The 57671-nt window shown below is 71.1% G+C and carries 39 protein-coding genes (2 of these 39 running past the window's edge); 20 read left to right on the top strand and 19 right to left on the bottom strand.

Features of this window, described 5'->3' with window-relative positions; genetic code table 11:
- On the top strand, nucleotides 1-436 hold the 3' portion of the coding sequence (locus M8H82_RS10175; protein ID WP_250072343.1) for a GNAT family N-acetyltransferase. It extends 80 nt beyond the left edge of the window; the window shows 436 of its 516 coding nt (coding positions 81-516); its start codon lies off the left edge, out of view; it ends in the stop codon at nucleotides 434-436.
- Nucleotides 437-549: 113 nt separating this feature from the next.
- Here M8H82_RS10175 and M8H82_RS10180 read toward each other — a convergent pair whose 3' ends face one another.
- Complete coding sequence (locus M8H82_RS10180; protein ID WP_250072344.1) at nucleotides 550-882, bottom strand: helix-turn-helix domain-containing protein; 333 nt, start codon at nucleotides 880-882, stop codon at nucleotides 550-552.
- 158 nt (nucleotides 883-1040) lie between these two features.
- On the opposite strand from M8H82_RS10180, the gene M8H82_RS10185 reads away from it, so the two are divergent.
- From M8H82_RS10185 to M8H82_RS10195, 3 genes are all read left to right on the top strand, one after another.
- Nucleotides 1041-1931 (top strand): NAD(P)-dependent oxidoreductase, encoded by an 891-nt coding sequence (locus M8H82_RS10185; protein ID WP_250072345.1) that lies wholly within the window; start codon nucleotides 1041-1043, stop codon nucleotides 1929-1931.
- 63 nt (nucleotides 1932-1994) lie between these two features.
- Nucleotides 1995-2882: an NAD(P)-dependent oxidoreductase gene (locus tag M8H82_RS10190; protein WP_374211646.1), complete on the top strand. Its 888-nt coding sequence runs from the start codon at nucleotides 1995-1997 to the stop codon at nucleotides 2880-2882.
- 110 nt (nucleotides 2883-2992) lie between these two features.
- Nucleotides 2993-3862: a cyclopropane-fatty-acyl-phospholipid synthase family protein gene (locus M8H82_RS10195; RefSeq protein ID WP_250072346.1), complete on the top strand. Its 870-nt coding sequence runs from the start codon at nucleotides 2993-2995 to the stop codon at nucleotides 3860-3862.
- Between the two features lie 130 nt (nucleotides 3863-3992).
- Here the strand turns inward: M8H82_RS10195 and M8H82_RS10200 are convergent, their stop codons facing one another.
- On the bottom strand, nucleotides 3993-4940 hold the full coding sequence (locus M8H82_RS10200) for a zinc-binding alcohol dehydrogenase family protein (RefSeq protein ID WP_250072347.1): 948 nt from the start codon (nucleotides 4938-4940) through the stop codon (nucleotides 3993-3995).
- Nucleotides 4941-5045: 105 nt separating this feature from the next.
- Between M8H82_RS10200 and M8H82_RS10205 the strand changes: the two genes are divergently transcribed.
- Nucleotides 5046-5504: a MarR family transcriptional regulator gene (locus M8H82_RS10205; RefSeq protein ID WP_250072348.1), complete on the top strand. Its 459-nt coding sequence runs from the start codon at nucleotides 5046-5048 to the stop codon at nucleotides 5502-5504.
- A gap of 57 nt (nucleotides 5505-5561) precedes the next feature.
- Here M8H82_RS10205 and M8H82_RS10210 read toward each other — a convergent pair whose 3' ends face one another.
- The gene (locus tag M8H82_RS10210; RefSeq protein ID WP_250072349.1) at nucleotides 5562-7409 is read right to left on the bottom strand and encodes a glycoside hydrolase family 15 protein; all 1848 of its coding nucleotides are present in this window, start codon (nucleotides 7407-7409) and stop codon (nucleotides 5562-5564) included.
- A 360-nt stretch (nucleotides 7410-7769) separates the two neighbouring features.
- Between M8H82_RS10210 and M8H82_RS10215 the strand changes: the two genes are divergently transcribed.
- The 3 genes from M8H82_RS10215 (at nucleotide 7770) to M8H82_RS10225 (ending at nucleotide 10337) form a co-directional block, all read left to right on the top strand.
- Nucleotides 7770-7961 (top strand): CsbD family protein, encoded by a 192-nt coding sequence (locus M8H82_RS10215; RefSeq protein ID WP_250072350.1) that lies wholly within the window; start codon nucleotides 7770-7772, stop codon nucleotides 7959-7961.
- A gap of 82 nt (nucleotides 7962-8043) precedes the next feature.
- The gene (locus M8H82_RS10220; RefSeq protein ID WP_250072357.1) at nucleotides 8044-8322 is read left to right on the top strand and encodes a hypothetical protein; all 279 of its coding nucleotides are present in this window, start codon (nucleotides 8044-8046) and stop codon (nucleotides 8320-8322) included.
- Nucleotides 8323-8969: 647 nt separating this feature from the next.
- Nucleotides 8970-10337: a lysine N(6)-hydroxylase/L-ornithine N(5)-oxygenase family protein gene (locus M8H82_RS10225; RefSeq protein ID WP_250072358.1), complete on the top strand. Its 1368-nt coding sequence runs from the start codon at nucleotides 8970-8972 to the stop codon at nucleotides 10335-10337.
- A 79-nt stretch (nucleotides 10338-10416) separates the two neighbouring features.
- Here M8H82_RS10225 and M8H82_RS10230 read toward each other — a convergent pair whose 3' ends face one another.
- Complete coding sequence (locus M8H82_RS10230) at nucleotides 10417-17403, bottom strand: non-ribosomal peptide synthetase (RefSeq protein WP_250072361.1); 6987 nt, start codon at nucleotides 17401-17403, stop codon at nucleotides 10417-10419.
- Nucleotides 17400-25226 carry a non-ribosomal peptide synthetase gene (locus M8H82_RS10235; protein ID WP_250072363.1) on the bottom strand — a complete coding sequence of 2609 codons (7827 nt, stop codon included), beginning with the start codon at nucleotides 25224-25226 and terminating at the stop codon, nucleotides 17400-17402. Before M8H82_RS10235 ends, M8H82_RS10230 begins: the two co-directional genes overlap by 4 nt.
- Before the next feature lie 212 nt (nucleotides 25227-25438).
- On the opposite strand from M8H82_RS10235, the gene entS reads away from it, so the two are divergent.
- The 5 genes from entS (at nucleotide 25439) to M8H82_RS10260 (ending at nucleotide 30971) form a co-directional block, all read left to right on the top strand.
- Entirely contained in the window at nucleotides 25439-26794 is a 1356-nt protein-coding gene (entS, locus tag M8H82_RS10240) for an enterobactin transporter EntS (protein WP_250072365.1), read from the top strand.
- A gap of 41 nt (nucleotides 26795-26835) precedes the next feature.
- Entirely contained in the window at nucleotides 26836-27897 is a 1062-nt protein-coding gene (locus M8H82_RS10245) for a FecCD family ABC transporter permease (RefSeq protein ID WP_374211644.1), read from the top strand.
- Between the two features lie 3 nt (nucleotides 27898-27900).
- Nucleotides 27901-28986 carry an iron chelate uptake ABC transporter family permease subunit gene (locus M8H82_RS10250; RefSeq protein WP_250072367.1) on the top strand — a complete coding sequence of 362 codons (1086 nt, stop codon included), beginning with the start codon at nucleotides 27901-27903 and terminating at the stop codon, nucleotides 28984-28986.
- Between the two features lie 2 nt (nucleotides 28987-28988).
- Nucleotides 28989-29825 (top strand): ABC transporter ATP-binding protein, encoded by an 837-nt coding sequence (locus M8H82_RS10255; RefSeq protein ID WP_250072369.1) that lies wholly within the window; start codon nucleotides 28989-28991, stop codon nucleotides 29823-29825.
- A 90-nt stretch (nucleotides 29826-29915) separates the two neighbouring features.
- Nucleotides 29916-30971 carry an ABC transporter substrate-binding protein gene (locus tag M8H82_RS10260; RefSeq protein ID WP_250072370.1) on the top strand — a complete coding sequence of 352 codons (1056 nt, stop codon included), beginning with the start codon at nucleotides 29916-29918 and terminating at the stop codon, nucleotides 30969-30971.
- A 65-nt stretch (nucleotides 30972-31036) separates the two neighbouring features.
- Here the strand turns inward: M8H82_RS10260 and M8H82_RS10265 are convergent, their stop codons facing one another.
- Together M8H82_RS10265 and M8H82_RS10270 are read right to left on the bottom strand one after the other, a co-directional pair.
- The gene (locus M8H82_RS10265) at nucleotides 31037-31240 is read right to left on the bottom strand and encodes an MbtH family protein (RefSeq protein WP_250072371.1); all 204 of its coding nucleotides are present in this window, start codon (nucleotides 31238-31240) and stop codon (nucleotides 31037-31039) included.
- Between the two features lie 63 nt (nucleotides 31241-31303).
- A complete protein-coding gene (locus M8H82_RS10270; RefSeq protein ID WP_308293242.1) occupies nucleotides 31304-32947 on the bottom strand; it encodes an AMP-binding protein in 1644 nt (547 codons plus the stop codon).
- Nucleotides 32948-33245: 298 nt separating this feature from the next.
- Between M8H82_RS10270 and M8H82_RS10275 the strand changes: the two genes are divergently transcribed.
- The 4 genes from M8H82_RS10275 to M8H82_RS10290 all read left to right on the top strand — a co-directional run bounded on the left by M8H82_RS10275 (nucleotide 33246) and on the right by M8H82_RS10290 (nucleotide 40474).
- Nucleotides 33246-36764, top strand: coding sequence for an amino acid adenylation domain-containing protein (locus M8H82_RS10275; RefSeq protein WP_250072372.1), 3519 nt, complete (start codon nucleotides 33246-33248; stop codon nucleotides 36762-36764).
- The gene (locus tag M8H82_RS10280) at nucleotides 36757-39054 is read left to right on the top strand and encodes a salicylate synthase (RefSeq protein WP_250072373.1); all 2298 of its coding nucleotides are present in this window, start codon (nucleotides 36757-36759) and stop codon (nucleotides 39052-39054) included. The genes M8H82_RS10275 and M8H82_RS10280 overlap by 8 nt, the downstream gene beginning before the upstream one ends.
- A gap of 107 nt (nucleotides 39055-39161) precedes the next feature.
- Nucleotides 39162-39935: a 4'-phosphopantetheinyl transferase superfamily protein gene (locus tag M8H82_RS10285; protein ID WP_250072374.1), complete on the top strand. Its 774-nt coding sequence runs from the start codon at nucleotides 39162-39164 to the stop codon at nucleotides 39933-39935.
- Between the two features lie 236 nt (nucleotides 39936-40171).
- Nucleotides 40172-40474, top strand: a complete 303-nt coding sequence (locus tag M8H82_RS10290; RefSeq protein ID WP_250072375.1) for a chorismate mutase — start codon at nucleotides 40172-40174, stop codon at nucleotides 40472-40474.
- A 125-nt stretch (nucleotides 40475-40599) separates the two neighbouring features.
- On the opposite strand, the gene M8H82_RS10295 is transcribed toward M8H82_RS10290, so the two are convergent.
- The 9 genes from M8H82_RS10295 to M8H82_RS10335 form a co-directional block, all read right to left on the bottom strand.
- Nucleotides 40600-40866, bottom strand: coding sequence for a DUF4235 domain-containing protein (locus M8H82_RS10295; protein WP_250072378.1), 267 nt, complete (start codon nucleotides 40864-40866; stop codon nucleotides 40600-40602).
- Between the two features lie 25 nt (nucleotides 40867-40891).
- A complete protein-coding gene (locus M8H82_RS10300) occupies nucleotides 40892-41320 on the bottom strand; it encodes a DUF3618 domain-containing protein (protein WP_250072381.1) in 429 nt (142 codons plus the stop codon).
- Entirely contained in the window at nucleotides 41317-41748 is a 432-nt protein-coding gene (locus M8H82_RS10305; RefSeq protein ID WP_250072382.1) for a phage holin family protein, read from the bottom strand. Before M8H82_RS10305 ends, M8H82_RS10300 begins: the two co-directional genes overlap by 4 nt.
- A gap of 87 nt (nucleotides 41749-41835) precedes the next feature.
- Nucleotides 41836-42210: an ATP-binding protein gene (locus tag M8H82_RS10310; RefSeq protein WP_250072384.1), complete on the bottom strand. Its 375-nt coding sequence runs from the start codon at nucleotides 42208-42210 to the stop codon at nucleotides 41836-41838.
- A 244-nt stretch (nucleotides 42211-42454) separates the two neighbouring features.
- Complete coding sequence (locus M8H82_RS10315) at nucleotides 42455-43957, bottom strand: glycoside hydrolase family 32 protein (protein WP_250072386.1); 1503 nt, start codon at nucleotides 43955-43957, stop codon at nucleotides 42455-42457.
- A 39-nt stretch (nucleotides 43958-43996) separates the two neighbouring features.
- Nucleotides 43997-44869 (bottom strand): carbohydrate ABC transporter permease, encoded by an 873-nt coding sequence (locus M8H82_RS10320; protein WP_250072388.1) that lies wholly within the window; start codon nucleotides 44867-44869, stop codon nucleotides 43997-43999.
- A gap of 1 nt (nucleotide 44870) precedes the next feature.
- Nucleotides 44871-45806: a carbohydrate ABC transporter permease gene (locus M8H82_RS10325; protein WP_250072393.1), complete on the bottom strand. Its 936-nt coding sequence runs from the start codon at nucleotides 45804-45806 to the stop codon at nucleotides 44871-44873.
- A 74-nt stretch (nucleotides 45807-45880) separates the two neighbouring features.
- Entirely contained in the window at nucleotides 45881-47140 is a 1260-nt protein-coding gene (locus M8H82_RS10330; protein ID WP_250072394.1) for a sugar ABC transporter substrate-binding protein, read from the bottom strand.
- Nucleotides 47141-47326: 186 nt separating this feature from the next.
- Complete coding sequence (locus M8H82_RS10335; protein ID WP_250072396.1) at nucleotides 47327-48361, bottom strand: LacI family DNA-binding transcriptional regulator; 1035 nt, start codon at nucleotides 48359-48361, stop codon at nucleotides 47327-47329.
- A 260-nt stretch (nucleotides 48362-48621) separates the two neighbouring features.
- On the opposite strand from M8H82_RS10335, the gene M8H82_RS10340 reads away from it, so the two are divergent.
- Nucleotides 48622-51558, top strand: coding sequence for a GH32 C-terminal domain-containing protein (locus M8H82_RS10340; protein ID WP_250072398.1), 2937 nt, complete (start codon nucleotides 48622-48624; stop codon nucleotides 51556-51558).
- A 423-nt stretch (nucleotides 51559-51981) separates the two neighbouring features.
- Entirely contained in the window at nucleotides 51982-55233 is a 3252-nt protein-coding gene (locus M8H82_RS10345) for a GH32 C-terminal domain-containing protein (RefSeq protein WP_250072399.1), read from the top strand.
- Between the two features lie 72 nt (nucleotides 55234-55305).
- Here M8H82_RS10345 and M8H82_RS10350 read toward each other — a convergent pair whose 3' ends face one another.
- Complete coding sequence (locus M8H82_RS10350; protein WP_250072400.1) at nucleotides 55306-55545, bottom strand: hypothetical protein; 240 nt, start codon at nucleotides 55543-55545, stop codon at nucleotides 55306-55308.
- A 336-nt stretch (nucleotides 55546-55881) separates the two neighbouring features.
- On the opposite strand from M8H82_RS10350, the gene M8H82_RS10355 reads away from it, so the two are divergent.
- A complete protein-coding gene (locus M8H82_RS10355) occupies nucleotides 55882-56343 on the top strand; it encodes an ATP-binding protein (RefSeq protein WP_250072401.1) in 462 nt (153 codons plus the stop codon).
- Between the two features lie 34 nt (nucleotides 56344-56377).
- On the opposite strand, the gene M8H82_RS10360 is transcribed toward M8H82_RS10355, so the two are convergent.
- Nucleotides 56378-56869 (bottom strand): nucleotidyltransferase domain-containing protein, encoded by a 492-nt coding sequence (locus tag M8H82_RS10360; protein ID WP_250072402.1) that lies wholly within the window; start codon nucleotides 56867-56869, stop codon nucleotides 56378-56380.
- 73 nt (nucleotides 56870-56942) lie between these two features.
- A protein-coding gene (locus M8H82_RS10365) for a PLP-dependent aminotransferase family protein (protein WP_250072403.1) crosses the window boundary here: on the bottom strand, nucleotides 56943-57671 show its 3' portion. Its footprint extends 714 nt past the window's final position; 729 of the gene's 1443 nt are visible here — the last part of the coding sequence; its start codon lies beyond the right edge, outside the window — the gene reads right to left on this strand; its stop codon occupies nucleotides 56943-56945.

The raw sequence follows: 57671 nt of genomic DNA on the forward strand, positions 1-57671 counted from the left end.
CCTGGCGGTCCTCGACGACACCCGGTCCCCGCACTGGGCGGACGACTTTCCCGCGGAAGGCGATCGGGTGGTCGCGGGCCTCTTCGAGCAGTACCCCGACTGGCTTGGCCCCTACGGCCACCGGCTCGTGTTCGAACGCGCAAGCGGCTTGGTGGTGGGCTCCATCGGCCTGTTCTGGCCGCCCACGGAGGGGGTCCTCGAGATCGGCTACGGCATCGTAATCTCCCGGCGTGGCCGAGGTTATGCCCCCGAGGCCGCCAAGGCCCTCGCCGACTTCGCCCTCACCTTGCCGGCTGTCCACACGGTGTCCGCCGACGTGGAACTGTCTAACCCGGCCTCAGTTCGAGTACTTGAGAAGGCCGGCTTCTCCCGTTGGACGGCCGGGGAGAACGTAGTCAAGTTCAGGATCTCGAGCCCGGGCCGCGATCTACGCTGATGGCGTGGGGTCCTGGAAGCAACGCCTTCCAGGACCCCACCGCTGTCGCTGGATTGCTGACGGCTTTCTCACCTTGTTCCGGCACATCACTTTGCGGACGAACGGGGGACTGGCTAGGGGATGGCCTGGATGCGCTCCATATGCTCCTCGCCCCACTCCCCGAGCGGCCCGAGTGCCGTGTTGAGGGAGCTGCCGAATTCGGTCAGCGAGTACTCCACCTTGGGCGGGACCTGGTGGTAGACCTCGCGGTGCACCAGGCCACTTGCCTCCATCTCCCGGAGTTGAAGAATCAGCATTCTTTCGCTGATACCGGGCACCGCCCGCCTCAACTCTCCGAAGCGCAAAGGCCCCTCCTCGCCGAGTGCAAACAGGATTAACCCCTTCCATTTACCGCCCATGACGGCGATGGCGGCGTCGAGTCCGCAGATGTAGGTCCGCTTGGTCATCGGCACTCCTACTGACAAAAGTGTGGGTACCCAACAGAATTGTAGGTACTTGAACAAATGTATGTGCGGCTTCCAGAATGGAATCGGGAGCCACGCCGGACGCGCTGATCGGCGATTGCGTGGCTGCTCAACCATTCGACCGCTGACTGGAGTTACGTATGACCAGGGATGCCCCCGTACCCGTGACCGTCGTCGGGCTGGGATCGATGGGCCGGGCCTTGGCCGGAGCGTTCACCGACGCGGGACACCCGACATCGGTGTGGAACCGCACGCCGGCCAAGGCCGCACCGTTGGTGGCCAAGGGTGCCGTTCATGCCCAGGTGGTGGAGGCCGCGGTCGAGGCGAGCCCGCTGATCATCACCTGCCTGAGCACCTTCGAAGACACTCGCTCCGTCCTGGAGCCCGCTGCGGCGTCGCTGTCCGGGCGTGCCCTTGTCACGTTGAACAGTGGTTCGCCCGCCGGCGCCCGCGCCATGGCTGCCTGGGCGACCGGTTGCGGAGCCCGGTATCTGGCCGGAGCGGTCAAGAACGTGCCGGAGGCTGTGGGAGCGCCGGACACGCTGTTGTACTACAGCGGAGACAAGACCGTGTTCGACGAGTACGAGACGACGCTGAAGGTGCTGGGCGGCGACACCGTCCATCTGGGAGATGAGACCGACCTTGCCGCCCTGTACGAGATGGCCGTGGGTGCCATGCTGCTGCCCGCGCTCGTCGGCTTCTTCCAGGGGGCCGCGGCCGTTCAGGCTCGCGGGTTGGAAGCGAGCAGCATGGTGCGGTTCGCCGGGAAGTGGCTGGACATGATCAAGTCTCTGCTGCCGGTCTACGCCACAGAAATCGACAGAGGCGATTACACCGATGCCGCCTCCTCCGTGAACCTCTTCCTCACGGGCGCGGCCTATGACATGGAACTGGCCAAGGAGACGAACGTCGACGTGGCCTGGCTCGCTCCACTGTACGACTTGGTGGAGCGAGCGGCTGCGGCGGGTCACGGAGACCACAGCATCTCGGCCCTGACCGAGGTACTCAGGAAGCCGGCACGGAAAGCGTAATGCCGCTCGCGGCAGGTTGTGGCGAACACCGGCTTCACGGTATTGGCGCAGGTCTTTGATGTGATGGTGAGGGGTGTCATGAGCAAAAACGATGTGACGGTCATTGGGCTCGGTCCCATGGGACGTGCGATGGCAAGCGCGTTCCTCAGCAAGGGCTACCGGGTCACCGTCTGGAACCGGACCGCAGGCAAGGAGAGCGATCTGGTGGGCGCGGGAGCCCATCGGGCCGCCACGGTCCACGACGCGCTCGCCGCGAGCGAACTGGTGATCCTCAGCCTGACGGACCACCACGCGATGCATGCCGTCCTCGATTCGGCCACCGACGCGCTGTCCGGCCGGGTCCTCGTCAATCTCAGCTCGGACACGCCCGAGAGTGCTCGCAATGCTGCGCGGTGGGCCTCAGGACACGGTGCCCGGTACCTCACGGGAGGTGTGCAGGCTTCACCCCCGGGCATCGGGCAGCCAGAGTCCTCCGCTTTCTACAGCGGGCCCAAGGAGGTATTCGACGCGCACCGGGAAGCCCTTGAGGTGCTCACCGGCACGGACTACCGCGGCGAGGACCCGGGGCTGGCGGCGTTGTACTACCAGGTCGGGATGGACCTGTTCTGGACGACGGTGCTCGGCTGGCTGCACGCCCTCGCCCTGGCGGATGCCCACGGCGTCTCGGCCGAGCAGATCCTGCCGTCCGCATCATCCGTATTATCTGGAATGCCGGACTTCCTGAGCTTCTATACGCAGCGGATCGACGCGGGTGAGTACCCGGGCGACATTGAAAGGCTGGCTATGGGTGTGGCGAGCGTGGACCATGTCCTGCAGGCTGCCAGGGACGCAGGGGTCGATACCGCGCTACCGACGGCGGTCCGGGACATTTTCCGGCGAGGCACAGCAGCCGGCCATGCCGAGGACAGCGCAACCAGCTTGATCGAGGTTCTGAAGAAACCCGCCGCATAGCCGCATCGCGCCGGCCGCCTGCCTCGCCCGTCGTCGCTGGAGGCGTTCGACGACCACGCCGACGTCCAGGTCTTGTGCGTCGCGGCAAGGGCAGCAAGGGCGACAGTGCCATGTTCCGAGTCGCCGAACTCTCGCGCCTGCGCATGGGCGGAGATGGAAGCAGCGAGGCGAAACCGGGTTGTGCATCGAGCGCTGATCGGCTTGGGTTCGTGCTCGTGACTGCCTTGAATGATCTCGTACGTCCGGACCGCTATCCGCGCTCCTCCCGATATGACCCTGACTGGTTGATCAACCTCGCTATGGGGCCGAACCCATTGTGGATGCTGGAGGACCTCGCCGAGGACCTTGACCTGCGCCCGGGGATGCGGATTCTCGACCTCGGTTCGGGCAAGGGCGCCACGTCGGTGTTCCTGGCCCGCGAGTATGGCGCCCGGGTCGTCGCGGCCGACTTGTGGATCGCCCCTGAGGATGCGGCAGCCGTCTTCGCCGACGCAGAGGTCGGCGATCAGGTGGAGGCTGTGCGAGCGGAGGCGCACGCCTTGCCGTTCGAGGAGGAGAGCTTCGACGCCATCGTGAGCGTAGACGCGTTCGAGTACTTCGGTACGGCAGACAATTACCTGCCCTACCTGGTCCGGTTTCTCCGCCCTGGTGGACAACTGGCCATGGCGACGCCCGCCATGACAAGGGAGGTCCGTGAACTCGGGGCCATCCCGCCCCACATCAAGGACGTGGTGGGTTGGGAAGCGATCGCCTGGCACACGGCGGAGTGGTGGCGCTTCCAGTGGGCGATCACTGAGCTGGTGGAGGTCACGTCCGCGCGGCTCCAACAAGGTGCCTGGCAGGACTGGCTGCTGTGGACCCAGGCGTGTGCCGAGCATCAGCCGGACGGCCGGAGCGTCAACCAGCCGGTCATCGACATGCTCACCGCAGACGGCGGAGAGTTTCTCTCCTTTGCCCTGGTAACCGCACGCAAGAACTAGATGGTCAACCCCGCGCGGAGCCATTGGAGTTGAGGCCACTGGTGTGGCTGCTTGGGGCACGGCAGGCCCCGCATCGGGCAGGGCGGCGGCCCAGCACTGCGAGAGCCGCTTCGCGGCCTTCTGCGCGTTGTCAGGCGATGCGGAGGATGCTCTTGCCGTGGGTTGTGCCCTCGGCGAGGTGCTGCACGGCCGCGGCCAGGTCCCCGAGGGCGTACTCGGTGGTGATGTCCATGCGGACTTTGCCGTCGGCGACGAGGTCGAGTGCGCGGCGGGCGCTGTCGGCAAGTCGTTCGGGGTGGGTCTGGCTGAGCAGGTTGCTGTTGTAGGTCAGGAGTGACTTGCCGTGCATGAGAAGGTCGTTGGCGCTGGCGAGGACGGTTTCGTAGGTGGCGAGATTGCCGTATGCCACCAGTCGGCCGTGTGCTGCGAGCTGCTCGAGGCCGGCGGTTCGGGTCGAGCCGCCGACCGGGTCGAGGATGACGTCGAGCTTCTCGTCACCGAGTTGGGCAGGGAACTCCTCGCGGAGCAGGAGCTGGTCGTACCCGAACTGGGCGGCGTAGTCGGCCCGGTCAGCAGTTCCGACCACGCCGACGATCCGGCCTGCTCCGGCCAGTCGGGCGAACTGGGCAGCGAGCGTGCCGACTGAACCGGCGGCGGCGTGGATCAGCACGCTTTCCCCGGGCCGCACGCGCGCGGCCGTGTTGATCAGGTCGTAGGCCGTCGGAGCGCCCCACCCAAGACCTGCGGCCGCCCTCAGTGGCATGCTGCCGATGTCGAACGTGAGTGTGGCTGGTGCCAGGGCCACTTCGGCGTAGGCGCCTGAGGTGGTCAGCGCGGTGACGGCCTCACCAACACGCCGTGCGTCGACATCCGCGCCGACCGCGACGATGCGCCCGGACGCCTCGAACCCAGGGACAAAGGGGCGCGGCACGGGGAAGTGGCCGTCCCGGACCATGGTGTCGCCCCACTGGATCCCGGCATAGGCCACGCGGATCGCCACTTGCCCGGGGCCGGGGGTGGGCTCGCTGAGTTCGGCGATTCGGAAGTGGTCGTCGGTGTCGAGAATGGCAGCCTTCATGGTTACAGCCCTCTGTGTTGACTCAGTATCCTTACAGTCGAGCACGGTAGATGTATAAGGTTCCTGAGTCAATGCATGAGCCTGTCAATGGAAGGGGAGTGCGCGGTGAAAGCCCCGATCGAGAACGACCTCTGCACCCGGATCAGGCGGTCGGAGCAGGCGTTGATGGCGCACCATGAGGCGGTACTGCGTACCTACGGACTGACCATGACGCAGTACACCGTGCTGCTGGTCCTCTCGCGTGAAGGGGGCATGTCCGGTGCCCAAGTGGCTCGGGCCTGCGGCGTCACCCAGCAGAGCATGAGCAGCGTGCTGGCCAACATGGAGACCAAGAAACTGATCCGCCGCGAGACGTCCCCCGTGCATGCCAAGGTGCAGATCGCCACCCTCACCGACGCGGGCCAGGCACTCCTGGACCGCGCCTACCAGGAGGTGGTCATCCTCGAGCGCGCGCTCACCGAAGCGTTCACGCCCGCCGAGCACGCTGCACTCTGCGAACTTCTGGAACGCGCCACCAGCATCCTGATCCAGCAGACGCGCCACGCGACAGCGCCGGAGCGGTGACCCGCTGGGCACGGTCCGCTGACGGACCTGAGCTCCCTCGGAGCATGCGACCTGCGGTCAGCCTGTCCGGCCCTCGGCGCGGTCGAGTTCCTCGTCCAGGGCCAGGGCGGCGTCGATCAGGGCCAGGTGGGTGAAGGCCTGCGGGAAGTTGCCGAGCTGCTCGCCGGAGGGTCCGATCTCTTCGGCGAACAGGCCGACGTGGTTGGCGTAGGTGAGCATCTTGGAGAAGGCGTAGCGGGCCTGCCTGAGGCGTCCGGCCCGGGCGAGTGCCTCTACGTACAGGAAGCTGCACAGGTTGAAGGTGCCCTCCGAGCCGCGCAGGCCGTCGGGGGAGGCGGCGGGGTCGTAGCGGTACACGAGGCTGTCGCTGACGAGCTCGGTGTCCATGGCGTCGAGTGTGGACAGCCAGTCGGGGTCGGTGGGGGCGAGGAAACCGACCTTCGGCATGAGGAGCAGGGACGCGTCGAGGACCTCGGTGTCGTAGTGCTGGACGAAGGCGCGGCGGTTCTCGCTCCAGCCTCGGTCCGTGATCTGGCGGAACACGCTGTCACGTGCGCCCTGCCAACGGGCCAGGTCGCCGGGGCGGGAGTGGGCGGTGGCCAGTTGGACGGCGCGGTCGAAGGCGACCCAGGTCATCAGGCGGCTGTAGGTGAAGTTCTGGCGGCCGCCGCGGGTCTCCCAGATGCCTTCGTCCGGGCGGTCCCAGTGCTCGGCCAGCCAGTCGATGACGTCGGTGAACGCGCGCCAGCCCCGGATGCCCCCGATGTTCTCGGCCTGGGCAAGGGCATAGGCGGCTTCGCCGTAGATGTCGAGCTGGATCTGGTCGGAGGCGGCGTTGCCGGCCCGCACAGGCGCGGACCGCCGGTAACCCTCCAGGTGGTGCAACACCTCCTCGTCGAGGTGCGGCTCGCCGTCGACGCGGTACATGATCTGCAGCGGCTCGCCCGAGGCGGTGCCGCCGGCGGCCAGGCGCTCCCGCAGCCACCGACGGAAAGCGTTGGCCTCGGTGGTGAAGCCGAGACCGGTCAGCGCCCGCACCGACAGCGAGGCGTCACGCACCCAGGTGTAGCGGTAGTCCCAGTTCCGCTCCCCGCCGATCTGCTCGGGCAGGCCCATGGTGGCAGCGGCGATCGGGGCCCCGGTGGGGGCGTACGTCAGCAGCTTCAGGGTGATCGCGGAGCGGGTGACCATCTCGTGCCAGCGGCCGCGGTAGCGGGAGGCGCGCAGCCAGTTCAGCCAGAACGCGCTGCACGCGCCGAAGTCGGCGGCGATGGCGTCAAGGGCGGGCGTGCCACCGCCAGGCCGGCCGCTGAGGACGCCTGGACCGCCGGTTTCGCTGGTGAGGACGACGGCGGCCCGTTCCCCGGCTTGGAGCGTGAAGCGGGCGGAGACGTCGGTGCCGTCCGGGTGCAGGGTGACCGGCGGGGTGACCTGCAGGTGCAGATCCGTGTCGGGCCCCCGGAACAGCATGGATCCGTCGTCGAGGCGCGTGAGGTCGTGCGGTGCGCGGCCGTAGTCGAAGCGGGGCCGGCAGACCAGCTCGAACGGCATGCTGCCGCGCACGACCCGAGCGACCCGAATCAGCCGGTGGCGGGCCGACGGTGTCGTCGACGGGTCGGGGGGCATGAAGTCGACGACCTCGCCGACGCCGTCGGGCGTCATGTAGCGGGTGATGAGGATGGCGGTGTCAGGCAGGTAGAGCTGGCGGACGGTGGCCTCGCCGCCGACGTCGGCGGCGAGGCGGCAGGAACCACCGCGGTCACTGTCCAGCAGGGAAGCGAACAAGCTGGGGGAGTCGAACCGGGGGGTGCACCACCAGTCGAGGGAGCCGTCCGCGGCGATCAGCGCCGCTGTCTGCAGATCACCGATGATGCCGTGGTCCGCGATCGGGGGGTAGCCGTCCACAACGCCTCCTCCGCCCTCTGCGCCAGCCGATGGCGTGCGGGGTCCTCGCGCAAGTGCGGCACCGGCCTGATCCTGTCGGCGGTCGCATCCCGCATGAGACCGACGGCGCCGCCGCCATGGCGGAGTCTCGGCCCTCCTGCCATCATCGCGACACCGGGCGCCCTTAGCCACTGCTGGGCGGAGCACCCGCGCCCGCGGGCACCACCGAGGGGCGCACGAGGTGCCGCGGCCGGTCCTGGTCGGCCGAACAGTGTGCACTCGTGTGCGATCACCGCTCCGCCCCGAAGGGCGTCGACAGGCACGGTGGCGCGCTCAAACCTAGCGTGGACCCTGATACCCCGATCCGGCGAAGGGACCATCATGAGAAGGTATGGCGCCCTGGAGAAGGCCAAGGCGAGGTGCAAAGTGATCGTCGGAAAAGCCACCGGGCACGAGCGCCTTGAGGCCGAGGGCAGAACGGACGAGGTGAAGGCCAGGATCCGCGAGAAGGCAACGAGCATCCGCCGCCGCGCCGAGGGCGTCAAGGACTCACTGAGACGCCACCGCTCCTGACTTCTGCCTTGCTATGACCACAGCAGGGAAGGACTCCGGCCTGCCGGAGGCTCAGGCGGCTGAAGGCTCCTAGGCTGCTCGTATGGGCCTGTGGATGGAGTGGGAAGTATCGGGTATCGCTGCGGCCGGCGAGGAAGTCCTGGACACCGAGGGAGCTGTCCGCGCCCTGGACGTCTCGATCGACCGCATCCGGGAGCGGGCCGGACTGAACGTCGCCCAAGACCGCATGTTGCTCCACGAGGCCGCGGAGGCTCGCAAGCGGCTTCTCTCCGAGGGACACACCGCGGTCCATGAAGGCCGCCTTTGGTCTGTCGTTGTGGGAGACGTACGTGTCTCACTCACACCTCGCGACCACGGGTGAACGCTCGCCCGCCCTCATCCCACCTGGCAGGCCCCGCCGCAGCGGTGCAACAGTTGCCTTCTTGACCGCGGACGCCTTCGCAGCTGTCCTCACGCGCCGGCCTGGTCGAAACTTGCCGCACAGGCCCGCGTCGCACTCCTTTGGTAAGAGAACTCGGCCAGTAGCCGCTGGACCAGGGCCCAGCCGGGCCGGTTGCCTTGACCCCGACGAAGATCGGTCCTGCAGGACGGCCGCGGCCAGGATTTCGCTCATCCCCGTGTTCATCGACGCCGGGGCCCTCACCTCGGCAGGCGGGCGAGGTCATTGGCCGGATTCCGTCGCGTGTCGAGGTGAGGCGGGGCTCGTCGCCGGGGAAGGGCCGGCTCGTCCGCCATCCTGCTCGGCACGGACACCTTGCGTCTGCAAGCTTCAACTCGCCTTGTCTCGCAGCCTCTACTGCCACCCGAACCACCGTCCGTCCGGGGACAGTTCCGCGTTCGGTCGAGGCCAGGTGGAAGACGTGCACCGGATTCGCTCGAGGTATGGGCGGACTTGACATCCCGTGCAGTCTGGTGGAATTTAGGCACGCCTAACCTTAGTAGCCAGTCTCTGATTTGTGGCCCTGCGGTGCGTGGCCGCTCAGTCGTACGATTCGATGGAGGACCAGCATGTCGGGACGTCGCGAGGACAGCGGCCGGGCCGAGGGCGGCGCCGCCCGGGATCTGGTCGGCATAGGTTTCGGCCCGTCGAATCTGGCTCTCGCCATCGCCGTCGCCGACCACAATCGCCGCGACCCCGAACGAGCGCTGCAGGCACGCTTCGTGGAGCAGCAGGAGCGTTTCGGCTGGCACCGGGGCATGCTTCTGGAGGGGGCGACCATGCAGGTCTCCTTCCTCAAGGACCTGGTCACCATGCGCGACCCCAGCAGCCGCTTCTCCTTCCTGATGTACCTTCAGGACCGCGGACGTCTCGCCGACTTCATCAACCAGAAGACGTTCTTCCCCACCCGGATCGAGTTCCACGACTACTTCGAATGGTGCGCCGCCGAGTTCGGCGACAGCGTCGAGTACGGGCGGCGGGTCGTCGAGATCCGCCCGGTGCGCAACGGAGACCGCGTCGAGGCGGTCGACGTCGTCTCGGAGAGCCTCATCGACCCGGCCGACCGCGAGGTGCTCAGGGCTCTCAACGTCGTCGTCGGTACCGGTCTCAAGCCCCGCCTCCCGGATGGGGTGACCTCGGGCGAGCATGTCTGGCACACCCGCGACCTGCTCTTCCGGGCACCGCAGTTGAAGGAGCTGCGGCACCGCCGGTTCGTCGTGGTGGGCGCGGGACAGTCCGCCGCCGAAGCCGTCGACTACCTGCACCGGACCTTCCCGGACGCGGAGGTCAACGCGGTCTTCAGCCGGTACGGCTACAGCCCCGCCGATGACAGCCCCTTCGCCAACCGCATCTTCGACCCCTCCGCGGTCGACGACTTCTTCACCGCGCCGGAGCACGTCAAGCAGGACCTCGACGGCTATCACCGCAACACCAACTACTCCGTGGTGGACGGGGACCTCATCACGCAGCTGTACCGCACGCACTACCAGGAGAAGGTCAGCGGCCGAGAACGGCTGCGGTTCCTCAACACGACCGAGCTCGGCGGCGTCGAGGCCCTGCCCGACGGCGCCCGCGTCCTGGTCCGCTCGCTGACCGCGGGCCAGCAGGAGACCCTGGACTGCGACGCCGTGATCATGGCCACCGGATACCGTCCGGTCGACCCGCGCGACCTCCTCGGTGACCTCGCCGCGGACTGCCTCACCGACGCCAAGGGCAGAGTGAGGGTGGACCGCGACCACCGCGTGCTGATGAGCGACCACGTGGACGTCGGCGTCTACCTCCAAGGCGGCACCGAGCACACCCACGGTGTCACGTCCTCGCTGTTGTCGACCCTGGCCATCCGCTCCGGCGAGATCGCCGACTCCCTCCTGCTGCGCCGTACCGCCCAGGCACTGCGCGCCGACCGCGGCCGGGAGATCGACGCGGTGCTCGGCTGAGCACGCGCGGCTGCACGGACAACGGCGCCGCCCTCCACACCGTTTCCGGTGTGGAGGGCGGCGCCGTCCGTGCGCCCGGCTAACGCCATCCCTCGGTGTGCTCGGACAGCACTGTCGCGATCCTCCGCAGCGCCGACGGGTCCAGCAGACCGTCGTGGTCGTCCGCGACGGTGTGCACGACGACCTGGCCGTCCGTGTACGCCGTCCAGTCCTCGGCGGGCCGCGGGGCGTCGGACGCGCGGAAGTGGAACAGCGTGCCCCGGTAACGGGCGGGGGAGTGGGCCGACAACAGGCCGGCTGCTGCTGCGTAGTTGGCCCGCATCGCCGTCACGGTCGTCTCCTCCAGGCCCAGCCCGTCGACCGCCGCTTCCATGTCGGCCGACTCCGCCTCCGCGTCCCCGCCCGCCCCCGGGTACGCGTCGAGCAGGCCCAGCAGGTCCACGCGCTGCCCGCGTTCCTGGAGACGGCATGCCAGGGCGTGGGCGATGACACCGCCCAGCGACCAGCCCAACAGCCGGTACGGTCCGTGCGGTTGAACTCGGGTCAGCTCCGCCAAGTGAGCGTCCACCAGCTGATCCAGGGACTCCACGGCCCGTCCGCCGGCCAGGTTCGGGGCCTGGAGCGCGTGGATGGGCACGTCCTCCGGAACGTGCGCCCGCAGAGCCGCGTACCGCCAGCCGAGTCCCGTCGCGGGCGCCGGGCACCACAGCGGAACCCGCGTGCCCGAGGACCGCAGCGTGAACAGCACGTCGAGCCCTTGGTCGGTGCCCCCGGCGGACCGCAGCTGGCCCGCGAGCGCGCTCGCCGTCGGATGGCGGAAGAGGTCCGCCACCGCCAGCTGCCGTCCGGTGGCCCGCTGCAGCCGGTCCCGCAGCCGTACCAGCAGCATGGAGTGGCCGCCGAGGTCGAAGAAGTCGTCGTCGATGCCGACCTCGGGCAGGTCCAGCACCTCGGCGAAGATCTCGCAGACCAGGGCCTCGGTGAGGTCGCGCGGCCCGCGGCCGGTCCGCGACTCCACCGCCTGTGGCGCGGGCAGCGCGCGCCGGTCGAGCTTGCCGTGGTCGGTCAGCGGCAGCGCGTCCAGCTCCACGAACACCGACGGCACCATGTAGTCCGGCAGCATCCGGGTCAACTGCGCACGCAGCGCTGACGGGTCGAACTCCGCGCCTGCCACCGGGACGACGTACGCGACGATGTGCTTGCCGCGCGGGCCGTCCTCCCGTACGTCGACCGCCGCCTGAAGCACGGACGGACCGGCCGCCAGAGCCGCCGTGATCTCGCCGAGTTCGATCCGGAAGCCGCGTATCTTCACCTGGTCGTCGGTGCGGCCGAGGTAGTCGATGGTGCCGTCCGGCATCCAGCGCACCAGGTCACCGGTGCGGTACATGCGCGTGCCGGGCGGGCCGAACGGGTCCGCCACGAAACGCTCGGCGGTCAGCGAGCGCCGGTCCAGGTAGCCGCGGGCCAGACCGGCCCCTGCCAGGTACAGCTCACCGATGACACCGGCCGGTGCGGGCTGGAGCCGGGCGTCCAGGACGTAGGCGGTGGTGTTCGCGGTGGGCCGTCCCACCAGCGGGCGTTCGCTGTGCGCGACGCTCGCTGCCAGCGCGTCGACCGTGCACTCGGTCGGCCCGTACAGGTTGAACCCGGCCGTGCCCTCCAGCTCGCGCATGTCCCGCCAGAGCGGGGACGGCACGGCCTCGCCGCCCACGCCGAGCGCGAGCAGCGGACAGCGGCCGTCCTTGATCAGCCCGGCGCCCGCGAGCTGCATCGCGTGCGAGGGCGTGACCTCGATGAAGTCGATCCGGCGCTCCTCGATGAACGACACCAGCTGGTCCGGGTCGCGCAGCGTGTCCTCGGTGACGATGTGCAGCGCGTGGCCGTCCAGCATCCACAGTTGCGGCTGCCACGCCGCGTCGAAGGCGAACGACCAGCCGTGCGCCACCCGCAGACTCCGCCCGCCCGCGGCCGCGACCGTCGGCCGGTACAGCAGCTCGCGGTGGCTGTGGAAGAGGTTGGCGATGCTGCGGTGCTCCACGACGACGCCCTTGGGCAGGCCCGTGGAACCGGAGGTGTAGATGACGTACGCCGGGTGCTGCGGCAGCGGGTGCGGCAGCACGCCCGCCTCCGCAGCGGTGCTCTCGTCGGAGATCATCGCTTGGGTTTCCGGCGCGTCCAGGATGAGGGTCTCCGGTCCGCCGTCTCTGGCCAGATCCGCGAGCGCCCCGGTGGTGATCAGCAGCCTGGGCGCGGAGTCCCGCAGGATGTGCTCGATGCGCCCGGCCGGGTAACCCGGGTCGATGGGGACGTAGGCGCCGCCCGCCCGCATGACCGCCATGAGCGCGACCACGGTGTCGGCCCGCCGGGGCAGCAGGAGGGCCACCATCCCTTCCGGCCCGACGCCCCGGTCTACCAGCTGGCGAGCCAGACGCCCCGTGCGCCGCTCCAACTCCGCGAACGTGTACGCGATGTCACCGCACACCAGCGCCGTGGCGTCCGGCGTGCGCTCCACCTGACGGGCGAACAGCTCCGTCAGCGTCGCCACCGGCGCCTCGACCAGGTCGCCCTTCCAGTCGACGAGCACCTGGCGGCGCTCGTCGGCGGAGAGCAGCTCCAGGCTGCCGAGCGGACGGTCGGGGTTGTCGGTGACGGCCTGGAGCACGCGCAGGAAGCGGGTCGCCATGTTCGCCACGGTCTCGTGGTCGAACAGGTCCGTGCTGTACTCCACGCCCAGCCGCATCCCGTCCCGGCCGTGTTCCTCCGTGATCTCGAAGGCCAGGTCGAACTTGGCCGTTCCCATGTCCACCGGTTCCTGCCGGACCTCGACCTCGCCGAGTGCCAGGTCCATCGGCGGCCTCGCCTGGTGGCTCAGCATCACCTGGAACAGCGGGTGCCGAGCCATGGACCGCGCCGGATTGAGGAGCTCCACCAACCGCTCGAAGGGGATGTCCTGGTGCGCGTACGCGGCCAGGTCCGTCTCGCGCACCCGGGCCACCAGCTCCCGGAAGCCGGGATCGCCGGAGGTGTCGGTGCGCAGCACCAGTGTGTTGGCGAAGAAGCCCACGACGTCGTCGACGGCGTCGTCGCTGCGGCCCGCGATGGGCGTTCCGATGGGGATGTCCGAACCGGCTCCCAGCCGGGTGAGGAGGGTACCGAGCGCCGCGTGCAGCACCATGAACACGCTGGCGTCGCAGCGACGGGCCAGCGCCCGTACGGCCTGGTGCAGGGTGGCGGGCACGGTGAGGTCGACGGTCGCGCCGCGCAGGCTGGGTGCGGCGGGCCGTGGCCGGTCCGTGGGCAAGGGGAGCTCTTCCGGCAGCCCGTCCAGCGTCTTGCGCCAGAACTCCGCCTGGCGGTGCAGCAGCCCGTCCGGGTCGGACTCGTCACCGAGCAGCGCGCGCTGCCACACCGCGTGGTCCGCGTAGCCCACCGGAAGCGGGGCGAAGGAGGGGCGCTGACTCCGGCTGCGCGTGGTGTACGCCTCCGCCAGGTCCCGCAGCAGCGGCAGTGCGGACCAGCCGTCGGCGGCGATGTGGTGCAGCACCAGGACCAGGACATGCTCGTCAGGGCCTAGGGCGAACAGCTCGGCCGCGAACGGCGCTTCCTCGTCGATGCGGAACGGGTGTGAGGCAGCGTCGGCGAGTTGGCCGGGCAGCTCCGCCTCGGTGACCGGCGTGACCGGAAGCTCCGGCCGTGCCGACTCGGCGTCGAGGATGACCTGCCGGGGCGTGCCCGCGTCGTCGGGCAGCACCGTGCGCAGCGCCTCGTGGCGGTCTGTCAGATCGCCGAGCGCGGCCTGCATCGCGTCGGCGTCGAGGGCACCGGTGAGCCGCGCCGCGAACGCCATGTTGTACGCCGGGTTCGGCCCCTCCAGCCGGTACAGGAACCACATGCGCTGCTGTGCGAACGACAGCGGCAGCGGATCCGGGCGCTGCCCGGCGCGCAACGGCGGCCGGGTGCTGCGCGCGCCCAGGCGCTGCGCGAGGGCGGCGACCGTGGGTGCGTCGAAGACCGTCCGCAGCGGCAGTTCCACTCCCATGGTGGAGCGGACGCGGCTGGCGAGCCGTGTCGCGAGCAGCGAGTGCCCGCCCAGGGCGAAGAAGTCGTCGTCGATGCCGACCTCGGGCACCGAGAGGATCTCCGCGAACAGGTCGCAGAGGATCTCCTCGGACGGGTTGCGGGGTCGTCGGCCCGCCGCGGCCGGACCGAGGTCGGGCGCGGGCAGGGACCGGCGGTCGAGCTTGCCGCTGGGTGTCAGGGGAAGCGCGTCGAGTGCGACGAACGCGGACGGAACCATATGTTCTGGCAGCGCCGCCGCGAGATGGCGGCGCAGCTCTACGGGATCGGCCGCGCCGGTCGTGTAGGCGACCAGCATCGGGTCGCCGTCGGTGGCGAGGTCGCGGCGGGCCACCACGGCGGCCTGCCGGACGTCGGAGTGTGCGGCGAGTACGCCCTCGATCTCACCGGGTTCGATGCGGAAGCCGCGTATCTTCACCTGGTCGTCGGTCCGGCCCAGGTACTCGATCACACCGTCCGCTCCGCGCCGGGCCAGGTCGCCCGTGCGGTACATCCGGGTGCCGGGAAGGCCGTACGGGTCGGCGACGAACCGTTCGGCGGTGAGCGCGGAGCGGCCCAGGTAGCCGTGCGCCAGCTGAGGGCCCGCCAGGTACAGCTCCCCTGGCACGCCGGCCGGGACCGGGCGCAGGGCCGCGTCGAGGACGTATGCCGAGGTGTTCCACACCGGGCGGCCGATCGGCACGCCGTCGCGGCCGCCGCCGTCGGCCGGGCACGGCCAGGCGGTGACGTCCACGGCGGCCTCGGTGGGCCCGTACAGATTGTGCAGCTCCACCGCGCCCCCGAAGAGGCTGTGGAAGCCGCGCACGAGGTCGGGGCTGAGCGCCTCACCACTGCACAGCACTCGGGTGAGGCCCGTGCACCGTGCCGCCTCCGGCTCGGCGAGGAAGGCGCGCAGCATCGACGGGACGAAGTGCGCCGTGGTGACGGACTGCTCCCGGATGAGCCGCGCCAGGTACTGCGGGTCCAGATGGCCCTGCGGGCGGGCCACCACCAGCGTCGCGCCGGTGATCAGCGGCCAGAAGAATTCCCACACGGACACGTCGAAGCTGGACGGCGTCTTCTGGAGCACCCGGTCGGCGGTGGTGAGGCCGTACTCGGCCTGCGTCCACAGGAGCCGGTTGACGATCGCCGAGTGCGGCACGACGACGCCCTTGGGGCGGCCCGTAGAGCCGGAGGTGTAGATGACGTAGGCCGGATCGGCCGGACGGACGGCGGTCGGCGGGGTGCCATCGGCGGGCGGAAGGGTCTCCGGGTCGTCCAAGGTGAGCACCGTGGCGGCGTCGGGCAGCAGGCTCCGCGTCGCGGTGTCCGTCAGGACGGCGACCGGACGCGCGTCGGCCAGCATGAACGCGATGCGGTCCGCCGGATAGCCGGGGTCCAGGGGCAGGTAGGCGGCGCCGGCACGCAGCACGGCGGCCAGAGCCACGACCAGGTCGGGGGAGCGGGCCAGCGCGACAGCGACGACCGCGCCCGGGCCCGCGCCCTGCCGGGTCAGCCAGCCGGCGACCCGCTCGGCCCGCGCGTCCAGCTCGGCGTAGCTCAGCCGGTCGCCCTCGAAGACGACGGCGGTGGCGTCGGGAGTGCGGGCCACCTGCTCGGCGATGAGCGCCGTGAGGGTGGTGTCCGGGACGGGATGGGCGGTGCCGGGCGCGGTCAGCAGCCGGGTCTCGGCCTCGCCCAGCAGGTCGAGGCGGCCCAGCGGTTCGTCCGGTGTGGTGGCGAACGACTCGAAGGCGCGGTGCAGCCGGTCGGCGACGGACCGCACCTCGTCCTCGTCCAGCGCGTCGGGCCGGTAGCCCAGTTCCAGACGCAGGCGCGTGCCGGGCAGCACGGTCAGAGCAAGCGGGTAGTGCACGCCCTCGTCGCCGCCGGCGTTCTCCAGTCGCAGTCCCGGCGCGAGTTCGGTCAACGACTCGGGATCGAACGGGTAGTTCTCCACCACGGCGAGGGTGTCGAACAGTTCCCGCTCGCCGGCCAGCCGCTGCACCTCCGCCAGGCCTAGGTGCTGGTGCGGGACCAGTGCGGACTGCTCCTCCTGAAGCCGGGCCAGGGCATCGGCGAACGGCCCCGCCTCGGGCAGGGTGACCCGTACCGGAACGGTGTTGACGAAGACGCCCACCATGGATTCGACGCCCGGCAGGTCGGCCGGCCGACCGGACACCATGGTCCCGAAGACGACGTCGCCGCGATTGAGGGACCGCGCCAGGGTGAGCGCCCAGGCGCCCTGGACGACGGTGCCCAGGGTCAGCCCGCGGGCCCGGGCGGCGGAGGTCACCGACGAGGTCAGCGTGGGGTCGAGCTCGACGACGACCTTGCGCGGTGGCTCGGTCACCGACTCCGACGCGCCGGGCGCGACCAGCGTCGGGCCGTCCAGGTCCGCCAGCGTCGTCCGCCACGCGGCCTCGGCGGCGCCCCGGTCCTGCGCGGCGAGCCAGTCGAGGTACACGCGAGGGGAGGTGGCGGGCGCCGGTCGGCCCCCCGTGTAGTGGGCGAACAGCTCCTGCACCAGCAGCGGCTGCGACCAGCCGTCGAGGACGATGTGGTGGTTGGTCAGGACCAGCCGGTGCAGCTCGGGGGCCAGCCGCAGCAGCGCGAATCGGATCAGGGGCGGCTGCCCCAGGTCGAACCCGCGCTCCTCGTCCAGGACGGTGAGCCGCTCGGTCTCCCGCTCCCGCTCGTCGTCGGGCAGCCCGGACAGGTCTGTGAAGTGCCACGGCACGTCCACCCGCGAAGGGATGAGCGCGGCGGCCTTCCCCTGCCGGTTGCGGCGGAACGCGGCCCGCAGGCCCGGCTGGCGGTCCAGCAGGGCCTGGGCGGCGGCTCGCAGCCGCGGCTCGTCGACGGGCCCGCGCAGCGTCAGCGCCAGATGGCCCGCGTACACGTCGTGGCCGTTCCCGTCGAGCTCCGTCCGGAACAGCAGGCCCTCTTGGAGCGGCGTCAGCGGGAGGATGTCCGCCAGCTTGGAGCGGGCGCCAGTGCGGCCGGTCACGAAAGCCTCCAGTCGGCTTCGAAGTCGTCGATCTCGTCCTGGGAGAGGGAGATCAGGGAGAGGTCGGAAGGAGTCCAGCCCCCCGCGTCGGGCCTGTCCGTGTGCTCCACCAGGGCCGCGAGGTACGCCAGCCAGCCGTCGGCGAGCGACCGTACGAGGTCGGCGCTCAGGGCCTCGCCCGCGTACGACCAGGTGGCGCTCAGCCGGGGCCCTCCGGGCGCCGGGGCCACATGGACGTCGATCTCCAGGGCGTGCGCCAGCGGCAGCGCCGGGTCGACGCCGTGGAAGAGGCCCTCGTCACCGGCGACCGGCTGCCACGGGGCCTCCGTGTCGCCGGAGCCGAACCGCCCCAGATAGTTGAAGCAGATCTCCGGCACGGGCAGCCCGGCCAGCCGCCGCGCGGTCTCCGGGTTGAGGTGGCGCAGTGCCCCGAACCCGAGACCGCCGTCGCCCACGGCCCGTACCTGCTCCTTGACCGCCTTCAACGCCAGGCCCGCCGCCGGACCGCCCGCACGGGCCTCGGCGAGGTCGACGGGCCCGGGATCCAGCCGCACCGGGTGGACGGTGGTGAACCACCCGACGGTCTGGGCCAGGTCGACTCCCTCGGCGATCGCCTCCTCGCGGCCGTGGCCCTCCAACTGCACGCTCACACCGGCGTGCGCCACTCCCGACCGGCACCGGTGGTCGGCGACCGCCAGGGCCAGCGCGGACAGCAGGACGTCCTCGACGTTCGCGTGGAACGCCGCCGGCACCCGGGTCAGCAGAGCCTCGGTCTCCTCGGAGTCCACGGAGACGGTGTGCCTGCGCGAGGTCGCGGCGGTGTCCCGGGCCGGGTCCAGGGGGCGGGACGCCAGGGGAGTTCCGCGGCCGAGGGCTCGGGCCCAGTCGTCGGCCTGCCGGACGGTCTCCGCACGGCGGGCGTACGCGTGCAGCAGCTCGCTCCAGGCGCGCAGCGACGTGCCGGTGGGCGGGGCCTGTTCACCGCGCCACGCGGCGTCGAGGTCCGCGCACAGCACGCGCCAGGACACTCCGTCGACCACCAGGTGGTGGATGACGAGGACGAGCCGGTGCTCTGCCTCCCACCACACCGCCTGCACCATGACGCCGGACTTGGGTCGCAGCCGGTCCCGGGCAGACGCGGCCTCGGCCGCGGGGTCCGCCTCGGCGCGCCGCAGCAGGTCCCCAGCCCGTACCGGACCGGGCGCCGGGGCGTCCAGCTCCCAGGTGCCGTCGGCCGTGCGCACCAGGCGGGCCCGCAGCGCCGGATGCCGGTCGAGCACCGCCTGAAGGACGGCGGTGAGCCGTTCGTACGTCAGCCCCGCCGGGGTGGCGAGGGTCATGCCCTGGCTGTAGCGGTCGACGGGGGCGGAGCTCGCGGCCGGTCCCGTCGATCCTGCCGACACGGCGAGCTCCCGCAGCCACGCCATGATCGGCGTCTCCGGCACCCGGCCCACACCGTCGTCGGACGTACGGCCTGCCGAGGCTTTCTCCGGCCGGGCGACGGCGGCCAGGGCGGCTGGCGTCTGGTGCCGGAAGACGTCACGGGGGCCGAGCTGCCAGCCCGCGGCGCGGGCGCGGCTCACCAGCTGGAGGGAGATGATGCTGTCCCCGCCCAGCTCGAAGAAGTTGCCGTCGGCGTCCACCGTCTCCTGGCCGAGCAGAGCGGCGAACAGCTCGCAGAACAGCTGCTCCGCCTCGGTGACGGGTGCGCGTCCACCGCCCTGTTCGGGCAGTTCCGGCACCGGCAGCGCGGCACGGTCCACCTTGCGGTTGGCCGACTGCGGAAGCCGCTCCATGGGCACCCAGAGCGAGGGCACCATGTGCTCGGGCAGCAGGGCCGTCGCGTGGGCGCGCCACACCTCGGGGTCGGCCGTGCGGCCCGGGGCGGGCACCACGTACGCGACCAGGCGGCGCGACCCCGGCAGGTCGTCGCGGGCGATCACCGCGACCTCCGCGACGCTCTCGTGCCGTCCGAGGACGGCCTCGATCTCGCCCGGCTCGATGCGGAAACCGCGGATCTTCACCTGGTGGTCGGCCCGGCCCAGGCACTCCAGCTCGCCGTCCGCGGTCCAGCGCGCCAGGTCGCCCGTGCGGTACATCCGGGACCCCGGCGGACCGTACGGGTCGGCGGTGAACCGCTCGGCGGTCAGCGCGGGCCGGCCCAGGTAGCCACGGGCCAGACCGGCGCCCGCGAGATACAGCTCACCCGTGACGCCCGGCGGCACGGGCCGCAGCCGGTTGTCCAGCACGTACGCGGCGGCGCCCCTGATCGGCCGTCCGATACGAGGCGGCCCCTCACCGGTGACACGGGCGACGACGGAGTCCACGGTGCACTCCGTGGGACCGTAGAAGTTGTACGCCGTCGTCGCCGGGTGCGCGCCCAGCTCCCGCCACAGCGCGTCCGGCATGGCGTCCGCACCGGGCCCCAGCATGGCGGGCCGGTGCCTGCCCTCGTCGAGCAGGCCGTGCTCGATGAGCTGCTGGAGGTGGGCCGGGGTCAGGTCCAGGTAGTCGATCCGCTCCTGGGCGACGTAGGCGGCCACCGCCTCGGCGTCCGGGTAGGTCGACTCGTCCAGGACGTGCAGCTCGTGTCCGCCCACCATGAGCAGCACCGGGTCGAGCGAGGCGTCGAAGGCGAACGAGGCGATGTGCCCCACCCGCAGCCGTCGTCCGCCGACTTCGGGCACCTTGGGGGGGAACAGTGTCGAGGTGTGTGCGGCGTACAGGTTGGCGAGGTTCGCATGGGTCACCACCACACCCTTGGGGCGCCCGGTGGAGCCCGAGGTGTAGATGACGTACGCGGCGTCGCCGGGCCTGGCCTGTGCCGGGGTGACTGCCGCCGTCGGCTCCTCGGCGTCCACCAGGACCACAGGAACGTCCGGCCGGCGGGGGAGGGTCCGGGCCAGCTCACGGGTGGTGAGCAGGCACACGGGCCGCGCGTCGTCCAGGGTCTGTGCCAGCCGCTCCTGCGGGTGGTTCGGGTCCAGCGGCAGGAACGCCGCGCCCGAGCGCAGTACGCCGAGCAGTGCGGCGACCGTCTCGTGACGGGGCAGCACCAGGGCCACGAACCGCTCCGGGGCCGCGCCGTGCGCGGCCACCAGCCGGGCGATCCGCTCCACGCGGGCGCCGAGGTCGGCGTACGTGACCCGCTCGACGGCACCCGACCGGGAGCCGAGGACCAGTGCGACCGCGTCCGGCGTCCTGCGGACCTGCCGCGCGAACGTCTCGTGCAGCGGCGGCGTCCCGGGCGCGGCCACGGGCGGTGCCAGCAGCGTGCGCCGCTCGTCCCGCGTCAGGATGTCGTGGTCGCCGATCGGCAGCTCGGGCCGGGCGACGGCGGCGGACAGCAGCCGCACCAGGCGCTGGGCGAGGATCTCGACGGTGCCCGGGTCGAACAGGTCCGCGCTGTACTCGGCGAAGCCGCCGACCTCGTCCGCGTCACCGTCCGGGTCGAACCGCTCGATGAACGTCAGGCTCAGGTCGAACGTCGCTGTGCCGGTGGCCACCACGTGCGGCCGGCTGCGCAGCCCCGGCACCGGCAACTCGGTGGCCGTACCGCTCTGGTGCACCACCATCACCTGGAACAGCGGGTGACGCGCGGTGGACCGCGGCGGGTTGAGGATCTCCACCAGCCGCTCGAACGGCATGTCCTGGTGCTCGAACGCCGCGACGGCCGTATCCCGCACGCGCCGCAGCAGCGTCTCGAACGACGGCGCACCTGAGGTGTCGGTGCGCAGTACGAGCGTGTTGACGAAGAAGCCGACGAGGTCGTCGAGCGCCTCCTCGCCGCGCCCGGCCACGGGAGTGCCGACCGGGATGTCCTCACCGGCGCCGAGGCGGGTCAGCAGAGCGGCCACCGCGGCCTGGTACACCATGAACGGGGTGACGCCGAGCGAGGCGGCGAGCGTCCGCACCTGCCGGGCGAGGCCGGCCTCGACCGTGAAGCGGACCATGCCGCCACGGTTGGACGACTCGGCCGGGCGGGGCCGGTCGGTGGGCAGCCGCAGCTCGTCGGGCGCGCCTGCCAGGGCCCTCTTCCAGTAGGCGGCCTGACGTGCCGTCAGGCTTTGCGGGTCGTCGGCGTCGCCGAGGAGCCGTCGCTGCCAGACGGCGAAGTCGGCGTACCGGACGGGCAGCGGCGACCAGTTGGGGCGCTGTCCGGAAAGCCGCGCCCGGTAGGCGTCGGCGAGGTCGCGGACCAGGACGGGGAGGGACTGGCCGTCGCCGGCGATGTGGTGCAGCAGGAGGAGCAGGACGTGCTCCTCGGGGCCGGTCCCGAACAGGACGACGCGCAGCGGGGGTTCCTCTGCGAGGGCGAACACGTGCGCCGCGGCGGCGGCCAGTTCGGCGTCCACGGTCTCCGGCATCGTACGGCGCACCTCGAGCCGGGGGCCGCGCTCCGGCTCCAGGACGACCTGGCACGGGGATCCGTCGCGCTCCGGGAAGACCGTACGCACGCTCTCGTGGCGTACGGCGACGTCGGCGACGGCCGCGGCCAGAGCGGCGTGGTCCAGCGGACCGCTGATGCGTAGCGCGGTGGGGATGTTGTAGGCCGGGCCCGGCTCCTCCAGCCGGTGCAGCAGCCACAGTCGCTGCTGGGCGAACGACAGGGGCGCGGGATCACCGGCCGTTCCCGGTGAGAGCGCGGGGCGCGGGGGCTCCTGGCCGTCGACGTCGTCCAGAACGCGGGCCAGCGCGGCCGGAGTCGGCGCGTCGAACACTGCCCGCAGGGCGGGCCGTACGCCGAACTCCGCCTCGACGCGGCTGGTCAGCCGCGCGGCGAGCATGGAGTGGCCGCCCAGCAGGAAGAAGTCGTCGTCCGGCCCGACCGCCGGCAGCTCAAGGACCGCGGCGAACAGCGCGCACAGCGTCGCCTCGCGTGCCGTGGCGGGTTCCCGGCCCGTGGCACGTCCGTAGACGGGCGCGGGCAGAGCCCGGCGGTCCAGCTTGCCGTTGCTGGTCAGCGGCAGCCGCTCCAGCGCCACGATCGCGGCGGGCACCATGTGTGCGGGCAACGCGTCGGCCAGGACGGCTCGCAGCCGGTCGGTGTCGGGCCGGTGCGCTCCCTGCACCGGCACCGCATAGCCGACGAGGCGCGGGTCGCCCGGCTGGTCCTCGCGGGCGATGACGGCCGCCTGTGCGATCCCCGGCTGATCGCGCAGCACCTGCTCGATCTCGCCGGGCTCGATGCGGAAACCCCGGATCTTGACCTGGTGGTCGACCCGGCCCAGGTACTCCAGGACACCGTCCGCGGTCCAGCGCGCCAGGTCGCCGGTGCGGTACATGCGGGAGCCGGGGGCGCCGAACGGATCGGCGACGAACCGCTCCGACGTCAGCCCCGGTCGGCCGAGATAGCCGCGGGCAAGCCCGTCGCCGGACACGTACAGCTCACCGGGCGAGCCCGCCGGTACCGGGTGGAGCCGGTCGTCCAGCAGGCGCACGGCCGTGTTGTGCACCGGGGCACCGATCGGCACGACCGGGCCCGTGTGGTCCGGACGGCAGGTCCACAGCGTGGCGTCGACCGTGGTCTCGGTGGGACCGTACGAGTTGAACATCCGGGTGGTGGCCGACCAGCGCCGCATCAGCTCGGCCGGGCATGCCTCGCCCGCCACGATCAGCGTCGCTCCGGCGGGCAGCGACCGCTCGTGCGGCAGCGTCGCCAACACGCCCGGAGGCAGCGTCAGATGCGTGACCGCGTGCCGCGCGCAGAACTCCGCGAGCGGCGGCCCCAGCCGCTTGTCGGTGGGGACGACGACCAGGGTGGCGCCGGTGAGCAGGGCCATCGTCCATTCCCACACCGAGGTGTCGAAGCTGAACGAGGCGAACTGCAGCACTCGGCTGCCCGGGCCCGCCCCCAGCTCCTGCGCCATGGTGGAGACCAGGCTCGGTATGCCCTCGTGGGTGACCACGACGCCCTTGGGGCGCCCGGTGGAGCCGGAGGTGTAGATCAGGTAGGCGGCATGGCCCGGCGTCGAGGGACGCAGCGGGGCTCGCCTGCCCCGGGTGGGGCGTGCGGCGTCGTCGAGGAGGACGACCGGGATCTCGCCGTGCGGAAGCCGGCCGGCGGACCGGGAGTCGGTGACCAGCAGGCCCGGCCGGGCGTCCTCGAGCATCAGGGCGATGCGGTCGGCCGGGTACTCGGGGTCGACGGGGAGATAGGCGGCTCCCGCCTTCATGACGGCGAGTGCCGCCACCAGGAAGTCGCCCGAGCGGGGGAGGGCCACGGCGACGACCTGCTCCGGTGCGGCGCCCAGCGCGGCCAGTTCGCCGGCCAGCAGGTCGGACCGCTCGTCCAGTTCGGCGTAGCTGAGCCGGTGTTCGCTCCCGGAGTCCGTCTCCCAGACGAGCGCGACCGCGTCGGGGTCCGTGCGTACCCGAGTGCGGAAGAGGTCCGGGACGGTGGCGGGCTCCAGGGCACGCCGATCGCTTCCCCACGTCGTCAGGACCCGCTCCCGTTCCTCCTCTCCGAGCAGGTCCAGGTCGCCGAGCGGTGTGTCCGGGTCGTCCAGCGCCACCGTCAGCAGCCGCTCGAAGCGGCCGAGCAGACGCCCGACCGTTTCTTCCTGGTACAGGTCGCGGCGGTAGGTCGTGTCCAGGGTGAGCGTCCCGGCGGCGTCCAGCACGGCGGAGACGGCCAGGTCGAACGCGGCCGAGTTGCCCGGCACGGGCCGTTCGGCCGGCCGTACGCCGGGCAGCTCGAAACCCTCCCAGACGTCGCTGCGCAGCGAGAACATGACGTCGAAGAAGACGTGGTGACCGGCCGTCCGCTCCGGGCGCAGCTCCTGGACCAGGGTGTCGAAGGGCACGCTCTGGTGGGCGTACGCGCCCAGGCAGACCTCCCGCACCTGCTGGAGGAAGGAGCGGAAGGTGATGTCCGGCGTGGCCCGCGTACGCAGCACCAGGGTGTTGCCGAAGTTGCCCACCAGCCGTTCCGCACCTGCGTCCGTGCGCAGCACGGCGGGCGATCCGACGAGGACGTCCGGCGCGCCGGCGGCGCGGTGGAGGAGGGCGTTGAACGACGCGAGGAGAGCCATGAAGGGGCTGACGCCCTCCGTCCGGCACAGCGCGTGCAGACGCTCGCGCAGCGGTGCGGGGAGCGTACGGACCAGTCGCCCGCCCTTCTCCGCGCGCTGCGGTGCGCGGGGGAAGTCGGTGGGCAGGGGCAGTGGCGCGGGCGGGTCCGCGAGCAGCTCGCGCCAGTGGGCGAGGTCGGCGTCCGTCCAGGGCGCGCGCTGCTGCTCGCGTACGGCGAAATCCACGTACTGGAGGGGGAGTTCGGGCAAGGGGCGCCCGGTGTAGACGGCGGCCACCTCCTGGAGCAGGACCTGCCAGCTGCCGTCGTCCCAGGCGATGTGGTGGGCGACCAGGACGAGGACGTGTTCGTCCTCGGCGAGCCGGATGATCTCCAGACGTACGGGTGTGTCCGCCGACAGGTCGAAGGGGCGTGCCGCCAGCCGGGCCGCGGTCTCGTCCACCGCCGCCTCGCGGTCCGCGGGCGCCACCGCCGACAGGTCGGTCTCACCGATGACCGGCTCGGTGTCCGGCATCAGGATCTGGACCGGCCCGCCGTCCTCCCCGGGCCGGTAGACGGTCCGCAGGACGTGATGCCGCTGGACGACGGTCCGCAGCGCCTGCCGCAGACCGGATACGGACAACGCGCCGGCAAGACGTACGGCTACGCAGATGTTGTATGCGGTGCCGTGCGGCTCCAGTTGGTGCAGCAGCCACATCCGGCGCTGCGCCGAGGACAGCGGAGCCGGGCCCTCCGTCCGTACCGGGGCAGCCTGCGGTGAGGTGTTGCCGCTTCCGGGCTTCCGGGCCACTCCGCGGGCGGCAAGTTGACGGCGTAGCAGTTCGCGGCGGCGTTCGTTCGCGTCCGCACTGCGGCCAGTGTTCGCACCCGACAAGAAGGTTCACGTCCCCTCGACCTGACTGATGGGCCGAACCATAACTTAGGATAGCCTTATCTTGCTATCGTGGGCCGGTCTGCCGGGCTGCCGCCTCGGCGGGGCAACCCAGAGGTGGAGGACGGGCGTTGCGCATCAGAGAACTGGCCCTGGACCTGTCCCCTTTGAGGGCCGGCGGCCCCCTCGGCCTGGTGCTCGCCACCCGCGCTCTCGCCCTCCTGTGCATCGGGCTCACCTCCGTCGGTGTGGTCGTACAGGTCTACGAACAGACCGGGTCGTCGGTCCAGGTGGGTGCCGTCAGCCTGGTGCTGGGCGCGGGACTGCTGCTCGGCTTCCTGGTCGGCGGCGTCCTGGCCGACCGCAGGGATCGCAGGGCGCTCATCCTCGTCGGCAGCGGCTGGGCCGTCGTCACCTTCGCCGCCCTGTCGGCGAACGCGGCGGCCGACCGGCCCGCGCTGTGGGTCGTCTACCTCGCCGGAGCCCTGTTCGGGTTCACCGAGGGGGTCGCGGAGACCGCGCTCACCGCGGTCGTGCCCTCCCTCGTGAGCGAGGAGCACATACCCGCCACGGGGGCGCTCGTCACGGTCACCACCACCCTCGGAGCGATCGCCGGTCCCATGCTCGGCGGTGTGCTCATCGTCGGACTCGGCCTCGCCGCCACCTTCGGCATCGCGGCTGCCGGTACGGCGATCACCACGCTGCTGCTGACCCGCCTCGGCCCCATGCCGCCGACCGGCGCGCGGCCCACCGGGTCGAAGGAGTCCGAGCCGCCCATGGGGGTGGTGCAGCCGGGCGTGCTGGACGCCCTGCGCGAGGGGTTCGCCTTCATCCGAGGCAGCCGCGTCGTCACCGCCGTGCTCGTCGTGGACCTGTGCGCCGCGCTCTTCGCCACGCCGACCGCCCTCTACCCGCAGTTCGCGGAGGAACGGTTCGGCGGCGGGCCCGAGTTGGTCGGCCTGCTCACCACGGCTCCTATGATCGGCGCGGCCGTGGCCTCGCTCGCCTCCGGCTGGACGGGCCGCACGCGCCATCAATGGCGGGTGCTGTGTGCCGCGGTGGCCGTGTGGGGCCTGGCCTGTCTCGGTTTCGGCCTCAGTCCGCTGCTCGGCTTCGGTCTGTTCTTCCTCGCCCTCGGCGGCATGGCCGACACCATCTCGGAGATCATGCGCCGCACGCTGCTGATGCGGCACACCCCCGACCCCCTCCAGGGCCGGGTGAGCAGCCTCTGGCTCGCCCAGGCCATGACCGCACCGGCACTGGGCGGTGTCCTGGCCGGCCTTGCCGCCTCGGCGGTCGGCCCGTCCACGGCGGTCGCCGCGGGCGGCGCCCTGTGTGTCGGCTCGCTGTGCCTCGTCGCGCTGCTCTATCCCCAACTGTGGCGGGAAACCGGCGAGTCCACCGAACACGAGAGCGAAGGCGCGCAGGACGTTCCGGCAGGTGACGGCGGCCCGGGGAGTAACAGTGGCGCAACGGCGGCCACCTGAGCCTTGATGGCCGGTACTTAGGTATGGCTATCCTTTGCTTCGTGCTTCCGTATTCGCAGAGCCGGTCGGCGGTGTCGCCCGTTCGACCACCCGAGGCGGTTCCGCGACGGACTTCCGTACACCTCGTCGCCGTCCCCGTGTGCCTGCTCGCGCTGGGGCTGCTCTGCCTGTGCTCCATCGCTCTCGGCACCAAGTCGATCGCGCCGGAACGCGTTCTCGAGCTCCTGTGGAACCCGGACGGCTCCGAGGAGTCGGGGATTATCCATCAGATGCGGGTACCGCGCACCGAGTTCGGCCTCGTCGTCGGCGCCGCGCTGGGCGTGTCGGGTGCCCTGATGCAGGGTCTGACCCGCAACCCGCTGGCCGACCCGGGTCTCCTCGGTGTCAGCGCCGGAGCCTCCTTCGGTGTCGTCGTCACCACCGGCCTGCTCGGCATCACCGCCCCCCAGGGGTATGTGTGGTTCGCCTTCGCCGGGGCCCTGGCCGCGATCGCCCTCGTCTACGCCCTCGGCAGCGCCGGAAAGGGCGGGGCGACCCCCGCCAAACTCGCCCTCGCCGGCGCCGCCGTCACGGCGCTGCTCCAGTCCCTGGTCAACGCCGTGCTCTTGTTCGACGCCGCGGCGCTCGGCGACTTCCGCTTCTGGGTCGTGGGTTCGCTGACCGGACAGCCCGCCGGGGTCCTGGTCGACGTCCTGCCCTTCCTCGCCGTCGGGGCCGTGCTCGCGGCCACCACCGCACCGGCGCTCAACAGCCTCGCCCTCGGCGACGGGGTCGCCACGGCCCTGGGACGGAACGTCGGTCTCGTACGGCTGCGCGGAGCGGCGGCCGCCACGCTCCTCGCCGGAGGCGCGGTGGCCCTGTGCGGGCCGATCGCGTTCGTCGGCCTGGTCATCCCGCAGCTCGCCCGCTTCCTCACCGGCCCCGACCACCGCTGGATCATGCTGTACTCCGCGTTGCTCGGCCCCAGCCTGCTGCTCGCCGCCGACATCGCCGGGCGCCTGATCGCCCGTCCCGACGAACTGCATGTCGGCATCGTCGTCACGGTGATCGGTGCGCCGTTCTTCATCGCCATGGTGCGCCGCCGACGACTCCGGGAGCTGTGAGCCGTGACCGTCGACGACACCACGCGCGGCGCCGCCGCCGTCCGCAACGCGGGCGGGGTGGTGCTCCGGCTGCCGGGGACCCGGGCCTCCTGGATCCTCCGGCCCCGTGGGGCCCTCGTGAGCCTGCTCCTGGCGGTCGCGGTGGCCGCCGCGTTCGTCGTCGAGGTCGCCTTCGGAGAACTCGACCTGCCGCTCGCCGACGTGGTCCGCAGCCTCGCGGGCGGAGGCGACCCGACGACTGCCCTGGTCGTCCACAGTCTGCGCCTGCCCCGAGCCCTGGTGGGACTTATGTGCGGCGCCGCGTTCGGCGTCGCCGGAGCCATCTTCCAGACGCTGACCCGTAACCCGTTGGCCAGCCCCGACATCATCGGCGTCTCCGCCGGAGCCGGTGTGGCCGCCACCGCCGGACTGCTCATGGGGATCGGCTCCGGGCTCGGGCTGCAGACCCTGGCGCTCGTCGGCGGCCTCGGTGCGTCGGCACTCATCTACCTGCTCGCCTGGAACAACGGCACCACCGGCTACCGCATTGTCCTCGTCGGCATCGGCATCGCCGCACTGTGCAGCAGCGCCACCAGCTACCTGCTGCTCAAGGCCGGCGTCTACCAGGCCCAGCAGGCGCTCATGTGGCTCACCGGCAGCCTCAACGCGCGCGACTGGGAACACGTCGGCCCGCTCGCCGTCGCCCTGGCCGTGCTGCTGCCCTGCGTGGTGCTGCTCGCGCCGTGGCTGGGCGGGCTGCAGTTCGGCGACGAGATCGCGAAAGCCCTGGGCCTGCCGGTGCAGACCGCGCGGATCGCGCTGCTCGCCGTCGGCGCCGGCCTGGTGTCGTTCGCGACGGCCGCCGCCGGCCCCATCGCCTTCGTCGCGCTGATCGCGCCGCAGATCGCCGTACGCCTCGTCGGCGTGCCGGGTCCCGCGCTGCTGCCGTCCGCGCTGGTCGGCTCCTTCGTGGTACTGGCGGGTGATGTGGTGGGACGTCAGCTCCTGCCGGGCACCGAACTTCCCGTCGGCGTCGTGACCGGTGTGCTCGGCGCCCCGTGCCTGCTCTGGCTGCTCGGCAGGTCCAACCGCACCGGCTCAGGAGGGTGACCGTGGAAAAGCGATCGCAGGGGCTCACCGCCGAGGGCCTGACCCTGGCGTACGACGGCCGCAGTGTGGTCAACGCCCTCGACGTGACGATCCCCGCGGGGCGGGTGACCGCGGTGGTCGGTGCGAACGCCTGCGGCAAGTCGACGCTGCTGCGCGGGCTGTCGCGGCTGCTCTCGCCGAAGGAGGGAGCCGTCTACCTGGACGGCCGGCTCATCCACACCATGCGAAGCAAGGAACTCGCCCGCCAACTCGGCATGCTGCCACAGTCACCCGTGGCGCCGGACGGCATCACCGTACTCGACCTGGTCAGGCGCGGACGCAGCCCGCACCAGTCGTGGTGGCGCCAGTGGTCGCCCGATGACGAGCAGGCGGTGTACGACGCACTTGAGGCCACCGGCCTGCTGGAGCAGGCCGAACGCAGCGTGGACGAACTGTCCGGGGGCCAGCGCCAGCGCGCCTGGATCGCCATGGCACTGGCGCAGGGCACCCCGGTCCTCCTGCTCGACGAACCCACGAACCACCTCGACCTCGCCCACCAGATCGACATCCTCGACCTGGTCGTCGACCTCAACCGTGAGCAGGGACGGACCGTCGTCCTGGTGCTCCACGACCTCAACCACGCCTGCCGCTACGCCGACCACGTCATTGCCATGAAGGAGGGACGGGTCGTCGCCGAAGGTGCCCCGGCCGAGGTGATCGACCGGGAGCTCCTCGCCGAGGTCTTCGGGCTCACCTGCACGGTCATCGAGGACCCGGCAGGAGGCGGCCCGCACATCATCCCGTTCGGCCGTCACCACGGAGGACGGGCCGGGCACGAGCCGGCCGTCACCGCTCGCTGACAACCGCTCGCCCGACCGCACCATTCCCTGCACGAACACCCGCACCGCTCACCTGCACGACCTGCGGCACGCCCGCTCGGAAGGACAGTCATGCCCCTCTTCAGAATCCCCGCCATCGAGTCCGGTCAGGCGGCCCGGCTCGACCGCCGTCGTTTCCTCGCCCTCGGCGGGTCGGTCGCCGCCGTGGGACTGTTGGCCGCCTGCGGCGACTCGGACACGGGCAAGGGCTCCGACAAGGGGTCCGACGAGGCCGCCGCCGGCCCGTGGTCCTTCACCGACGACCGCGGAAAGAAGATCTCGCTGTCCAAGCGGCCGGAGCGGATCGTCGCGCAGTCCCATCCGGCCGCCGCCCTGTGGGACTTCGGCATCCAGCCCATCGGCCTGTTCGGCCCGCAGAAGACCGCTGACGGCAAGCCCAGCCCGCAGATCGGCAACGTCGACCTGTCGAAGACCACCTCGGTCGGCACGGCGTTCGGCGAGTTCCAGATGGAGAAGCTGATCTCCCTCCAGCCGGACCTGATCGTCACCATCGCCTACGGCCCGATGGTCTGGTACATCCCGGAAGACATCTACAAGAAGGTCGAGGAGGTCGCCCCGATCGCCGTCATCCAACTGATGGGCGTCGCGGTGCCGGACGCCGTCAAGCGCTTCGGCGAGCTGGCCGCAGCGCTCGGCGCGGATCCGAAGAGCGCCGAGATCGAAAAGGCCAAGGCCGACTTCGAGAAGGCGGCGGCGGGCGTCAAGGCGGCCGCCCAGACGAAGAGGGGCCTGTCGGTCGCGGTGGTCTCGGGCACGAAGGAGAACTTCTTCGTCGCCGACCCGGCCTTCCACGGCGACGTGAAGTACTTCCAGCAGCTGGGCCTCGACATCGTCAAGCCCGCCAAGCCGGATGCCGGCTTCGAGGCGCTCAGCTGGGAGGAGGCCGGCCGGTACAAGGCCGACCTGGTCCTGGAGGACGCCCGTCCCGAGGGCGGCCTGACGCACCAGCAGCTCGGTGCCTACCCGACGTGGAAGGGCAGCCCGGCGGTCAAGGCGGGTCAGGTGTCGGACTGGCAGACGGAGACGCCGTTCACGTACCAGCGCTTCACCAAGGTGCTGAACGACCTCGCCACCACCGTGAGCAACGCCCGCACCAACGTGGTGTGACGCTCGCCCGGTCGAACGCCTCGGCCCCTGCCACATGCGTGGCAGGGGCCGAGGCTTTGTGCCGTCTACTGGGCGTCGATCAGGCTCTGCGGCCGCAGATCGGTCCAGTTGGCCTCGACGTAGGCCAGAGCCTCGGAGCGGCTCACCGGCCCGAGGGCCGACCGCCAGCCGTCGGGCACGGTCTGGAACGACGGCCACAGCGAGTGCTGGCCCTCGTCGTTGACCAGCACCAGGAAGGAACCGTTCTCGTCGTCGAAGGGGTTGGTCATGGGGTGACGCCTTTCTCGGGGGCGGGGCCGGGCGAGGAGAGGGGGCCGGTGCGCGCGGCGGGATCAGGCACCGTCGCGCGCCGCGAGCATGCGGCGCAGAGCCTTCTTGTCGATCTTCCCGATCGCGGTGAGCGGCAGGTCCGCGATCGTCTCCACCCGGTCGGGCAGCTTGAAGGCGGCCACACCGCGCTCCAGCAGGAAGGCCCGCAGCGCCTGGACCGTCGGCGCCGGGCCGTCGGGGACGACCACCGCGCAGATCCGCTCGCCCTCGCCGGCCGGGTCGGGCAGGCCGACGGCGGCACAGCGCCTGACCTGCGGATGGGACACGACATGGCTCTCGACCTCCTCGGCGGAGACGCTCTCGCCGTTGCGGTCGATGGTGTCCTTGACCCGCCCCTCCACGATCAGGTGTCCGGACGGGAGTTGGCGGACCAGGTCGCCGGAGCAGTAGAAACCGTCGGGGGTGAAGGCGACGGCGTTGACCTCGGGGGCGCGGTAGTAGCCGCGCAGCGTGTAGGGGCCGCGCACCAGCAGCTCTCCGGCCTCGCCGGGCGCGACGGGCCGGCCGTCGGCGTCCACGATGCGCAACTCGTCGTCGGCGCTGAGCGGCCGGCCCTGGGTGAGGGCGACCGTCTCCGGGTCGTCCTCCGAGCGGGTGTAGTTGAGCAGGCCCTCGGCCATGCCGAACACCTGCTGCACCGCGCAGCCGAGCGTGTCGGGGATGGTGCGGGCCAGGTCGGCCGAGAGTTTCGATCCGCCGGCCTGGAGGACGCGCAGGCTGGAGATGTCCGCGGGGTCCCACTCCGCGGCGTCGATCCACAGCGGGATCAGCGGCGGCACCAGGGCGGTGTGCGTGACGTGCTCGGCCTCGATCAGCGGGAACGCGTCACCGGGCGCGGGGGAGAGGGACAGCACCACACGGCCGCCCACCGACAGGGTGCCCAGCATGCCGGGACAGGCCAGCGGGAAGTTGTGCGCGATGGGCAGGCAGGCGAGGTAGACCGTCTCGTCCGACAGCTCGCACGCCTCGGCACTGGCACGGGCGTTGTACCCGTAGTCGTTGTGGGTACGGGGGATCAGCTTCGGGACGCCGGTGGTCCCGCCGGAGACGAGGAGCAGGGCCACGTCCGCCGGGTCGGGCTCGGGGAACCGCCGGGGCTCCGCCTCGACCTTCGCGAGCGCGGTGTACGGCCCCGGGTCACCGGCCACCAGAACGTGCCGCAGCTCGGGGGCCTCGGCCCGTACGGCGGCGGCCAGTTCGCGGTAGTCGAAGGCGGCGTACTCGTCGGCGATGACGTACGCCACGGCCCCGGAGAGCCGGGCCAGGTGGCCGATCTCGGTGAGGCGGTGCGCGGGCAGGGTGAGGGCGGGGATCGCGCCGAGGCGGGCCAGCGCGAAGAACAGGACAGGGAACGCACCGGTGTTGGGCAGCTGCACCAGGACCCGGTCGCCGGCGCGTATACCGAGGTCCGCCAGGCCGGCGGCCATCCGGTCGGCTCGCTCGTCCAGTTGACGGTAAGTGAGCCGGTCGGGCCCGGCTACGATCGCGAGGCGGTCGCCGTACCGGGCTGCCCAGTCGCGCAGCAGGGCTCCGAGGGGTCGGCCGTCCCAGTGACCGGACGTGACATAGCGGGCCGCGGTCTCCGCGGGCCACGGGGTCAGCCCCGACGGCAGGGGCGCGGGGGGCTCGGTGGCGTTTGGGGTCACGTTCGGCTCGACTCTCGTGGCCGGAGGGCGCCTGGCGCTCCTCGCTGGTTTCCGCTCGTCATCGGTCGTGGAGACCGGGGGTCGTTCCCGGCATCCACAAACAAGTGTGGTTAGGTTAACCTAAGTCCCGTCGTTGCACACCTCCCGTCGCGAAGGGTGCTCATGGTGTCCATTCCTGCCTGGTCCAGGGCGATTTGAGGATGACTCGCCGGTCCTCGCGCCGATCGGTCCGGATGCCCACAGCCGTCCGGAACGCGAATCTCATCACGACACGACGTTCCTAGGAAGAAGCCGCTTCATGCTGTCGATCGACGACCTCCGGCGTGTGGTCACCGAGCTGCTCGGCGCTGGTGCCGAACCCCCTGGTGACCAGGACAACCTCATCGAACTCGGCCTGGACTCGCTCAAGTTGATGAGGATCGCCGACCGCTGCCGACGGACAGGACTGGACATCGGTTTCGCCGACCTGGCCCGGCGTCCCACGCTGGCCGGCTGGGGCGGCCTGCTGGCCGAGGCGGGGGGCGCGGCCGCGGCACCGGCGCACGACGGCAACCCCTCGGCCGTCCTCGCAGCGACGGCCGCCACCTCTCCGCAGCCCGGGGAGGGAGAATCGTTCCCGCTGGCGCTCATGCAGCACGCGTACTGGGTGGGCCGCGGCGGCTCCCAGGCCCTTGGAGCGGTGGCCGCCCACCTCTACACCGAGTTCGACGGCTCCGGCGTCGATCCCGCCCGCCTCGGTGCGGCGGTGGCGGCGCTGGCGGAGCGTCACCCCATGCTGCGCGCCCGCATCCTGGACGACGGCCATCAGGTCATCGGAGCGTGGACCCGTGGCACGGCACTGCCCGTCCTCGACCTGCGCGACGCCACCCCGCACGAGGTCGAGGAGCAGACCACCCGCCTCCGCGAACAGCTGTCGCACCAACTGCTCGACGTCGAGGCGGGGCAGGTCTTCGACATCCGCGTCACCCTGCTGCCCGAGGGCCGCACGCGCGTCCACGTGGACGTCGACATGCTGGCCGCCGACGCCCGCAGCTACCGCACGCTCCTCGCCGACCTCGTCCACCTCTACGAGCGCCCCGAACAGCCCCTGCCGCCCCTGGACTACACCTACGCCCAGTACCTGGCCGAGCGCCGCGCACAGCCGCCGCGCGAGCAGGACGTGCGATGGTGGAGCGAGCGCCTCGGTGAGCTGCCCGGTGCCCCCACCCTCCCCGCCCGCCCCGAGGCCGAGCGCGGCGACGCCCCCCGGGTGACCCGCCTGCACCACTGGCTCAGCCCCGAACAGCGCGCCCGGCTCACGGACCAGGCACGGCGTCACGCCGTCACCCCCGCGGTCGCCGTCGCCACCGCCTTCGCCGAGGTCCTCGGCGCCTGGAGCGGCGAGCCCAGGTTCCTGCTCAACGTCCCGATGTTCGACCGCCGTCCCCTCCACGCCGACGTGGACCGCCTCGTCGGCGACTTCACCAGCTCCGTCCTGCTCGACGTCGACCTGACCGAGAGCCGCACGTTCGCCGAACGGAGCAGGGACACCCAGGACCGGATGCACCGCGCCGCCGCCCACTCCTCGTACTCGGGCGTCGAGGTGCTGCGCGACCTCTCCCGGGACCAGGGCTCCCAGGTCCTCGCCCCCGTCGTCTTCACCAGCGCGCTCGACCTCGGCGAGCTGTTCGGGCCGGACGTGGAGCGGTGCCTCGGCGAACCCGTGTGGATCGTCTCGCAGGGCCCGCAGGTCCTTCTCGACGCCCAGGTCACCGAGCTGCACGACGGCCTCCTCGTCAACTGGGACGTGCGCGCGGACGCCTTCCCGGAGGGCGCCGCCGAGGCCATGTTCGCCGCGTTCACCGACCTGATAGGCGCAGTGGCCGACGGCACCGCCTGGGACACTCCCGTGGGGCCGCTCGCCACCGAGGCCCAACTCGCCGTCCGCGCCGCGGCGAACCACACCGACGGACCGACGCCCCAGCAGCCCCTGCACCAGGGGTTCTTCACCCGCGCCGCGACCGCTCCGGAAGCCCCGGCCGTACTCGCCGCCGGCTCGACCGCCCTGACCTACGGTCAACTCGCCCAGCGGGCCCTTTGTGTGGCCGGTGCGCTGCGTGCCCGCGGCGTCGAGCCCGGTGACGCGGTGGCGATCCGCCTGCCCAAGGGGCCCGACCAGCTCGTCGCCGTCCTCGGCGTCCACGCGGCCGGCGCGCACTACGTGCCGATCGGCGTGGAACAGCCCGCCGCACGCGCCGAGTCCATCCGGGCCCGCGCCAAAGCCACGGTCGTTCTCGGTAGGGCCGGCAACGGCGACGGATCGCTGCCGCTGGCCGACGCCGCCGTCTGGCCCGCACCCCTGGCCGAGCCGTTCCTCGCCGACCCGCGGTCCGTGGCCTACGTGCTCTTCACCTCGGGCTCCACCGGGGAACCGAAGGGTGTCGAGGTCTCGCACCACGCCGCCGCGAACACCATCGACGACCTCGTCGAACGCCTCGGCCTGGGCCCCGCGGACCGCACCCTCGCGCTCTCCGCCCTCGACTTCGACCTGTCCGTCTTCGACATCTTCGCCCCCCTGTCGGCGGGCGGAGCCGTCGTCACGGTTGACGAGGAGACCCGCAAGGACGCCACCGCGTGGACCGGGCTCGTCCGGCAGCACGCCGTCACCGTCCTCAACTGCGTGCCCAGCCTGCTCGACATGCTGCTCACCGCGGCCCAACACGAGCCGCTGGGCACGAGTTTGCGCGCGGTCCTGCTCGGCGGCGACTGGGTCGGCGTGGACTTGCCCGCACGACTGCACGCCCAGGTCCCCGGCTGTCGCTTCCTGGGCCTCGGCGGCACCACTGAGACGGCCATCCACTCCACGATCCAGGAGGTCGAGGGCGGTGAGGTGCCGGCCCGGTGGACGAGCGTCCCGTACGGCACCCCGCTGCGCAACGTCCGCTGCCGCGTGGTGGACACCCAGGGCCGCGACTGCCCCGACTGGGTCGCGGGCGAACTGTGGATCGGCGGCGCCGGGGTGGCAGACGGCTACCGGGGCGACGCCGAGCGGACCGCCGACCGTTTCGTCGAGAGCGACGGCTGCCGCTGGTACCGCACCGGCGACCGCGCCCGGTACTGGCCCGACGGGACCCTGGAGTTCCTCGGACGGGCCGACGACCAGGTGAAGATCCGCGGTTTCCGCATCGAACTCGGCGAGGTCGAAGCCGCGCTGGCACAGCACCCGGCCGTCCGCCAGGCCACCGCCCTGGTCATCCGCACCGGGCCCACGCCGCGCCTGTGTGCCGTCGTCGCCACGGGCGGCGGAGCCGAGGCCGGACTCGACGAGGACGACCTGAGGGCCACGGCCGCCGAGCGGCTGCCCGCCCACATGCTGCCGGACACCATCGCGGTCCTGGACGAGATGCCGCTGACCGCCAACGGCAAGACCGACCGGCGGGCCCTGCGCGAACTGCTCGCCGCCCAGGCCAAGGAGGGCGAGCACGAGGCGGCGCGGTCCTCGCTGGAAGAGGTCATCGCCCGGGTCTGGTCGGATGTCCTGGGCACGGACCGCGTCGGACGCCAGGACGACTACTTCCAGCTCGGCGGCGACTCCATCCTCGCCACCCGGATCACCGCGCAACTGCGCGAGGCCCTCGACACCGACGACGTGTCCGTCCACGACGTCCTCTCGTCCCTCACCGTCGCGGAGCTCGCCCGGACCCTCGCCGCCCGCGACACCGAGAACCGGCTCGAACTCGTCGCAGAGATCTACCTGGAGATCGACTCCCTGTCGGACGAGGAGATCGACGCCCAACTGTCCGACGTCGAGGGCGGTCCGGAGCGCGCCGATGGCTGAGCCGCTCGCCGGCCGGGCGGCAGGCGGCGCGGCCGACGCCTGGTTCCGGCGGTACGCACCCCGGCCTGATGCCTCGGCACGGATCGTGTGCTTCGGCCCGGCCGGGGGCGCCCCCGCCTTCTACCGTGACTGGGCCCGGGCCGTGCCCGACGACGTCGAAGTGCTGTCGGTGGTCCTCCCCGGCCGCGAACGCCGCTTGGCGGAGCCCGCGCTGACCGACATGGAGCGGCTCGCGGACAACGCCGCCGCCGCGCTGCTCGCGGTGCTCGACCGGCCGACCGTGCTCTTCGGCCACAGCATGGGCGCCTCGGTCGCCTTCGAGGTGACGCGCCGTCTGGAGGCGTCCGGCGGGCGCCGTCCCGCCGCCCTCGTCGTGTCCGGCAGGCCGAGTCCGCGCCGTCTGCTGGAGCGCCCCTCGCCCGTGGCGGACTACGACGACGACCAGATCGTGGCCTATCTGCGCGGCCTCGGCGGCACCCCGGACGAACTGCTCGACGACCCGGAGGCACGGGAGCTGATCCTGCCGCCCTGCCGGGCCGACTTCCAGGTCATCGGCCGGTACGCCCCCGAATTGCACCCTCGCATCACCACGCCGCTGCTCGTCGTGCTCGGTGACCAGGACGCGTCCGTCCCGGCCTGGGACGCGGCGCGCTGGGGCGAGGTCGCCACCCGGTTGAGCGGGATTCACGTCCTGCCCGGCGGCCACTTCTACCTGGTCCCCGAGCGGACCGCCGTCATCGACCGCGTGCTGCGGTCGGTCCACGAGACCGGTGCGCCCGCCGACGTACCGTCCGCTGCCGTACAGCCGGCCGACCTGCCCAGCGCCACCGATCCCCACGAGGGAACCGCCCGCCACGCCGGACGATCCGACTCCGGGAAAGAGAGAGAAGCCGTGACCTTCGCCCCTGCCTATCACGAGCGCCGAATATCGCTGACCGGCGACGCGCTGAGCACCGCGGCGGCACTGTCGGAGACCTCGGCCGAGGCGTACGTGCTCTACGAGAACCGGGGCGCCGTCGGCTGGGCGGAAGGCGAGTTCGGCACGGTCGTCGTCCGCTCCGGCGGGACCACCCTGTGCCTCGGCGACGCCGACCCGGTCGAGTTCCCCGCCGACCGCGGTGTGCTGCACGCGCTCGACCAGGCCCTGGCCGCCGTGCAGGTCGAGGGCTGGCGGGCCTACGGCTGGGCCGCGTTCGAGCTGAGCTACCCCCTGCACGGCCTGCCCGCCGCGCCCGGTGACACCCCGCTCGCCCATCTCGTCGTGCCCCGGTGCGAGGTCAGGATCGAGGACGGCAGCGCCCTCCTGCGCGTGCTGGCCCCCGAGGACCTCGACACGCTGGAGCAGCGGGTGCGTTCGGCGGCCGCCCTGGGCGGAGCGGTCGGCAGCACGCGGCGGGTGACGGCCGATGTCGAGCACCATGACGCCGACGTCTACCGGGCCTCGGTGGCGGCGGCCGTGGAGGAGATCCGTGCCGGTCACCTGACCAAGGTGATCCTCTCCCGCGTCGTGCCGGTCACTTCCCCCATCGACATGCCTGCCACGTACCTCGAAGGGCGCCGCGGCAACGACCCCGCCCGCTCGTTCCTGCTGCGGCTCGGCGGCTGGGAGACGGCCGGTTTCAGTCCGGAGATCGTCGCTCGCGTCACGGGCGAGGACGGCCATGTCGTCGCCCAGCCCCTGGCGGGCACCCGCGCCCTGGAGGGCGACGTGGAGGCGGACCGCGGTCGCCGGGCCGAGCTCTACCGCGACGAGAAGGAAGTCTTCGAACACGCTGTCTCCGTACGCCTGGTGGCGGAGGAATTGGGAGAGGTCTGCACCCGGGAGTCCGTCGCCGTCGACGACTTCATGTCGATCAAGGAGCGGGGCAGCGTGCAGCACCTGGCCTCCCGCCTCTCCGGCTCCCTCGCCCCGGGCAAGACGGCGTGGGAGGCCTTCGGCGCCCTGTTCCCCGCGGTGACGGCCTCCGGCATACCCAAGGCCGAGGGGTGCGAACTCATCCGCCGTGCCGAGCGCCGGCCTCGCGGGCTCTACAGCGGCGCCGTGCTCACGGTCGACGCGGACGGCACGGTCGACGCGGCCCTGGTGCTGCGCAGCGTCTTCCGCCACGAGGGGCGGACCTGGATGCGCGCAGGCGCCGGCATAGTGGCGCATTCGACCCCGGAGCGTGAGCTGGAGGAGACGCGCGAGAAGATGCGCAGCGTCTCGCGCTTCCTCGTCCCGGCGGCCGAGACCGAGGCAAAGCCCCTGGCGTCCGCCCCGGACGAGCAGTCCGCAGCGTTGGCCCGCTGAGCTCGACGGAAAGAGATCGGGACGGTCGGTCGCGCGCGTTCGTGCGCGGCCGGCCGCCCGTACGTCCGCCCCGCACTTCCCAACGGACCTAGCTCGGAAGGAGATTCGTGCAGTACGAGCACAACGACGGGCTGCCCGGATTTCCGCCAGGACCGGGCCGACCGCACGCGGGAGCCGTGGAGGTCTGGCGCTTTCACGCCACCCCGGCCGAGGTGGAGGCCGCCGAGCGCATGGTGGACCTTCTCGATCCCGAGGAGCGGCGGCGTGCGGCGGCCTTCCGGCGTCCCGCCGACCGCGGGCTGTACCTCGTCTCCCATGTGGGACTGCGGGTGCTCCTCGGTGCCCGGCTGGGTCTGGCGCCCGTGTCCGTCGAACTGCGGCGCGCAGCTTGCCCGCTGTGTGGTGGCCCGCACGGGAGACCGGAGGTGACGGCCGCTCCCGACCTCCATTTCTCCCTCTCGCACGCCCACGGGCTCGCGCTGTGCACCCTCGCCGGCACGCCGGTCGGCGTCGACGTGGAAGCGGCCGCCTCCGTCCCGGACCTGAGCCTGGTGCCGCATCTGCATCCGGCCGAACGCGTCGCGATCGGACGGCTGCCGGAGAGCCGCCGTGCGGACGTCTTCCTGCAGTGCTGGGTCCGAAAGGAGGCGTATCTGAAGGGCATCGGAACGGGCCTGGGGATCGACCCCGCCACGGTCCATGTCGGCCTGGGCCCACGGGACGACGACACGGCCCTCGACGAGCCCGACGGCTGGAGGCTCGCCATGGTGGCGGTGCCCCTTGGCCATGCCGCGGCAGTCGCGCTCCAGCACCCGGACGCGCCCGCTGTCGCGACCGGCGTTGCCTCGCTCGCTTCCCTCACCTCGGCTGACGCCGTGTAGAGGGGCCGGAACGCAGTCGCAGCGTGCAGCACTTCACACTTCGCCGGACGTCCAGGCTGCTGGGGGCGGGATCAATTAAGTAAGGCTTACCTACATAATGTGATGGTGGCTACGATGAGCCGGGTATCGGTCAAACGGGGCGGCGGGCCCCGTACTCGCACCGCAGTGCCGCTTCGACGGCGCGTGGATCGATCGGCTCGTTCCATCCCGGCGCTCTCATACGGAAGGCGGTCGGCATGTCCAGCGACTCGGATGCGTTCGTCGAGGATGGTCACCGGACGGTCTCCGAGATGGATGAGGCGATCATCGACCTCGTCCGTCGGCGCACTGCCCTGTGCGGGGAGCTGGCGGCGCTGCGACGGGCGGCGGGTGGCCCGGCGACCGAACTCTCCCGTGAGAACGCCGTGTTACGCCGCTTTCGCGAGGCGCTCGGGCGCGAGGGTACGTCGCTGGCGATGCTCCTGATCGAGCTGGAGCGGCGGACACGTTCCGTCCAGGTACCGGCAGCGCGTCCGACGGCCCTGGCCGAACGGCGTTGAATGGGGACAGGTCGGGACTGGCGACTGACCCCGGCCGCCAGTGAGTGAACCGGGACGACATGCCGCAGGCGCGGGCCTGCGCGAGGGTTGCCGCGCAGGCCCGCGCACTCACCTTGGACCAGGGCTCAGCCGGGCCAGGTGCCGGTCAGTCGGCGGGTTGCGGCGGCGCCGCCGCGGTCGACGGCTGCCTTGACGCCGGCGAAGATCGCACCCTGCAAGACGGCCGCGGCCAGGATCTCGCCCCACCGGCGTTCCTCGTCGGTGGCATCGGGTGCGTCCTCGTCGTGGCCGAGCATCTTCCACGCCTGCTTGAACACTGCGCCTGCCAGCATGCCGGTGACGGCGCCGAGGGCCAGGCCGACCGGCTTGTAGGCGATCTTCGATGCCTTCATCTCGGATCTCTCCTCGTTCTGTGTTCTAGCTCTTGTTGCGGCGCAGCAGGACGCAGGCGATCAGGAGGGCCGCGCCGGCCGCGACGAGGGCGCCGCGGTTGTCGCGGACGGGTTCGGGGGCCTTGTCCTGCCACAGGCGCTGGGCCTGCTCTGCCTTGGTCCTGGCCTGGTCGGCGGCCGTGGCGGCCTTCTCCTTGATCGGGTCGGGCAGCTTGTTCTGCACCAGGTGTGCGGCCTCGGTGGCCTTGGCTTTCGCCTGCTCGCTCAGCACGGTCGCCTTTGCGGTCGCCTGCTCCTTGATCGCGGCGGCCTTCTCGCTCGCGCGGGCCTTGACGTCCGTCTTGCCGGCGAGCGCCTCGACCGTCTCGCCCAGTTCCTGGCGGGTCTGCTCGACCTGCTCGCGGAGTTCTTCCGGGCTCTGGGCGGTGGGTTCGTCGTGGGGCGGCTGGGTCATCGCTTGGCACTCTCCTTGATCTTGGCCATATCGGCCTTGACGCTGTCGAGGGTCGCTTCGGGGGTCGGTGGTGCGGCACGGGAGACTTCCTTCTTGCCGCCCAGTGCCAGCGCCGCCGTGACCAGGCCGAGGACGGCGGTGACGATCAGGGCCGCGGCCCAGACCGGCAGCACCGTCGCCAGGGCGGCGATCGCGGTGGCGACCAGCGCCTGCGCGGTGAGGAAGCCGACCAGGCCGGCTCCGCCGAACAGGGCGCCGCCCTTGCCGTAGTGCTTGCCCTTCTGTTTCATCTCCGTCTGCGCCAGCTGCATCTCGGTCCGCACCAGCTCGGTGAGCTGCTGCGATGCACGCTGTACCAGCTGTCCGACCGGTTCCTCACCCGTTGCGGTGCGGCTGCCGGTGGTGGGACGGCTCTCGACCATCGTCATCCCCTTTCGTCCCTCGTGCCCGCCGAGTCCCACGCATTGCGTCGGCGGACACCCGTTCCGGGGTACTGACACACACCGTTCACAAGATCACCGACGGTTGGTCGGACCGTTGAGGTTCATGCACGCCCGAATGCACCAGCCTGCCGGCGTCTCGTCGATCCGCAGGTCGTGAGTGACTGCGGCGACGATGGCCAGGCCGCGGCCGTGCTCGTCGGGCTCGGCCGGCGGGGTGGCCGTCCTGGGCTGCCCGTGATCGGTGACCGCGAGGTGCAGCTTCGGGTCGGTGCGGGTGATCGTGAGCGTCATCGTGTCGCGTCCGTGGAGCACCGCGTTGGTCAGGAGCTCGCTGATCACCAGCTCCGCCGTGGTCCGGGCGTCGGCGTCCAGGGCCCAGGCGGCGAGAAGAGCGGACGCGCGCCTTCTGAGCAGGCCCACTGAGGCGGCCTGTGCCGGTGCTGTCACGCGGACGCGGTGCACCTGGGAGGCCATGGCCAGGGATCGAGGAGTCGCTGGGCGGGAGGTGCTGATGAGATACATGGTGGTTCCCGGAGGTCGGGGCATGTTCGCTCGTCACCGAGGTGCGCTGGTCGTCTCGTCCGCCACGACGTGGGCGGATGTGACGCTGGGGTCGCCCTGGCGGCCGCCCCGGCCACGTAGCCGGAGCGGCCGTCTCAGGGGCGGCGGCGGGGCTCAAGGAGAAGGCGCCTCACGCGAGCGCGGGCCGGGCACTCGCTTCCGCCTCGCGGCGCATGGTGTACGGGCGCAGGTTCCACGCGGCGACGGTGTACCCGAGGCGGCCCTCTCCCGCGGGGTGGCTCTCTCCAGCGGCGTGGCCCTCTCCCTCAGCGTGGGCCTCGATCCGCCAGGGGCCGCTCCCGGTGGGATAGAACCGCAAGGTCAGCGTCCGGCCCGACGGCAGGTACAGCTCGGCGACGGAGCGGTCCACCACCAGGCGCAGCTCGACCGCGGCACCCGAGGCGGTCTTCGCCTCGGGGCAGGGCATGCGGTACGTGCCCCCGTGGGCGCGTGGGTCGAGTGAGGCGCGGTCACGGTCCACGACGAGCTCGCCGGTGGCGGAGTCGATCCTGATGTCGAGGAACTCGCTGCCATCCGCGGAGGTCACCAGGCGAAGCCCACCGCCCACCGCGTTAAGTTCCAGGCGGGCGGTCAGGTCGAAGCTCGCGTCCACCATGCCCAGTACGGCAGTTGAGGAGGTCTCCCCGGATGCCGTGAGGGCGCGTCCGTCGCGCAGCGACAGGAGCTCCGCGGCCGGCTGCTGTCGTACGGAGCCGTCCTCGCCGAGGGTGACCTCGCGCGGCAGCGACAACAGACCCGCCCAACCCGCCTCCTTGGCCCACTGCTGGTCGCGGGCCTCCCAGGACCAGCCCCACAGCAGCCACCGGCCGTCGGGTGCGGGCAGCAGGGCTGGTGCGTAGAGGTCGGGGCCGTGGTCGAACAGGGCGGGGGCACCGGCCACGAAGCGGCCGTCCTGCTCATGTCCGGCGTAGACCACGGTCCGCTGAGGCCCGAGCTCGGGGTCCCAGGCGCTGAGGATCAGTGCGCCGCGTCCGTCCGGTGTGTGCAGGTACTGGGGGCACTCCCAGCCCAGCCCGGTGTCGGCGCCCGGCGCCACCGACTGGGGTGCGTGGTCAAGGAACGGGCCGCGGTAGTGCCACTGTTCGAGGTCGGCGGACTCGTAGAGGAGGGCTGCGGCGCGGCCGTCCGTCAGGGCGGAGCCGACCAGCATCCGCCAGCGGCCGCCCTCGTGCCAGACGTAGGGGTCGCGGTACATGCTGACGCCCGAGGGCGGTTCGGGTATCAGCAGGCTGCCGCGCGGGGTCCAGGTGCGGCCCCCGTCGGTGGACGCGGCGGTGGTGACCGGTTGCGACCAGCGGTCGGCGCGGAAGGCGGAGTAGAAGGCGACCATGCGGTCGCCGTCGGAGACGGCGTTGCCGGAGTAGCAGCCGTCGGCGTCCTCGCCGCCCGGTGTGGGGGACAGGGCGACCGGGAGTTCCTCCCAGGTCAGCAGGTCGGTGCTGCGGAAGTGACCCCAGTGCACGTTCGCGTGCTCGGGCCCGTACGGGTTGTACTGGAAGAGCACGTGGTAGTGGCCGTCGTGGAAGGCCAGTCCGTTGGGGTCGTTGAGCCAGTTGCGGGGCGGGCGCAGGTGCGCGACGGGCAGGTGGGGGTCTGCGGGCAGGACGGACACGCGGAGGTCCTTTCCAAGGGGGGTGTCGAAAAGGCGCTGTCAGCCCTTGACGCCGGTGGAGGCGATGCTGTTGACGAAGGAGCGCTGGAAGGCCACGAACAGGGCCAGGATCGGCACGGTGATCATGGAGGAGTAGGCCATGATCTGGCCCCAGCCGACATTGAGTTGGAAGAAGTAGGAGATGCCGACCATCACCGGTCGCAGGTTCTCGCTCTGGATGACCATGAGCGGCCACAGGTAGGAGTTCCAGGCGGGCAGGAAGGTGAGGATGGCGACGGTGGCCACGGCCGGTCCGGACAGCGGCATGATGATCCGCCGGTAGATCGTGAACCAGCCGGCGCCGTCCATGACGGCGGCCTCGTCGATCTCCTTGGGGATGCTCTGGAAGTACTGGTGGAAGAAGAAGATCGAGAAGGCGTTGGCCACGAACGGGACGATCTGCACCTGGTAGGTGTCCATCCAGCCGGTGGTCCACTCCAGGTCGAAGCCGTTGACGCGGAGCAGCGGCAGCTGGTTGACCCACCACACCAGCGGCAGGGCGAAGGTCTCGAACGGCACGATGAGGGTGGCGATGACCGCGGTCATGACGACCTTGCGGCCCGGCCAGACCATGCGTGACAGCGCGAAGGCGGCCATGCTGTTGATGATGACGCCCAGGATCACGGTGACCGAGGAGATGATCACCGAGTTCAGCAGGAACTGTGCTGCGGGCACGCGGTCGAAGACGCCGGTGTAGTTGTCCAGGGACAGGGCGCCGGCCGGGAGGAAGGCGCGCAGGGAGCCGAGGTCGTCGAAGATCTGGTCGTCCGTCTTGAACGAGGAGACCAGCATGAACAGGAGGGGCAGCGCGAAGACCAGGGCGAGGACGACGCGGCCGGCGTGACCGCCGAGGTGCTTGAGGAAGGAGGTCATGTCAGTCCTTCTCCCGGGTCAGGAAGCGCTGGGCGAGGGACACGCTCAGGACGAGCACGAAGAAGACCAGGGAGATGGCCGCCGCGTACGCGGTCTGCTGCTGGTCGTAGCCGGAGTGCACCGCCTGGTAGACGACCGTCGTGGTGGAGTCCAAGGGCCCGCCTTGGGTCATCACCCTGATCTGGGTGAACAGGCTGAACGCCGCGATGGTGATGGTGACGAGCACGAAGGTGCGGGTGGCGCGCAGTCCGGGCCAGGTGACGTGGCGGAAGCGGTGCCAGCGGGTGGCTCCGTCCAGGTCGGCTGCTTCGTACAGTTCGGCGGGGATGGTCTGCAGGCCGGCCAGCCAGATGATCATGTGGAAGCCGACGCCCTGCCACACCGACATCAAGATGATGGCGGGCATGGCGGTGTCCGGGTCGCCCAGCCAGTCCGGGCCGTCGAGGTGCCCGAAGGTCAGGGTCGAGATCACGTGGTTGACGAGGCCGTCCTCGCGGTAGAGGAAGGTCCACAGCAGGGAGACCACGACCATCGAGGTCACGACGGGCAGGAAGTAGACGGTCCGGAAGAAGTTGACGCCGCGTACTTTCGCGTTGACCAGCAGCGCCAGTGCGAGGGCGAGGCCTGCTTGCAGCGGGACGACGACGGCGGCGAAGTAGGCCGTGTTGCGCAGGGACTTGTAGAAGACCGGGTCCTCGAAGAGCAGCCGGAAGTTGCGCAGGCCCACGAAGCGGGCCGGGGTGGGGGAGATGAGTCGGGCGTCGGTGAATGCCAGGGCGAAGGCGAGGACGACCGGTACGACGAGGAAGACGATCAGCAGCACGATGGCCGGTGTGGCCATGCCGACGGCGGTGAGGCGCTCACGGCGGCGGGTGCGGGTCGGTCGTGCTCTTCGTACCGGACGCAGCCGGCCGAGGGCTGCGGTCTTGGTGGTCACGGTAGCTCCAGGAGGGCCGGTCCGGTTCGGGCACGCGGGTGAGCGCGATCAGGGCCCGAACCGGACCGGGTGGGTCAGCCGGCGTAGTAGTTGTTCGTCTTGAGGTTGTTGTCGATGTCCTTCGCGGCCTGGCCGAGCGCTTCCTTGGGGTCGGCGCCGGCCAGGATGTCCTTGGCCGCCTTCTCGAACTCGGTGGAGATGTAGGGGTAGGCCGGGGTCACCGGGCGCACCTCCGCGTACTCGCGGGCGAACTCCACGAGGTCGTTGAACTGCCCGCCCGGCTCGTAGCCGTCGATCTGCTGGGCCGCGGCCTCGGTGGCCGGGAGAGTTCCGGTGGCCTCGGCGTAGTCGACGAAGTACTTCGTCTGGCGGGAGAACTTCAGCCACGCCTGGGCGCCGTCCTTGTTGGAGCAGCTGGAGCTCATCGCCCACTGCCAGGACGCGCCACCGATCTTGGGGCCGTTGCCGAAGTCGACCGGCGGGATGATCGCCAGGTCGTCGCCGAGCTTGTCGGCGTTCTTGGCCGCGTTCCAGCTGCCGTCCCACTGGATGGCGCTCTTGCCGGCCAGGAAGTCCTTGTTGGGGTCTGCGCCGGACTTCTTGGCGATATAGCCCTTGGCCACCAGCGAGTGGAACCAGGTGGCCCACTCGACGGACTCGGGGCCGTCGAGGGTGCCGGAGGCGGCCTTGTATCCGTCGCGGTCGATCAGGTCGCCGCCGAAGCTCTGCAGCTGCGGGGAGTAGGCGTAGGACCACCACTCACCACTGCCGCCGGTGCCCATCTCCAGCGGGTAGTCGAACTCTCCGCTCTTCTTGAGCTTGGCCAGGGCGGCGTCGAACTCGGCCTTGGTCCAGGGCTTGTCCATGGTCGGGATGCGGATGCCGTGCTCGTTGAGCACCGACTTGCGGGCGAAGTGGGTCAGGGCGACGTCGTAGAAGCCGAAGGCGTAGAGCTTGTCCTGATAGCGGCCCACCGTGCTGGCGAGCTGGTCGTCGAGGGGCACCTCGCTGCCCGAGACGTCGATGGGGGAGAGGTAGCCGCCCCAGGCCCAGTTCGCGACGTTGGGGCCGTCGACATCGAGCAGGCAGGGCAGCTTGCGGGCCGAGGCCGCGGCGACGACGGAGCTGTTGTAGTCGTTCTGCGGGAACGCCTGGAGCTTGACCTTGTACGTGGTCTGGGAGGCGTTGAAATCCTTGATGATCTTCTTGACGACGTCGAGTTCGGCCGAGTTGCCGGCGTTGTGCGTCCACAGGGTCAGGGTGTCGCCGCTGGCTCCGGACGAGGCACCGCCGTCTCCGGAGGCGCATCCGGCGACCAGCGCGGTCGCCGCCACTGCGGCTACACTCGCACCAGCGAGGCGCCTTGTTTTCCACACCACGGGGTTTCCTCCATCTCACTGAGGCGGGTCTTGCCGGACCCGCCGGTGCGACCGGTTGCGTCGGTCGCTGTCTTTCGGTGACCGTCCTGCCGCCCGGGTTTTCGCCCGGCGGCAGGACGACCTTTTTTTGGGGGGCTTTCGTCAGTCCATGGCGGGGGCGCCGATGGAATCACGTTCCTGCAGCGGCATGGCCACCCGGTGGACGGCTGCCTCCAGCGGCCCCTGACGCAAGATCAGCTCCACGGCCAGGCGGCCGAGCTGGTAGTGCGGCAGCTTCACGGTGGTGAGCGCCGGGCGCAGGGCGGACGCGATGTCCTGGTCGTCGAAGGAGACCACCGACACGTCACCGGGCACGGACAGTCCCGCCTCGCCCAGCGCCTGGTAGGCCCCGAAGGACACCCGATCGGTCAGGCAGACCAGCGCTCGCGGGCGGTGGCCCGCCCTCAGCAGCGCGCTGACCTCGCGGTAGCCGTCCGGGGTGTTCCAGTCGCACTCGATGACGCCGTCCAGGCGGGCCCCGCCCGCACGCAGAACCTCTTCAAGCCCGCGCATGCGCTCGTTGCCGGCGATGTTTCCCTCGGGGGTGGCGGGCACGGCCAGGTGGCCGCCGATCGCCCAGATGCCGTGGGTGTGACCGGCCGCCAGCAGGGCGCGCGCCGCGTCCCGGCCGGCCTGCAGTTCGTCGGGCACCACCGAGGGCGCGTCGAAGCCGGGCGCCAGGCAGTTCAGCAGCACCATCCGCTGCCCGTGGAGCTCCTTGGGCGGGGTGATGTAGCGGGTGAACATGGTCGCGTAGATGACCGCGTCGACCTGGCGGTCGAGCAGCGCGTGCACCAGTGACGACTCGGCGGCGCGGTCGCCGCCTGCCTCCGTGATGAACAGCAGGTGGTCGCGTTCACGGGCGGCCTCGAGGGCGCCGCGGATCACGTCGCCCGCGAACGGGGTGGTGGTGATCATGTCGGACACGAACCCGATGGTCTGAGTCGACTTCGTGCGCAGGCTGCGTGCCGTGACGTTGGGGCGGTAGCCCAGTTCCTTTGCGACCTGCAGCACGCGGGCCCGGGAGGCCTCCGAGATGCGCATGTCGGTGCGGCCGGACAGCGCGAACGACGCGGTGGTCGGCGAGACGCCCGCCATGCGGGCAACGTCGGCCATGGTCACGCGGCGTTCAGACATCAGCGGCTCCCGCTTCGTTAAATCGTATTAGCAAGGCTGTGACGAGATTGAATCGCTGATGGCTCGATGTCAACACCCCGGACATCTCGAACCGGCAACGGTGCAGTTTTGCACCTTTCGTCCGGCTCTCTGTGACGGCCAGGTAAATCGCCGTGCATTAGCTCTTGCTTTAGCGGCGAGAGCGGGCGAACGATGCCGAGCCACGCAGTTAAACCGATTTGGCATGGCGATGCCCTGCCGCACTGTTCCAGGAGTCAGCCATGAGGAGAAGAACGGCCCTCAGCGTCGTGTCCGCCGCCGTGGGCGGTGCGATCGTCCCGTTCTCGTTCGCTTCCGCTCCCGCCGCCGCCGCGCCCAGCCGGGCCCGGCCCGCCGCTCCCAGCGCGCGCTGGGACTTCGACGAGCGAACCGGAGCGCTCACACTCGAGGCCGTCTCCGGCGCCACCGACCCCGTCGGCTACGTCTTCAACGACGCCCGCTACAAGCCCGACAGCGACCCCGTCCGCCGCCGCGGGGTACGCGGCCGGGCCCTGTACTTCGACGGCTACTCGACCCTCGTCACCGCCGACGGCCCCGGCGACCTCGACCCCTCCGCCGGCCTCACCCTCGACGTGTGGATCGCGCCGTACGCCTACGAGCACGGCATCGACGGCAAACCCCAGGCACTGGTCAACCAGCACAACCCCGACACCGGACGCGGCTTCCTGCTCGGCCTGCGCCGCTTCGGGCAGATCGTCTTCCAGCTCGGCTTCGGGGACGGCCTGATCGAGGTCAAGGGCGCCCCCGACGAGCCCGCGGCCAAGGACCGGTGGACACATGTGGCAGCCACCTACGACCCCGCCGCCCAGCAGCTGCGCCTGTACCGCGACGGCCGGCCGATCGGCACCGCCGCCACCCCGGACACCGCCCCCGTCCTCGCCCCGGACGAGCCGCTGCTGATCGGCCGGCACAACCGCGCCACGCTGCTCAACGGCGAGTTCCACGCCAACATGTACATGGGGCTGATGGACAGCCTCGTCATCCGCCCGGGCACCCTGGACGAACCGACCGCGCGCCAGGAGCACACCGATCAGGTCGCCGCCCTCCCCGGCCGACGCATACCCCGGCCGGACCTCACCCCGCACCGCAGCCGCTTCGACGGGGACCGGCACCGCCCCCAGTTCCACCTGCTGCCGCCCTGGCACTGGATGAACGAGCCCCACGCGCCCGTCTACTTCAAGGGCAAATACCACATCTTCTACCAGCACAACCCGCTCGGCCCGTTCTGGGGCCAGATCCACTGGGGGCACGCGGTCAGCACCGACATGGTGCACTGGCGGGACCTTCCGCCCGCCCTCGCTCCCGCCGCCGGCTCGGTCGGGCCGGACGGCTGCTGGTCGGGCTCGGCGTTCGTCGACGGCGACCGCGGGCCGGTCCTCTTCTTCACCGGCGGCGACGACCGGCTGCCCTACCGCCAGCGGACCGGGCTCGCCGTGTCGACGTACCCGGCCGACAAGGACACCGACCTGCCCACCTGGACCATGAAGTCCGAGCCGGTCACCGAGGCACCGGCGGGTCTGCCCGCCGAGCCCGGCACCGCCTGGGCGGAGAACTTCCGCGACCCGTTCGTCTGGGAGGAGGACGGCGTCTGGTACCAGCTCGTCGGCAGCGGCATCGTCGACTACGACGGCACGCGGGTGGCCCGCAAGCACGGGGGCACCGCCCTCGTCTACACCGCCCGCCGGCCCGAGGGCCCCTGGACCTACCGCGGTCCCCTGCACTCCAACGACCTCGCGACCCGGCCCGAGCCCGGCGAGGTGTGGGAGCTGCCCGTCCTGCTTCCGCTGCCCGGCTCCGGCGGCAGGCGCACCGGCAAGCACATCCTGCTGATCTGTCCCTGGTGGGAGGGGTTCAACCCGAACGCCGTCAAGCACACCTACTACTGGATCGGCACCTTCGACAAGCGTGCCTGCCGTTTCCTGCCCGACCACGACGAGCCCCGTGAGTTCGACTTCGGCGAGCACTTCACCGGCCCGTCCGGCTTCGTCACCCCCGACGGCCGCTCCGTCGTCTTCAGCATCACCCAGGACCGGCGCAGCGAGCAGCAGCACGCCCAGTCCGGCTGGGCCCACAACGCCGGAATGCCCGTCAGCCTGACGCTGCGCCGCGACGGCCGCCTCGGCGTCGAACCCATCGCCGAGGCCGCCGCACTGCGCGGCAAGCTGCTCGCCCGCATCCGCCAGGCCTCCCTCAAGGAGGCGAACCGGCGACTCGCCGGGGTCCGCGGCGACCTCCTCGACATCCACGCCGTCATCGAACCGCGCGGCGCGCGGACGATCAGCCTCGCGGTGCGGGCCTGCCCCGACGGCACCGAGGAAACCCTGCTCTCCTACGACACGGCCAAGCAGCGCTTCTTCATCGACCGCGGACGCTCCAGCCTCGATCCGGACGTACGCAAGGGCGTGCACGGCGGCACGGTCGAACTGGACGACGGCCGCCTGCACCTGCGAGTCCTGCTCGACCGTTCGATGCTGGAGGCGTACGTCAACGGAGCCAACAGCATCACCAGCCGTGTCTACCCCACCAGGCAGGACGCCACCGGCCTGCGCCTGACCGGGGAAGGAGGCTCCCCGAGCGTGGTGGAGCTGGACGTCTGGCGGATGAACGGCGCCTACGACACCTCCGTCGCGCCCGCCGCCTACGATCCGCCCCGCCCCACGGACGTCGACGCCCTGCCCAACCACGACTTCGCCACCGGCGACCTCACCGGATGGACCGTCGTCGAGGGCACCACCTTCAGCGACGCCAACGTCACCACGCGCACCGACTGGGGCTGGGGCGGCTCCTTCTACCAGGCCGACACCGGGGACGACGACGCCGGCCACCACCTGTGGGGCTTCAACCCGGACGCGGGCGGCGACGACGCCACCGGGGTGCTGCGATCCGCCACCGTCGTCCTCGGCGGGGACGGCGTGGTCGACCTGCTCGTCTCCGGCGGCAACGACCCCGACCGGCTCTACGCCGCCGTGGTCCGCGCCGACGACGGCAAGATCCTGGCCAAGGCGACCGGCCGCGGCGGCGAGCAGTACCGCCGCGTCGTCTTCGACCTCGCCGACCACCTCGGTGAGCGGATCTACGTCGAGGTCGTCGACCGGGCGACGGGCGGCTGGGGCCACATCAACGTGGACGACGTCAACGTGCCGGTCCGCCGGCAGTAGCTCCCCGGCCGCTCCGGCCGTCAACTCCCCTTCCCTTCCTGGCCGTCGGTCACAGCAGTACCGCGACCGGCCGGCCGGGCCCGGGAAACCGGACACCCCCCGCAGTCAGTTCGCGGCCGCAGCAGGCCCTCGAGGACGTCACCGAGGACTGCACCACGCCCCACTCGCGCCGCCGCCCTGACCCGCACCCTCCCTGGGGCGAACCCGCCGAGCGCACCGGACGCGGCGCCGGCCGGCTGCTGCCCCTCACCTGACCGCGACCGCCGCTCACGGCGGCCGCTCTCCCCAGTCCCGCACCACACCCCACAACCGGAGGTACCCATGCGCCCACGCTCAACGGCGAGAACCACGACAAGGCCCTCACCCCTGATCCTGAGGCTGCTCCTGGCCTTCGCGATGTGTCTCGGCCTGGCCTCGCCCCTGATGGCATCACCCGCCGGAGCGAGCGGGACCGCCCTGTCGAACCCCGATTTCGAGAGCGGCAACCTGAGCGGCTGGACAACGACCGGGACGGCGTTCACCGGCGCGGTCACCGACAAGCCGGGCTGGGGCTGGGGCTGTTGCTTCAACCAGCAGGGCAGCTACCACCTGTGGGGGTTCGCCGCGGGCGGTGACGCCGCCACCGGAACGGTGACGTCCGAGGCCTTCACTCTGACCGGCACCGGCATGGTCAGCGCCCTGGTCTCCGGCGGCCGCAACGAAAGCGACCTCTACGTCGCGCTCACCACGCTCGACGGGACCGTGCTGAAGAAGGCCACCGGCACCGACGACGAGACCTACCGCCGCGTCACCTGGGACGCACGCGAACACCTCGGCAAGCAGCTGCGCATCACCGTCGTCGACAAAGCCACCGGCGGCTGGGGCCACATCAACCTCGACGACGTCCGCGTCGGAACCGACCCCGCGCCGCGAGAGAGCACGCTGTCGAACCCCGGCTTCGAGACCGGCAACATGAGCGGCTGGACGACCACGGGGGCGGCCTTCACCGGCGCGGTCACCGACAAGACCGGCTGGGGCTGGGGCTGTTGCTTCAACCAGCAGGGCACCTACCACCTGTGGGGCTTCGCCGCGGGCGGCGACGGCGCCACCGGCACGGCCACTTCGGAGCCGTTCACCCTGACCGGCACCGGCATGGTCAGCGCCCTGGTCTCCGGCGGCCGTAACGAGAACGACCTCTACGTTGCGCTCACCACGCTCGACGGGACGGTGCTGAAGAAGGCCACCGGCACCGACGACGAGACCTACCGCCGCGTCACCTGGGACGCACGCGCGCACCTCGGTGAGCAGCTGCGCGTCACTGTCGTCGACAAGGCCACCGGCGGCTGGGGCCACATCAGCCTCGACGACGTCCGCGTCGGGATCGACAAGGCGCCCGACGGCTCGACGGGCCTCGCCGCCCACTGGGACTTCTCCGAAGGCAAGGGCACCACGACCAGGGAGAGGATCAGCGAGGCCGCCGACCCCATCAGCTACGTCTTCAACGACGCCCAGTACAAGCCGGACAGCGATCCGCTGTGGCGGCCCAAGCGCGAGGACGACGGCGTACTGTCCGGCGCGCTGCTCTTCGACGGCTACTCCACCTGGGTCACCCGCGCCGCGGCGCAGACGGAACTGCCCACGGACGGCCTGAGCGTCGAGGCGTGGGTCGCGCCGCGCGCGTTCGAGTGGGGTGACGACGGCAAGCCCTCGGCGGTGGTCAACCAGCAGGACAAGGGGGCCAAGCGAGGCTTCTCCCTCGGCGTCGGCCGACACGGCCGGTGGCAGTTCGGCGTCGGCACCGGCGATGCGTGGTACGAGGTGACCGTTCCCAAGTCGGCCGCGCTGGCGGCGGGCAAGTGGGCGCACCTGTCGGCCGTGTTCGCGCCGGGCGACGGAGCGATCCGGCTCTTCCTCAACGGCGAGCAGGTCGCCCAGACCGCCATCCCCTCCGGCGCACGGCTGGCCAAGGCCGACGTACCCCTGATCATCGGCCGGCACAACCAACCCGCCATCATCAACGGCACGTTCGCCGTCAACATGTTCAACGGACTGATCGACGAGGTGAAGATCCACACCGGAGCGCTCACCCCCGCATCGGTGGCCGCCGGACACACCAAGGACGTACAGACCTTCGCCGGAGGCGTCACGCCCACGGCCCGCATGGCGATGGACCGCTCGCGCTACGACGGCGACCGCTACCGTCCGGGCTACCACTTCACCGCCCCGAACCACTGGATGAACGAGCCCAACGCCCCGATCCAGTACAAGGGCAAGTACCACCTCTTCTACCAGCACAACTCCCACGGCCCCTACTGGCACAACATCGCCTGGGGACACGCGGTGAGCGAGGACCTCGTCAACTGGCGCGACCTGCCCGTGGCACTGGCCCCGACCGAGGACAGCGTGGCCCCGGACGGAGTCTGGTCGGGCGATGCGGCCTACGACGAGAACGGCGTACCCGTCCTGCTGTTCACCGCCGGCAACGACGCCCAGCGCCCCAACCAGGCGACCGGCCTCGCCCGCCCCGTCGACCCCGACGACAGTGACCTCGTCGAGTGGAAGATGCACCCCACCCTCGTCACCAGCCAGACCGCCGACCTCAATGTCGGCGCCGGGCGCAAGGTCCGCTTCGGGGACTTCCGCGACCCGTTCGTGTGGCAGGAGGGCGACACCTGGTTCCAGCTGATGGGCTCCGGCGTGCAGAGCACCGACGGCAAGGACATCGGCGGCACGGCCCTGCTGTACACCTCCAAGAACCTCACCGACTGGACGTACGTCGGACCGCTCATGACCGGTGACGTGGCGGCCCACCCCAAGACCGGCCAGGTCTGGGAACTGCCCACCTTCCTGCCCATCGGCAAGGACGCCCAGGGCCGCGAACGCCGTGCCCTGCTCATCAACCCCGCCTTCCCGGCCGGGCCGGGCGAGTACAGCAGCAAGTACGTCTACTACTGGGTCGGCACCTGGGACGCGCAGGCCCGCCGCTGGACGCCGGACACCACGGAGCCGAAGCTGATGGACTACGGCGACCACTTCACCGGTCCCAGCGGGATGGTCGACGACAAGGAACGCTCGCTGGTCTTCAGCATCGCGCAGGACCGCCGTACCGAGCGCGCCCACTACGACGCCGGCTGGGCCCACAACGCCGGTCTGCCCATCGAACTGTCCATGCGGCCCGACGGTGACCTCGGGTTCCGTCCCGTCGAAGAGGTCTCACGCCTCCACGACGGCGAACCCCTGGTCAACATCACCGCCCCCACGTCCGTCGCCGCCGCGAACGAGCGCCTGGCGAACGTCAAGGGCGACATGCTCCACGTCAAGCTGACCCTCGAACGCGGCAGCGCCGGCACCTTCGGCCTCGACGTACTGCGCAGCCCAGGAGACGAGGAGCGCACCCGCCTCTTCTACGACGCAGCAGCTGCCCAACTGGGAGTCGACCGGACCAGGTCCGGCACCAACTCCAGCGCCGAGCCCAACATGGGCATCCACAAGGGACCGCTGACGCTCGCCAACGGCACCCTGACCCTGGACGTCTTCGTGGACCGCTCGGTGATCGAGGCCTACGCCAACTCCCACAAGTCCATCACCACCCGCGCCTACCCCTTCCGCCAGGACGCCCTCGGCCTGCGCCTCTTCGGCGACGGCAGCACGGTCAAGTCCATGACCGTCTGGAAGATGAAAGGCATGACCAGCTGATCCGGTAGCCGCCCACACCTGAAAGGATCGCGCTCACGGACGCCCCTGCTGCAGAGCAGGGGCGTCCGTCTGCTATGCGTCGTCGTACACGAGAGGCGGACCCAGACGGATGATCGTCGAGCAGTCCAACTGCTGGCGGTAGCGCGCGCCGTCCTGGCCGTACCAGTAGCGGCAGTCCTTCAGCGCCTCGTCGACGGGCCCGGTGACTTTGACACGGGCGATGTAGTCGTGGTCGGCTCCGGATTTCGCCTCCACCTTGACGCCCTGGCCGGCGCAATCGCGGACCTTCGAGAGATCGTCCATGCCAGCCACACCAGCAGCGTGGCGGCCCACGCGGCGGCGAGGACGGCGAAGCGTTGCCTGTGAGGAGTAGAAGACCCCAGTTTGACCAAATAAGGGTCCATACGTACTCCAGATCAGGTGCTTGAATAAGCACTGCCAGCAGCCGTTTTCCGCTGGTGGATCTCGTTGTACACGGACGGCGACCGGAAGATGCGGCCTGGCTTTCCGACCGCTTGACGGGCTGCGTGGGGCGTTCACCTCTCGGTTTTCGGCCTGTGGATTGGTGAGGTGTGGGATGTGGTTTCGGGGGTAGGCGAGGTTCCTTAGCCGTATTGCTCAGGACGAGGGTGACGGTGTGGCCCTGTGATGCCCGGAAACGAAGATCTGCCAGTGGCCAGCCGCCCGATCCTCTCGACAGTGACCTTCGCCGGCCATGAACCGGTGGCCGAGGCCCGCGATGCTGCCCGCGTCTTCTTGACCGAGGTACAGGCCAAGCACGGAATCCCGGTGTCGAGCCGTGCGATGGGCATGGTGCAGCTGGTGGTCAGCGAACTGGTGACCAACGCACAGAAGTACGCGCCGGGCCCCTGCCTGCTGGACATGGAGATCAGCGATGGCGCCGTGGAAGTCAGCGTGTGGGACACCGATCCGACACTTCCGGTGGCCCAGAGTCCTGATCCGGGCCGGGTCGGACAGCATGGCCTGGAGATCGTGATCGGCGTGTGCCGCAGCTTCGAGATGCGACGCGAGCCGGTCGGCAAGCGCATCAGGGCCGCCGTCGCTCTGGCCGACGATCCCGGCGGGGACCCGGCCGGCAGCGTGCTGTGACGGATGAGCCGTTCTGGGCGGGGTGGCTCGGAGCTCAGAAGTGGGTGGCGATCCCGAAGACCCGGCGGAGGTGCGCCATGTCCTGCCGATCGCGGTCCGTGGGCTCGTATCCCTGATGAAAGTAGACCTGCTGCTCGGCGGACAGACACGGGACGCTCGTCCCCTCAATGGTGCCTGTCACGAAGCACGAGGCGGGGTAGAGGAAAGGGCGCTCCGGTTCGGGTGACGCCTGTACCGCCGAGCCGTCGGCACAGAAGACGAGAGGATGCAGGTCGATCTCCCGGCCATCCGCAGCCGCGACGACGAAGCGAATGGGTCTGCAGTTCAGGCTCTCCACGAAGCCCGCCTCCCGGAGAGCTGCCACCACAGCGGCTTCCTGGTCCTGCCGGTGCATCAGGTCCAAGTCGCGGTGGCCCCGCGTCTGTTCGCCGACCAAGGCATCGATCCCCCATCCTCCGCCGATCCAGACATCTGCCTCTGCCCGTCGCAGCAGAGCCAGGACGGACAGCACGTCTTCGGCTCTCATCACCCCACGCAGGCTAGAGAGGATCACCGCGGACAGCGAACGAATTCGTCAGCGGCCGCACCTCGAATGGTCCCTACGTCGGGACGAAGACGAGGTGCAGTCCCGTCTCGATGTCCGCGGCGCTGATCGAGCCGTAGCCGAAGACGAGGCCCGGGCGTGTGGAGCGGTTCGCCGCGACCTCCGCCAGGGTGTGGACCGCCACGCCGGACGACCGGGCCCGCCTGGCCCGGTCCGCCAAGGCGCCGGGCTCGGCGAGGGGGCCTCGGGCGAAGGCGGTGACGTGCATGCCCGCGGTGGACGGCACCAGCTCGGTCAGGTCCGCGAAGTGGTCGGTCAGCGCGCGGGTGACGGCTTGGTGCCGGGTTGCGTACGTGTGCTGCATCCGGCGGATGTGCCGGGCGAGCTGCCCGTCGTCGACGAAGCGGGCGAGCGCTGCCTGGACGGGGACCGATGTGTGCCAGTCGGCGGTGTACTTGGCGGTGCGCAGTGCTGTGCGCAGCGGGGCCGGGGCCACCAGGAAGCCGACGCGCAGGGAGGGCATCATCACCTTGGAGAAGGAGCCCACATAGATGACGTGGCCGTCCCGGTCCAGGCTGTGCAGCGTCTCGACCGGCCGCCCGCCGAACCGGAATTCGCTGTCGTAGTCGTCCTCGATCACTGCCGCACCGTGCTGCCGCGCCCACCGCAGCAGCGCGGTTCTGCGCCGCAGGGACATCGGCATGCCGAGCGGGAACTGGTGGGCGGGGGTGACGTACACGGCGCGCGTGTCCGGCGGGATGGCGTCGACCAGGAGGCCCTCGGC

It is taken from the genome of Streptomyces sp. YS415 (genome assembly GCF_023544665.1).
GTDB lineage: Bacteria > Actinomycetota > Actinomycetes > Streptomycetales > Streptomycetaceae > Streptomyces.

Coding starts and splice junctions, on each gene's coding strand:
- M8H82_RS10180 (WP_250072344.1), bottom strand. CDS start 882: ATGACCAAGCGGACCTACATCTGCGGACTCGACGCCGCCATCGCCGTC.
- M8H82_RS10185 (WP_250072345.1), top strand. CDS start 1,041: ATGACCAGGGATGCCCCCGTACCCGTGACCGTCGTCGGGCTGGGATCG.
- M8H82_RS10190 (WP_374211646.1), top strand. CDS start 1,995: ATGGTGAGGGGTGTCATGAGCAAAAACGATGTGACGGTCATTGGGCTC.
- M8H82_RS10195 (WP_250072346.1), top strand. CDS start 2,993: ATGTTCCGAGTCGCCGAACTCTCGCGCCTGCGCATGGGCGGAGATGGA.
- M8H82_RS10200 (WP_250072347.1), bottom strand. CDS start 4,940: ATGAAGGCTGCCATTCTCGACACCGACGACCACTTCCGAATCGCCGAA.
- M8H82_RS10215 (WP_250072350.1), top strand. CDS start 7,770: ATGAGAAGGTATGGCGCCCTGGAGAAGGCCAAGGCGAGGTGCAAAGTG.
- M8H82_RS10220 (WP_250072357.1), top strand. CDS start 8,044: ATGGGCCTGTGGATGGAGTGGGAAGTATCGGGTATCGCTGCGGCCGGC.
- M8H82_RS10225 (WP_250072358.1), top strand. CDS start 8,970: ATGTCGGGACGTCGCGAGGACAGCGGCCGGGCCGAGGGCGGCGCCGCC.
- M8H82_RS10260 (WP_250072370.1), top strand. CDS start 29,916: ATGCCCCTCTTCAGAATCCCCGCCATCGAGTCCGGTCAGGCGGCCCGG.
- M8H82_RS10265 (WP_250072371.1), bottom strand. CDS start 31,240: ATGACCAACCCCTTCGACGACGAGAACGGTTCCTTCCTGGTGCTGGTC.
- M8H82_RS10275 (WP_250072372.1), top strand. CDS start 33,246: ATGCTGTCGATCGACGACCTCCGGCGTGTGGTCACCGAGCTGCTCGGC.
- M8H82_RS10280 (WP_250072373.1), top strand. CDS start 36,757: ATGGCTGAGCCGCTCGCCGGCCGGGCGGCAGGCGGCGCGGCCGACGCC.
- M8H82_RS10290 (WP_250072375.1), top strand. CDS start 40,172: ATGTCCAGCGACTCGGATGCGTTCGTCGAGGATGGTCACCGGACGGTC.
- M8H82_RS10295 (WP_250072378.1), bottom strand. CDS start 40,866: ATGAAGGCATCGAAGATCGCCTACAAGCCGGTCGGCCTGGCCCTCGGC.
- M8H82_RS10300 (WP_250072381.1), bottom strand. CDS start 41,320: ATGACCCAGCCGCCCCACGACGAACCCACCGCCCAGAGCCCGGAAGAA.
- M8H82_RS10305 (WP_250072382.1), bottom strand. CDS start 41,748: ATGACGATGGTCGAGAGCCGTCCCACCACCGGCAGCCGCACCGCAACG.
- M8H82_RS10320 (WP_250072388.1), bottom strand. CDS start 44,869: ATGACCTCCTTCCTCAAGCACCTCGGCGGTCACGCCGGCCGCGTCGTC.
- M8H82_RS10335 (WP_250072396.1), bottom strand. CDS start 48,361: ATGTCTGAACGCCGCGTGACCATGGCCGACGTTGCCCGCATGGCGGGC.
- M8H82_RS10340 (WP_250072398.1), top strand. CDS start 48,622: ATGAGGAGAAGAACGGCCCTCAGCGTCGTGTCCGCCGCCGTGGGCGGT.
- M8H82_RS10345 (WP_250072399.1), top strand. CDS start 51,982: ATGGCATCACCCGCCGGAGCGAGCGGGACCGCCCTGTCGAACCCCGAT.
- M8H82_RS10355 (WP_250072401.1), top strand. CDS start 55,882: ATGCCCGGAAACGAAGATCTGCCAGTGGCCAGCCGCCCGATCCTCTCG.
- M8H82_RS10360 (WP_250072402.1), bottom strand. CDS start 56,869: ATGAGAGCCGAAGACGTGCTGTCCGTCCTGGCTCTGCTGCGACGGGCA.